This window comes from Paenibacillus hemerocallicola, from assembly GCF_006265175.1.
GTDB lineage: Bacteria > Bacillota > Bacilli > Paenibacillales > NBRC-103111 > Paenibacillus_AB > Paenibacillus_AB hemerocallicola.
On the sequence record NZ_VDCQ01000040.1, the window covers coordinates 1 to 57,671 of the forward strand.

The window sequence follows — 57,671 nt, forward strand, 5'->3', positions numbered from 1 at the left end:
CAAGGCGATAGTCTGATCCTCTCCGAAGCGAGCTACAGCTATAGCCCGTGGAACGAACTGACCCAGGCGACCAGCGGAACGGGCACGACGAGCTTCCAATACAGCCCGGAAACGGAAGGACTGCGGATCAAGAAAACGTCACCGAACGGAACGGTACGGTATACGTACAACGGAAACGGCCAAGTGATCGCGGAATCGGATGCGAACAACAACGTGATCGCCCAGTACGTGTGGGGACCGGATCGTCTGCTGATGAAGAAGGACGTGGCTACGGGCCAGTCGTACTACTACATGCAGAACGGCCATGGCGACGTCGTACAGATGGTGAACACGTCCGGAGCGGTCGTGAACAGCTATCGTTACGACGAGTGGGGGAATATCCTGAGCCAAAGCGAGGGCGTTCCGAACACGTTCAAGTACGCGGGCGAGATGTATGACACGGAGACGGGATTTTACTACTTGCGGGCGCGGTATTATGATCCGAGCGTGGGACGGTTTATTAATAAGGATACGTATGAGGGGGATATTGCGAATCCGTTAAGTCTTAATCTGTATACTTATGTGTATAATAATCCACTGAGGTACACGGACCCGACTGGTCATTGTGTCGGCGATGGCACTGCGTGTGAGTATATCAACGAAATGAAAGATGCAGCAGTTAATATGTTAACGGAAGTTAGTGACAATGCCCTGTCCTACGCGGGACTATATTACGCAGAAGTTGCGGCTCTTGCTCTCCCTGTTGAAGAAGCGGCCATTGGCGCGGTGGCAGCGGCGTCCAAATTCTCTGGTAAACTTGCTAATTTTGCTTCGAAGGCAATGAAACTATTTAAAAAAGCGGATGATGCTGTTGAGGTAACGGGAAATGTTACAAGGCAAACAGTGACGTCAAACAAAGGTACAGTTCTTGATGTTACACCATCGGCGAATCATACAACTACAACATCGATTCCACATCCTGCAAAAGGTGTTCCAAATTCTACAGTAGACATTTTGGATAAAAAAACAGGAGAAATAAAAACAAGGAGATTCTACGGTCCTGATGGAAAAGCAGTAAGGGATGTTGACTACACTAATCATGGTAACGCAAAAGAACATCCTGAATGGCCGCACGAAGACTTCTTTAAGTGGAATGATGATGGTACATTTGATAGATAAAGTAGGGAGTGATATCTATCCAATACGAGGAGTTAAAAGAGAGAGTAACTATGGGAGAAGAATTTCAGTTTTACTACCAAAATGAAAGTTATTGGATTAGCAAAAACCAGAGAGGTTTTTACCTAACAAGAGTAAGTGACAGCTATTCACAATCTTTTCTAACGGCAGATGACCTTTTTAAAAATGCTACTATTGATGGTAAGTCAATTCATAACCTATGGGATGAAATTGATATTTAATTCATAGCCCTATAGAGTATACGGCTGTCGGCGAGATTTACCGCTCCCTTGATTTAATAATACATAGCCAGTTCCCTCGGTCGATGGATGGCTGCCGTGTCGCGATTTAGCTGAGCGAAGCGATGGCGCTGAATGAATACGAATGACTATCCCGGCCCACCCGAGGCGACGAAATGGACGCTAAACGTCCAGAAATCGCCCGAGGTGGGCGCTACTGTTCTGCCGTGACCGCTTGCTTGTTCCGAGGGTAGAATTGGAAAACTACCCGGTTTCTATCGGCTGTAACCACTCGGGGAAACGGATTTTCGACATGCGATATGAATGAGAGCCAGGGATGGATTTTATGGAAAACGTGTCATGTGCTCCTATGTGGGGAATACAGGGGTTTCCCATAGGAGCATGTGCGAATCGTTACTCTGTCGGGTGCTTTACTGTACAAAAGCCCCCAAGAGTCCATTGTATTCTTTATCACGTTAACGCTTTAAATAAAAATGGGTACGATATTCAGAAGTGAATCTGAATTCACACCTGAACATCTGGCCCTCCCTTGAAGACCGAAGGGAAGAAAGGGACGGAGCGAAGCGGAGTCTTCCGAGCGAAGCGAGGAAAGGTCACAAGCAAGGAACGGGAGAAAATGTGAACCTTCACATCTAAATATCCGTGGGCATCCTATGTCGTTTTCTGACTATGGAGATTCAAGGGATGGATGTGCTCTGCTCCTCGCTAACGCTCGGAGGACTTCGCTTCGCTCGTCCGCTGAGTGATACGAAGTATTTATACGAGGGTTCTGGATATTCGAAATACGATGATCTCTTGTTGTTCTCTGGATGGTAATATTTCCACATGCTCCCGCTGGCGACGATATGGACGTAGAACGTCCCGTAGTCGCTGACGGGGGCTTTTCACGTATTCGGGAAGATTTTCTCCCAGCCCCATATGAATAGCGCGTTACGCCTTGGTTAAACGTGCTGTAACCATTTTTCTTCCGAAATACTATGTAAGAAACTGGACGAAGCGAAGCAGGGCGAAGCGGAGTCCCCCAACGTAGCGCGGAAAGAGTTCCCTATCCGATTCCTGCATGTGAATCACACGGAGTACAGATGTCCCCTCCCGGTTTATTTATACGAAACGCCCTGAAGGGCGCTACGAAACTTAGGAGGGCTAGACGATGGGATATGACTGCCAGATGACAACGCTTGGAGATTGCCTGCGCGTGAAGCGGTATGGGCGAGAGATACCTGAAGAAAGTGGTAAATCGAAAAGGGAGCGCTTAGCGGAGATCGAAGCGATTTATGCGAATCGTTCCTTGACGGATGAACAGAAACAGGTCTATTCGGCGATCCTGAAACCGCCGGATCGGGAGGAGAGCGCGATACATCGCCCGGATCGAACGCCGAAGCCGGGGCGACTCTCGTTAAAGGAATGAGAACGATTCTGTCACCTGATGGATCAGAACTTTAGCCTAGGGCATAAGTTCATTACGCTCACCTGCGAGAAACCGGACGTGACGTTAGATGAAGCGGCGAAGGACTACGAGAACTGGGTGAAGCGGATGCGCGAGCGATACGGCGACTTTAAATACCTCGCTGTTCGATCCTTCCAACAGCGCGGCACGCTTCACTTCCACCTGCTGGCCGATCTGCCTGCGATTCCGAGAACGGAGCTGGTTGATGGAACGTTTCGGGATATCTGGGGGCTGGGAAGCGTCGAGTTGAAACGCATCTACAGCCTGCCGATGGAGGAGCGCCGGAATAAGCTAAAGCTCGACCTAATCAAGAATCTGCGGGATTTTAAGACGGATGAGCGTTCGTATGGAAAGCGCTTGTTCCTTCAAAGCAAGAACCTGATCGTACCGGAAACGGTGAAGGGCAACTTTTACGAGCTGATGGAAAAATGGAGGTCGGAAGGCTATGTGCCGAAGTTGATGGATTCCCGCCAGTTTCCTGTGGAGTATTTGCGTTATGTCCAACTCGAAACGTATCACCTGAAAAAATAAAGGTCATCTTTCTTACGTTACCGCGTTAAAGCGGTCGGACCCTTGTCCCTACTGTGGAGCGGCTGGATAAAGGTGCAATCACCTTAAATTTAAATAAAACGAGGCTTGAATTCCCCCGCGTTCGCGGTATATGATTGCCGCTAGAATGTTTTACCAAAAATTAGGAATTTGTGAGCCGAACGTAAGGAACGTGACGATTGGGGGAAGTAGCTGTTGAATGTGGAGGAACTGCGTGACCGATATGAATTGTTGATCGAGCAAGAAGATCGGCTCCTCCGGCAAATCGGGACAGGAGAAATGTATCTGTGTACGTTGCTGGAGACGATGTACCATAAAGACCGTGAGGTGGATCCGGGGGCGGCGAAAGAACTCGCCCAACGGATGTATGCCTATACAGAAGAACGCCGAACGGAACTTTGGCAAGTGCGACTGGAAAAGACGATACTCGCGATGCAGTTGAAACCGGAAAGCCGATAAGGCGACGGGGGGGCGTAAGACTTTGCTGACGTGTCTTTGCGGTTCGTCCTCTCGAACTGAGGATGCAAGCTTACGCTTCTGCCTATCGTCATAACCGCTCTGATGAGGGGTTGCTTATGGGTATCATGGAGAAACGGCTGCAGGACGAGAACGTTGACCGATCCAGAACAACGCGATAGAAGGGGAAGTTGGAATGATGAGACCTGATCGGACGATCTATGTCGGCGTGGACCTGCATAAGCAGCACCATACCGCCGTCATGATCGATTGCTGGAATAAGAAGCTGGGCGAAATCCGGTTCGATAACAAGCCGTCTGCGTTTCCCCTGCTTTTGAAGGAGGTAAAAAAGCATACGAAAAAGGGAATGTCCGTCGTATACGGGTTGGAAGACGTGGGCGGCTTTGGCCGAGCGTTGGCGGTGTACTTGACTGAAAACGGCTGCTCGGTAAAGGAAGTGAACGCGAAGCTGGCGAATAACCGCCGTAAGAGCCAGGTGACGGTACAGAAATCCGATAGCTGGGATGCGGAATGTGTCGCGAAGGTGCTGCGGGATGAACTGCCGAATCTGCCGGACGCGAAGCCAATTGACCTATACTGGGCGATTAGCCAACTCGTCACCCAGCGAAAATGGCAAGCCAAGAGCTTGTCGGGCATGGTGAAGCGGCTGCATCAGCAGGTCAGCTACCACTATCCCAGCTATAAAGCGTTCTTCTCCGAGATCGACGGGAAGACGGCGTTAGCTTTCTGGCATAAGTATCCTTCGCCCGGCCACCTGAACGGTATGACGGTGGATGAACTGGCGAAGTTCCTGCGGAAGCTGAGCAACTACGCGCTATCGACGAAGAAAGCGGAGCAGATGCTGACGCTGATCGCGGAGGATGGCGATACGACGCGGGACTTTCAGGAGAAGCGCGATTTTATCGTGAAAGGGCTGGTACGGAATATTCGCTTCTATGGGCGTGAACTGAACCGTATTGAACGGGAGATCGCAAGCCTGATGAACCAGCTAGGCTTCCAGTTGGAGACGATGACGGGGATTGACTTGGTGACGGCTGCGGAACTGGTGGCGGAGATTGGCGATATCCACCGTTTCGCTACGTCGGATAAGCTGGCGAGATTCGCGGGCGTAGCACCGATAGCCGTGGGGTCTGGGAACAAGTACCGGAATTACAAGAGTAAGCAGGGCAACCGGGAACTGCACGATATGCTGAAAGCTCTCGCTATCCGGCAAATCGCGGTAACGAGAACGAAGAAAGAGCCACGTAATCCGTACTTCCATGCGTATTACGAGCAGAGGATGGCGGAAGGTAAGACGAAGCAGCAAGCGATCGTCTGTATCATGCGGAAACTGGTGAATGTCGTCCACTACCTGATGCGGACGAAGGCGGCGTATGTGATGCCGACGGTGCCGGAGAAGGATGCTGGGTGATATAATGGAAACAAATGCTAGGGGCGGACTACTGCCCCGCTTCCTACGGAAAGTAACGCTTTATTAACTAGGATACGTATGAAGGGGATATTAGTAACCCGCTGAGTCTCAACACGTATACGTATGTGTATAATAATCCGTTGAGGTACACGGACCCGACAGGTCATTGTGTCGGCGATGGCACTGCGTGTGAGTACATCAACGAAATGAAAGATGCAGCAGTTGACATGTTAACGGATGTTAGAGACAATGCCTTAACCTATGCAGGAATATATTACGCAGAGGTTAAGGCTCTTGCTCTCCCTATTGAAGAGGCAGCGATTGGTGCGGTGGCAGCAGCGACCAAATTCTCCGGTAAACTTGCTAATTTTGCTTCGAAGGCAATGAAACTATTTAAAAAAGCGGATGAGGCAGTTGAGGGCATGGGTAATGCTGTCAACTCTACTAGGGTTGGACAGTGGATGTCCAAAGCAGAATATAACGAATTCGTAAAAACGGGCACAATTCCAAGAACTAATGTCTTAACTAAAGGTAAACAGGGTTTTGAAAAACAAGCTAATACAGGTGATTATTATGTTGAATTTGATATTGATTCTTCATTGTTAATGGAGAAAGATGTAGACTTGGGTTGGTCACTAGTGAAGTCAAAAAACCAAACTCAATTAAAGTTAGCAGAAAAGAAGGGTCAAACTCTGCCTGATCCAATTGGTACAAACATCAATCACGTGGATACGAAATAGTAAAGAAAGGTATGATGACAATGCTCGAATCAATAAAGAAAATCATAAATGATTACATCTTGGAACTAGATAAAGGTATTGTAATCGAAAGCGAAGTTATGTACGGAGAAAATAAGCTTGAATATGCCCTATCAACTGATGAATACATGGCATCAGTTTCGATTCTTTCAGATTACACGTACGATTTTTATGCTGTTGAGATTGAAAGTGAAAGAACATTTATGGTTAAAACAAAGCAGTTTGTTAGTTTCGATGAATTAATTACGGAATTAAAGAAGGATATTTCAGGTTTTTCAGACTGATATTGTTTTGTAACCTTGATTGGCTTCGTGCCTTTCAAGGTTTCTTCTTTTGGTGGGGCTACCCAGTGCCGAATGAACCCTTTTTTATATCCAAGATAAAGGTTACCCTTATTCGTTCTCTACCAATTTTTTTTGGAAATGTCGTGTAGTAGAAAACGGTCAATTTATCTTTAGAATTAAAATGTTTGCGAATTCTCGAAAAATGTTGTTTACCTCGCAGTCGTTATTTGATAATATAATCGCAACAATCAAATGCGATGAAGAGAAGAGTAAATAAACGAATTCTTTCACAGAGAGCTCCGTCGGCTGGGAAGGAGTAAAGAGTTCTTTATTGAACAAAGCCTCAGAGCAGCGCATCGGACCCTCATGGAGAGGCGATGGTGTGCCAGGAGCTCCTGTTACAGAGCTAGAGTATAAGCGTTGTGTATGGCAATGCCGTACTCGAAGAGGCGAATATGGCGACATATTGGCGAATCTGGGGTGGTACCGCGAGCGCACAAATCTCGTCCCTAAGACTATAGTCTTGGGGGTGGGATTTTTTTGTTGTTGCAGAGTTGAGCACAGCATGCATACCATATTACACATAATAAAGTATTCGGTACGCGGAATCAGACGGATTGAAGCGGGTTATTTCGAGGAAATGCCTGCATAACTTGGAGAGGATTTGATAACTGATGACTGAGAAGCTAAAAGTCGGTATTGTCGGAGGAACGGGCATGGTTGGCCAGCGGTTTGTCGAGCTGCTGGGTCGGCACCCCTGGTTTCAAGTAACGGCCATTGCAGCGAGTGCCGGATCGGCAGGGAAAACGTATGAAGAATCGGTACAAGGCCGGTGGAAGCTGTCCAGCCCGATTCCCGAAGACGTGAAGCAAATCATCGTTCAGGACGCTTCGAAAGTGGAGGAGGTCGCCTCCCGGGTCGATTTTGTGTTTTGTGCGGTCGATATGAAGAAAAATGAAATTCAAGCGTTGGAAGAAGCATATGCCAAGACGGGCACGCCCGTCATTTCCAATAATTCGGCTCACCGCTGGACGCCGGACGTCCCGATGGTCATTCCCGAGATTAACCCGGGGCATATGGAAGTGATTGCCGCTCAGAGAAAGCGGCTCGGCACCTCGACCGGATTTATTGCCGTCAAGCCCAACTGCTCCATTCAGAGCTATGTGCCGGCCCTGCATGCTTTGTTGGATTTCAAACCGACACAAGTGGTCGCATCGACGTATCAAGCGATTTCCGGAGCCGGTAAAAACTTTGCCGACTGGCCCGATATGATCGACAATGTCATCCCTTATATCGGCGGCGAGGAAGAAAAAAGCGAGCAGGAGCCGCTGCGCATATGGGGCAGCATTGCAAACGGCGAAATTGTAAAAGCGAGCGCGCCTTTAATTACAACGCAGTGTATTCGCGTTCCGGTAACGGACGGACATTTGGCCACGGTATTCGTATCGTTTGAGAACAAACCTTCGAAGGAAGACATTCTCGAGCGCTGGCTGCAATTCAAAGGACGGCCGCAGGAGCTCGGTCTGCCAAGCGCGCCAAAGCAATTCATCACCTATTTTGAAGAAGAAAACAGACCGCAGACGAAGCTGGATCGGGATATTGAACGCGGTATGGGCGTTTCGGCGGGCAGATTGCGCGAGGATTCCTTATACGATTACAAATTTGTAGGACTTTCGCATAATACGTTGCGCGGAGCGGCGGGCGGAGCCGTACTGATCGCCGAATTGCTCAAGGCGGAAGGGTACATTCAGGCAAAGTGAATGGAGAAAAACGCATCGATCAACGCAAGCAAGGCTGCCGGCATGGACCGGCGGCCTCGCATTGTTTATGGGCATGTTACCCGAGCTTGTCGGAAGGCGGGTTAAACTGAAGAACGCCCCATAAATTCCCTTCCGGATCATAAAACTTGAGTACCCAAGCGAATCCGTCGTCCTGATACAGCTGAATGCGGGTATTGATTTTAGTCAAGCTATCATGGAGTTCGTGAATTCGGGTCGTTCGGTATAATAATACCGGGAAGTCCGTCCCGTTCACCGTATAGTGGGCGTGCGTCGAATCGTCATTCGTTTGCCATAACATCAGGAGCGGCCCTTCCGGCAAGGTGAGGAATGCGATGCGGTCGCCGTCGCGGCTGCTCAATTGAAATCCCAACTGCCCGGTGTACCATGAGATGGCCCGGTCCATCTGACGCACCGGAATTTGCACGTGTTCAAGCGATGTAAGCATGATCTACTCTCCTCGCATGGTGGTATAGGATAAGGCTCGGCTTGCCAGTAAGTATATTTTACCAGACGGAGTAAAGTTGATGTCATTTATTAATAACGTGCTCAAACTATATTTACAAATATATATCTTTTGAATATAATCAAATAATTATATAATCATTTACAGATGATCAGAAAGGAAGGCATGGCATGATTTCAATTGAAGAGATGGCCGATGTGCTGAAGCTGCTGGGCGACAAGAACAGGCTTACGATCGTTGCCCTGCTGAACGAGAAGGAGCTGTGCGTATGCGAGATTGTTGACCTGTTGCAAACGAGCCAGCCGAATATTAGCCAGCACATGCGCAAATTAAAGGACGGAGGCCTCGTCAAAGAGACCAAAAGAGGGCAGTGGGTGTACTATTCCTTAAACGTTCAAGACAAGCCCTATATCGCAGAAATTCTGAACCGGATTCCTTCGCAAAAAGAAAAGATCCAATCGACCATCTGCGAAGAGAATGATTGCTGCAACTAATTCGGGAGGGTTTCTATGGTTTGCATGGCTTTCCTTATTTTTTTAATCACCTTAACATTTGTCATTTGGCAGCCAAAAGGATTGAATATCGGCTGGTCGGCTAGTGCCGGGGCTATTCTCGCCCTGATGTTCGGCGTAGTCAGCTTCACGGACGTCGGTACCGTTACCGGTATTGTCTGGAATGCCACCTTGGCATTTGTGGCTATCATCTTAATTTCCCTCGTACTCGATGAAATCGGATTTTTTGAATGGGCGGCGTTGCATATGGCGCGGCTTGCACGCGGTAACGGACTGCTTATGTTCGTCTTGATCGTGCTGCTGGGATCGGCGGTCGCGGCAATGTTTGCAAACGATGGCGCGGCCTTGATCATAACGCCGATCGTGCTTGCCATGGTGCGCGCGCTGAAATTTGAGGAAAAGATGATTCTCCCGTTTATTATGGCAAGTGGTTTCATTGCCGATACGGCTTCTTTGCCGCTTGTCGTAAGCAATTTGGTGAATATCGTATCAGCCGATTATTTCAGCATTGGTTTTGCGGAATATGCGAGCCGCATGATCGTTCCGAATTTCTTCTCGATTTTGGCGAGCCTCCTGGTGCTGTATTTGTATTTTCGTAAAAGCATCGCGAAAAGCTACGATCTCTCCGGGCTAAAAAAGCCGGAAGAAGCGATCAAGGACAAGAGATTGTTTCAACTATCCTGGGTTATTTTAGCGGCTCTCCTCGTTGCCTATTTCGGCAGTGAATTTTTGTCCATTCCCGTGTCCATCGTTGCCGGGATTGCCGCGATTGCATTCCTTTTGGCCGCGAGAAAAAGCCCTGTCATTCAGACATGGAGGCTCGTCAAAGGGGCTCCTTGGGCTGTCGTCATCTTCTCCATCGGTATGTATGTCGTCGTGTATGGACTCCGGAATGCCGGTCTTACCGATGCATTGGGCAGTGTCATTCAAGCGGTCGCGGACAAAGGACTGTTCGCTGCCACGGTCGGAATGGGTTTTATTGCAGCCATCCTATCCTCCATTATGAACAACATGCCGACGGTCATGATCGACGCACTGGCGATACAAGGTACGCAAACCGAAGGAGTCATTCGAGAGGCGCTGATCTATGCGAATGTGATCGGTTCGGATCTGGGACCGAAAATCACCCCGATCGGGTCTCTGGCGACCTTGCTTTGGCTGCATGTGTTGTCGACGAAAAACGTGAAGATCGGTTGGGGAATGTATGTTAAGATCGGAATCCTCCTAACGGTTCCCACGTTATTCATTACTCTTGTCGGGCTTTTTGCGTGGCTGTATTTGCTTCAATTCGCGAACGTCCATGTATGGCTCATCATCGTGGCTATCGTTGCGATTCTCGCGATTATTGCCATGCTCGTCGTGAAGCGGGCATTAGGAAACAAGCATAGAGGAAGTCAAGGAATCTAACCGGAATCGGAAATTTCAAAGGAGACATACACCAATGGAGAAAAAACCTCTCGTTTACTTTTTGTGCACCGGAAATTCTTGCAGAAGCCAAATCGCCGATGGATTTTTACAAGCATTAGGCAGCGACCGATACGAAGTAAAGAGCGCAGGGCTTGAAGCGCATGGATTAAATCCGCGCGCGGTTCGGGTGATGCAGGAAGCCGGCGTGGATATAAGCCAGAATACGTCCGATGTGATCGATCCGGAAGTGTTGAATCGCTCCGATTACGTAATTACGCTGTGCGGCCATGCGGACGAGCATTGTCCGGCGATTTCCAACAAAAACGTCACCAAATGGCATTGGGGCTTTGACGATCCGGCCAAAGCCACCGGAACGGAGGGGGAAATCATGGAGCAATTCCGCACCGTGCGGGATTCGATCAAAACCCGGATTGAACAATTCGTAAGGGAAGGAAAATGAGGCGGATAAGCCTGCGTAGACCACTTGTCCGATCAAGTGGTTTTTCATTTTGTGTTTGATGAAAATAAAGAATTAGACAGGATCGACAAGTGCCTTGGAGTTGCCTTTTGATATGAAACTTGTATGATGCAGAAATTTTATAAATTTAAAGGTTCATCATGAACCAAGCTGCGATTTATTGCTTCCCACAAGTATAGCGATGCAATAGTAGAATAAGGCTTCCAGTGGACATGTTTACGATGTAGTTGAGGCTGGCCGCCGCTTCCTTCAGATGCATAAAGCCATTCTGCAGCACGGTTAAGTCCACTATCCCCAAATGATACAACATCCTGTCGTCCTAGATAGAAAATGAGAAACATCTCTGCAGTCCACCGGCCAATACCCTTTATTGAGGTCAACAAACGAACGATTTCCTCATCATCCATATCGCCAACTTTTCGAAAATCGAGTGCCCCCTCTTTCGCACGCTCGGCAACGTTCCGGATATAGCCCAACTTATTTTTGGACAATCCAACTATACGCAAGTCCTCTTCTGCAGTAGCCAGAATGACATCAGGTGTGATTTTCCCGCATAATTGTTCTAATCGAAGGAATATCGTCTCTGCAGCTTTAGTCGAAAGCTGTTGACCGATTAATGATCTCACCAGGTATTGAAACCCATCCTGCTGAACAGGTATGCGGATGTATCCAATCCGATTTATCAGTTTGTTTAGTAACGAGTCGTTATTGCACAATTCACGCACATAATTATGGTTTGGATGAATATCGAAGAGATACTGCAATCTAAACATCCTTTCTTGTTGCAGCCCATCCGAACAAGTGGGAATCAACGAGCATGTGAGCCGCTTTGGAAAAGTTATCGGGATTAAAATCGGTTTTTTTAATATAAGACATCGTAATGGCGCCACTGCATAACATACGTAATAGCTCTGCCAGCTCGAACGGATGAGCAGCACCGGCTTTTTCTGCCAATAGCGCGATGGCTCCCCAGTTGTCTTCCGTTCCTTTAACCGCATTAATATGATTGTGATGAGAAGCATCCGGAAATTCTACTGCGGTATTTACAAAGGGACATCCTCGATATCCGGGGCTTTTTATTTTCTTTGCAAATTTGTCTATGAGTGCATGCAGCTGCTTAGAGGCTGAATCCGGATGTTGAAGTCTCGCTTCCTCCAAATCTTTTGCATTTAAATCTTGATGATATTCCAAATAAGCGGCAACCAAATCGTCCTTGGATGCAAAATTACGATAAAAACTTGCCTTGGCAATGCCCGCTTCGGCAATAATGCGGTCGATTCCTACCGCTCGGATCCCCTCTCTGTAAAACAAATCCGATGCCACTTGAAGAATTTGATTCCTTGCTGATTTTCTTGGCATTAGTATCACCCATTGCTCCAAAGTAAACATTACCACAATACAATAAAGATACAGAGTTGTTCAATATCATACTATCTCAATTGGGTAAATGTGTCAAATTCCGTTGATAAATAGTGAATGTATGACATCTTGACAAATATTCCCGGTTGATTTAGTATCGTTGAAAAGAGACAGACTTGTACCGTTATCTAGGATCGGGATATAGTCGGTCTACTTCAACATAACAAATTGGAGGTAGTTTGGAATGATGACAACAGAGAGGGATGTCGATGCATGGGATTCCTGCTTTAACAAGGAGAGCGGATGGTACCCATCGCTTGAACGCGGACTACATGGGCTAACGGTTGCACAGGCAAATTGGAGACTAGACGGAAAAGAAATGAATACGATTTATGAATTGGTCAACCACATCCTGTTCTACAAGTCAACATTATTATCCGGACTTACAGGTACTGGAGATGCTCCAACCTCAGATACAAGTTTCAATAACGACCTTGCAGTTAATACCGAGGATGAATGGAAGGAAACTGTTGCAGAATTGAACAATATACATTCTCGCATACGTGAAAAGCTGGCAACGATGAGCGAGCATGAGCTGCAAAACGAATCGGAGGGGGTCCCAATTTCCCAATGGGTATCGGATCTTGTTCGTCATGACATCTACCATACCGGACAAATTATTTTCATCCGTAAACTGCAGGGTTCATGGACAGCCTGACATCGTCACAGTACGGTAGTGGCAGTTTAAGACTTTATTTCCAAGCCCGAAGCTGCCGCTGCCTTTTTATCACGGATCAGTCTAAAACTTTATTTTCTAACACTTTGTTTAACCAAATTTCTTAGATAAATATATACTTGCAATTTGCAAATATTAACGGTATAACTATAGTAGGAGGCGAACGGCCGTGGAAAATACCCGAGAGCTATTCCAAATCATGACTCGACGATTCGGTTTTCTGAATAAAAATTGCTGTTCTGCCGGTGGCCTCGATATTTCCTTGATCCAGAGCCACATTCTTTATGAAATCGATCATCGGCATAAGCCTTCCATGCAGCAGGTAGCAGAAGCGCTAGGCACGGATATTACCACTTTCAGCCGCCAAGTTCAGTCGTTGATCAAAATGAATTTGGTGAAAAAGCTACCGGATCCGTCTGACCGGAGAGTTTATGTTCTTTCGCTGACAGTGGAAGGGAAGTACATTGCGACTACGATTGATCAGCAAATGAATGCTTATCTGAACGAAATTTTTTCGCATATGAACGATTTTGAGAAAGATACCGTCATTCGCTCGATTAAGCTGCTGAATGAGGCGATGGCGAAATCCAGCCAATGCTGTACAACCCCGGTGGGGTAATCTTTTTCGCTAATATTTGCAATTTGCAAATAAATAGATAGCCATAAAATAAGTTGAGGGAGTGCTTACCATGAGTCAAAATACGGACGATCAAATTCGTCAAAATGTTCGGAGTCGTTATAAGGAAATTGCCTTGAAACCGCTGAAAATGGATTCGGGCTGTTGCGAAACGCCGGTCAACTTCGCGGATGTTTCCGCCCGGCTCGGCTACTCGAACGAAGAACTGACCGCCGTTCCGGAGGGGGCGAATCTCGGTCTCGGCTGCGGGAATCCTCAAGCTATTGCGTCGCTGCAACCGGGTGAGGTTGTTTTGGACTTGGGCAGCGGAGGCGGCTTCGATTGCTTCTTGGCAGCACGTCAAGTAGGAGCGGCAGGTCGTGTCATCGGAGTGGATATGACTCCTGAAATGATAAGTCGCGCCAGAAATAACGCAAGCAAAGGCGGCTTTGCCAATGCGGACTTTCGGTTAGGAGAGATTGAACATTTGCCGGTTGCGGACCAAACGGTAGATGTCATCATTTCCAATTGCGTGATCAACCTATCGCCGGCGAAACGGCAGGTGTTTGACGAGGCTTTTCGCGTGTTAAAGTCCGGAGGACGGCTTGCGATCTCGGATGTTGTCACCACGGCCGAGCTTCCGGAAGCGATCAAGAATGACATGGATGCCCTATATTCGGGCTGCATCTCCGGAGCGTCATCCGTTGACGAGGTGAAGGCTATGTTGGCTCAGAGCGGCTTTGCGGATGTGGTCGTAGAGCCGAAGGATGAGTCCAAGACGTTTATTAAAGACTGGGTTCCAGGGGCGAATGTCGAGAATTATATTGTCTCTGCTGTGATTAAAGGAAATAAGCCGTGACCCCGCGAAACGGTATGGATGAAACCGTAAGTCGAGTCATGATTGACAAAGCGTAGTCTACATGGTACCATTCGATCATTAATCAATTCCAAGTATTCATATGGATATTGATATGACAATCGACCGAGCAAACGGAGATGTCTCTTTCTAGAGATGTCTCTTTTTTGTTTAAGGGAGGGACAACAAGATGGACTACGTGTAGTTCTATTTTTTTCATTTTTTATTTGGTCTGAGGTCTGAACCTTAATTCATAAAGATTCGAGTTGACACCCTTCTGGCAGGTGGAGTAAACGATGAAAATAAATCGTTGAAAAGATGTGAACTTACTTTACACAAGTATTGCTAAGTGATGGATGTGGTGGTACTATGATGATATAAGGTTCGAACCATAGACCTTTAAAAATTGAGGTAAAAAAGTGGAGGATCAATGAGATGGCCACACCTTATTTGACCCGTTTCAAACATGTGAATGCCCTGAAAGTAAGCGACTTTATTTTGGAGCAATTGGAAGAAGCCATAATTCTAAAGGAGTTTTTGGCGGATGAGCAGCTGCCGCCGGAACGAGAGCTTGCCACCATGTTTAAGGCGAGCCGTCTCGCGGTACGCGAAGCTATTGCAGAGCTGGAGAAACGAGGACTTATCGAAAGGCGCCTTGGCGCAAAAGGCGGTACTTTTGTTTTGCCGCTTACAGCCAAAACCCATCAGCGTTCGCGGGAAGAGATTAAAAAGAACTGGGACCAAATGAAGGAAATGTTCGAATTTCGTACCGTTATCGAGCCCGAGGCAGCGCGATTGGCGGCCGAGCGTATGAATCGGTTGGAGCTCGAACAGATTAAACATTTTGTCCAACAAAGTATTGAGCCGGATGTCACAAGAGAGATGTTTCGGGCGCTGGACGTTAGATTCCACTTGCGTATTGTAAGCGCATGCAGAAATTCTTTTTTCGAAAATGCCGTTCGACGCGTTCGTACCATTATCAACCCGGCTCTCGATTTGATGCCTTTCAGTCAAAAAGTTCAAATGACGACCTACAATCAACATATGGCACTCCTACAAGCTTTCGAAGCGCGAGACGGAGAGCGGGCAGGCGTTATGATGCGGGAACACATCGATGAAACCTCAAATGCGATTTACGAGAAAGTGTTCGGAAACGGACCCGAGGCCGTTCGTTAAATATAGGCAGGGTTTGGAACATCAAGTACGGGCCGAAAGCCTGCCTTTATGTTTGGACAACATATGAAAAAGGGGAGTACAGAATGAAAAGAAGATGGAGTGTAGGACTGTCACTGATGATGGCCGCGACGATCGGGCTGGCGGGATGCAGTAAGTCAGGTTCTGATGCGACAACAGGGACAGCGGGCGCAGAAAAGATCCTTACCTTTGCGCTCGCGCGGGATATTGCCAGCTTTGACGTTCAAAATTACAATGCAAGCTCCTTGGAAGCTGTCCATGTTAATATGTACAATCATTTATTGAAAAACGACCCGAAGCAAAACAAAATTCCCGATTTGGCAACAGCATGGGAAAAAATAGATGATAAGACGTGGCGATTCAAGCTCAAGCAAGGCGTCAAATTTCATAATGGGGATCCGTTCACGGCGGCGGACGTCAAGTACTCGCTTGAAAAAGTAGCCAAAGACCCGAAAAGTCCGGATAATGCCAACTACAAAATGATCACGGAAGTAAAGATCATCGACGAGCATACTGTCGATATATTAACCGAATACCCGGATCCGCTTATATTGAACCGGTTGGCGCGAGTCGGGTCCTATATCATGCCGTCGAAGTATATTCAGGAAAAGGGCTGGGAGTATTACTTGAATAACCCCGTCGGTACGGGGCCATACAAATTCAGCAGTTGGAAAAAAGACGACCGTGTCGAATTGGTAAAGAATCCGGACTACTTCGGGGAAAAACCGAAATGGGACAAGCTGATCGTACGATCGATCCCGGATGAATCGACTCGGGTCTCCGAGCTGTTAACCAAAGGTGTAGATATAGCAGTCAATGTGCCTACCAGCGATGTGGAACGGATTAACAAGAATAAAGGGACGCAGGTCGTACAGGCGCCAAGTCAGCGAATCATGCAGCTTATCGTGCGGACAACACCGGGCACGGTGACAGCGAATCCGAAGGTGCGCGAGGCCATTGATTATGCAATTGACGATAAGGCTATCGTAGATAATATTCTGGGCGGCGCCGGAACGCCGACAACGGGAGCTGCAGGACCCGGAAATATCGGATTCAACTCGAATTTGCACAACAAAACGAACTTTGATAAAGACCGTGCCAAAAAGCTATTGGCTGAAGCCGGCTACCCGAATGGTTTGGAATTGTCATTGACGGCTACCAATGGCAGCTATATGAAAGATAAAGAAACGGCCGAGATCATTACGGCCATGCTCGGAGAGGTCGGAATCAAGGTGAAGCTGGAAATTTTGGAAAGCAGCCAGTTTAACGCCAAAATTAAAAACAAAAGTATGGGCGAGCTGCACATGATCGGAGTAACGAACTCCATTTTCGATGCTTCCAACTTGATTAAAAGGAAGTTTTCCACGGACGGATCAAAGGGGGAAACCGACTACAGCAATCCGGAATTCGATCAATTGATGAAGGATGCAGAGTTTAATATGGTTGCAGAACTACGGGATAGCCAAATTCAACGCGCACAACAAATATTGGCTGCGGATCGGCCCGTGATTCACATGTTCCAATTGAAAAACAATTATGGCATAACGGATCGGATCGAATTCAATCCCAGAATAGACGAGATGTTTGAGGCTGACGAAATTTTGCCGAAAAACGGGAAGTAACGGTTCCGAAGGGTTCTTAGTAGAGGACCCTTTCCTTTTTGACAAGCGAATGAAACAGGGGTGAGGGCGTGGGCAAACATACGCTGCGGTCGGTCTATCAAGTGATTCCGGTTATTTTTATCATCATCGTGATCGTGTTTATTCTTCTTCGCGTAACGGGGGATCCCGTCTCGCTGATGCTTCCCGAATCAGCGACGGAGGAAGATCGGCGCATTCTTGCTCAAGCACTCGGGCTGGATCAGCCTCTCCACATTCAATTCATGAAGTTTTTGGGTGATGTGGCACACGGGGATTTCGGGAATTCGTTCCGATACGGCCAGCCAGCGATGCCGCTCGTTCTCGAAAGGCTGCCCGCCAGTTTGGAACTCGCGGTTGCATCGATATTCGTCTCTATCATTATTGCAATTCCACTAGGAATCATATCGGCAATTAAACGGGATACGTACCTTGATATGTTCATCTCCGGTCTTTCTGTTCTTGGTAAGTCGATGCCCTCTTTCTGGCTCGGCATGATCTTGATTTTGCTGGTTTCCGTTCAATTCGGTCTCCTTCCCGTTTCGGGACGAGGATCTTGGGAGCATTTGATACTGCCGGCAGTGACGCTCGGTGCATCACTCGCGGCCCAGAAAACGAAGCTTATTCGTTCAAATATGTTGGAAGTGTTGAATCAGGATTATATCCGTACGGCAAGAAGCAAAGGGCTCCGGGAAACGGTCGTTATTTTCAAACACGCATTTCGGAATACCTTAATACCTGTGGTTACGCTTATGGCACTGCAGATTCCGCAATTAATCGGAGGCGCGCTCATCATCGAGACCGTATTTGCGTGGCCCGGGATGGGGCAGTTGACGATAACAGCGATCAATGCGAGAGATATGGCTGTTGTACAAGCTGCCGTCTTTTTCGTTTCCGGACTCATTATTGTAAGTAACTTGCTGACGGACGTTCTATATCGGTACTTAGATCCGCGCATCAAATACAGCTAATCGGAGGTGACACCGTGTCTATGTCCATCGATTCGTCCTCGGGCATTTTGCCTGCGGCCTCCCCTTCACAGCCGACATCGAAGCTTCGACGATGGCTTCGTCTGCTCTTTAAAAGTAAAACCGGTACGGTCGGGGTTTTGCTGGTGGCGATGATTTGCTTGATAGCCGTCTTGGCTCCGTTTCTTGCTCCCCATGATCCCGGGAAAAGCAGTGTTTCGGTACGCCTCCTTCCTCCGATGTGGCTGGATAAAGGGACTTCCTTATATCCCCTCGGTACGGACAATCTGGGGAGAGATGTGTTAAGCCGCATCCTGTACGGTTCTAAGATTTCCTTAATTGTCGGCATTTGCTCGGTAGTCATTTCCGGAACCATCGGCGTCATATTGGGCCTTGTAGCCGGCTACTACGGCAGATGGATCGATAGCATCATTATGCGTATCATCGATGCTTTTCTGGCCATTCCCACGATTCTGCTCCTTTTGCTCGTATTGGCCGTTTTGGGTCCGGGAATGGTTACGCTGATCTTTGTCATTGGATGTACGGGATGGGTTTCCTACGCTCGCGTGGTCCGAAGCGAAGTGTTAAGTGTCAAAGAACGCGACTTCGTAAAAGCGGCAAGGGCTGTAGGCGCCCGAGATTTTCGAATTATTTTTACTCATATTTTACCGAATGTAACCTCTTCGTTTATTGTCATTTCTACGTTAAGCGTAGCCGGTATCATTATTTCGGAAGCCTCGCTCAGTTTCCTCGGCTTGGGGATTCAACCTCCAAATATTTCGTGGGGAGGCATGTTGAGCGACGGGAAGCAATATTTGGCTACAAGCTGGTGGGTAGCCGTATTCCCCGGGGCCGCGATTACGATTACGGTTTTGGCGGTTACGTTCCTGGGTGACTGGCTGCGGGATATTCTGGATCCTCGGATGAAACTGAAAGGTTCGAAATGAGCGGTACGAGTGAAACGGAGGGATCGAAGTGGCGGCACGTCTGCTCGAAGTAAACGAGCTTAGAACACATTTTTACACATCGGAAGGCGTCGTCCCTTCAGTCAATGGTGTAACCTTTCATGTAGCAGAAGGCGAGACGCTTGCCATCGTCGGGGAGTCCGGATGCGGCAAAAGCGTCGCTTCTTTATCGATTATGAGGCTTGTTGCTTCTCCCGGGGAGATAGTCGGAGGAGAAGTGCGATTTGAAGGTCGCGATTTGCTTAAGTTGAGCAAAAGAGAGATGCAGAAGCTCAGAGGGAACGAGCTCTCGATGATCTTTCAGGAGCCGATGACATCGCTGAATCCCGTCTTCACCATCGGAAATCAAATAGGGGAAGTGATAGCCCTTCACCAAGGATTGAGTAAAAAACAAACGAGGGCGAAGAGCATGGAGATGCTGGAACTTGTCGGTATTCCGAATGCCGAACGTGTGTTGGACAACTTCCCGCATCAGCTTTCCGGCGGGATGAGACAGCGGGTTATGATCGCCATTGCGCTTGCATGCAACCCGAAGCTGCTCATCGCCGACGAACCGACTACCGCGCTGGACGTTACCATTCAAGCCCAGATTTTGGATTTGATGCGGAACATATGCAAGGAGCGAAAGACCGGGTTGATTTTAATTACCCATGATCTTGGCGTTGTGGCGGAAATGGCGGATCGCGTTGTAGTGATGTATGCCGGCCAAGTGGTGGAAGAAGCCACCGTGTACGAATTGTTTTCCGATCCGAAACACCCGTATACGATCGGTCTGCTTCGGTCCATCCCCAATTTGCATAATCAAGAAGAAGAGCTCGCCAGTATTCCCGGCTCGGTGCCGAATCCATTGAACATGCCTACCGGATGCGCGTTCCACCCAAGGTGTCCGTTAGCAGATCAAACATGCAAGACGAAGGCGCCACAATTGGAAAAAATAAGCGAGCAGCACAACGTCCGATGTTTCCATGCCGGGAGGGAAGTCGAATGAGTTCATTTCAGGAGAGGGAACGACCACTGCTTCAAGTCAAAGGATTAAAGAAGCATTTTCCTCTGGAGAAATCGGTATTCTCGCGGAAAACAGGTGCGGTTCGTGCTGTCGATGGCATTGATTTTGTTGTCCATAAAGGGGAAACGCTCGGTATTGTCGGAGAATCCGGATGCGGCAAATCAACAGTGGGTCAATTGATCCTTCAACTACTGGAACCGACTGAAGGGGAGGTTTGGTTTGAGGGGAGAAATCTGTCCGAGCTGAACCGCGAGGAAGTACGGAAAGTTCGGCGCGACCTGCAGATCATTTTCCAAGATCCGTATTCATCGCTGAATCCCCGAATGAAAATAGATGATATTATTGCCGAGCCATTAAAGGTTCACGGAATTTCCCGAAAGTCGGAATGGCGAGAAAGGGTCAAGCAACTCCTGAACGTTGTCGGCCTGGGCGAGCATCATTTGGGACGATATCCCCATGAGTTCAGCGGCGGACAGCGACAGCGGATCGGGATTGCCCGAGCATTGGCTTTGCAGCCCAAACTGATTGTGTGCGACGAACCGGTTTCGGCACTGGACGTATCGATACAAGCCCAAATCTTAAATTTGTTGAAGAAACTGCAACGCGAATTCCAACTGACCTATATTTTCATTGCTCACGGTCTGCCTGCCGTGAAGCACATTAGCGATAGAATCGCCGTGATGTATTTGGGTAAAATTGTCGAAATCGCCGATCGTGACGAATTGTTTGCGAACTACAAGCATCCGTATACGGAAGCCTTGTTATCTGCGATTCCGGTTCCGGATCCGACTTTGCGCAAAGAGCGCATTATTCTTCAAGGAGATCTTCCAAGTCCGGCGAATCCCCCAAAAGGCTGTAGTTTTCATACGCGCTGTCCCTATGCGCAAGATCGATGCAGTCAAGAGACGCCTGCCTTGCAGCAGCAAGACGGCAACCATTCGGTGGCTTGCCATTTCCCGTTGCGTGCAAGCTCGTTGTTCAAAGCCGACCCTGTACAAGTACACTGAAACCGGGAGGATACCCCATGCAGCAAAAACGGCCGGTGACGGTGGAGGATTTATATGAATATTGTTGGCTCAGTGATCCTTCCCTGTGTCCCGTAACGGGAACGATTACTTATGTTCAAAAGACGATAGATAAAAAGAAGAATGACTACCACTCTCACATCAGGGTCATAACCCATAATCAACAGGAAAGCAAGCCGCTGACTCAAGGAAAGAAGGATTTTTCGCCTGCATGGTCGCCTGACGGTTCGATGTTGGCTTTTCTACGGATGACCGATCAAGGCAGACAAGTTTGGGTTTTGCCCGCACATGGAGGGGAAGCGACACAGCTAACCTATGCGAAGCGCGGCGTCGGCATGTTTGTATGGTCTCCTGACGGAAGATGCATAGCTTATACAACCCGTACCAGCGTGGATAAAGGAAGGGAAGCCCGATCCGTAGAGGAAGACAAGAAGAGTCAGAATGATAGGGCCCGCATCATCACGCGTACCGCTTTCAAAAGCGAAGGTTCGGGATTATGGGATGGATTGCACTCCCATGTATTCGTGATCGATGTCCAAGGCGGAAATCTTACACAAATTACGGAGGGCGAATTTGACGCCAGCCAGCCGTGTTGGTCCCCTGATGGCGGAAAACTCGCCTTTCTTGCGAAAATGAACCAAGGCGAGAAGCAAGATCCGGATTTGATGACTTACAACGATATATACCTTGCGGGTAGGGAAGGTGGAGAATGGACCAAACTCACGAATTCCACGTTGATGATCCATCAAGTCGTTTTTTCGCCGAATGGCAGGACAATCGCTTTTACAGGGAACAACCGTTTGTACGGAAGTGCCACCCAAAACGAAATATTCACCCTTACCATGGAAGACGGAAAGGTAGATTGCTTGAGCGGTACATGGGATGCCCAATTCGGCAATTTTTCACTTAGCGATATGAAGCCGGCGGTCGTATCGCCGTCTCCCGTTTTTAGTCCCGATGGAGCAGAGCTGTACACTTTAGTTTCGCAGTATGGGAATGTGCATGTATACAAATTTTCAATGGATGGTTCGCGGCAGGCCGTTACTTCGGGAGACAGGGATATCTACCAATTTGTCCTTTCGTCCGATGGACGTTATCTGGTTATGGCATCCACGAATGCCGCAAATCCGGGCGATTTGTATCGTGTGGACTTACGAACCTTGGAAGAAGTTCGTTTGACTCATAGCAATGATGGTTTTATGGAACAAGTGACGATCAGCTCACCGGAACCGTTTTGGTTCGAAGCCGCGGACGGTCGGGAAGTCCAAGGCTGGGTAATAAAACCGACCGGCTCCGTGGAAGGCAAGAAATATCCGGCCATTCTGCATATCCATGGCGGACCTCATGCCATGTATGCGAACGCCTACAGCCACGAGTTTCAAATGCTTGCATCACATGGCTATGCGGTGATCTATACGAACCCGCGCGGAAGCTTTGGATATGGGCAAACGTTTGTGAAAGCGTGTCGAGGCGATTTTGGCGGCGCCGATTACGGGGATTTGATGAGCGCAATCGATTTTGTCATCGATGCGTACGATTTTGTCGATGGATCGCGTTTGGGCGTCACCGGCGGTAGTTACGGCGGATTTATGACCAATTGGATGGTAGGTCATACGAATCGTTTTCAGGCGGCGGTCACGCATCGATCGATATCCAATTGGTTGTCCTTTTACGGCACATGCGATATTGGCATTTCCTACACCGAAGGCGAGATCGAAGGGACTCCCTGGGACGATCCCGATAAGCTGTGGAAACGCTCGCCGCTTGCCTATGTAAAGGAGATTGAAACGCCTTTGCTCATTTTGCATAGCGAGCAGGATCTTCGGTGTCCCATCGAGCAAGCGGAACAATTGTTCGTCGCCCTGAGACGTCTAGGGAAAACGACGAAATTCGTCCGATTCCCGAATTCCAATCATGCGCTGTTGAAGAGCGGCAAGCCGTCGCTTCGCGTCGAGTCGTTGCAGCACTTGGTTAATTGGTTTGACGATCATATCGCTGGAGGGAATGAAAAATGAGTAAGGTCAGATTATCGTCGCCGATTGCACTTATGATCGAGAATTGCAGAGCGGGCGGGGTATCGGATCAGGTTTTGCTCGAATGCTTGAGATCCGAAGACTTCCGGTCTCTTCCGCCTATCGGGGATGGGAAGATGAATTTTGACAAGCTGCTGGAAACGGCAAATGAGATCGGAAACGACTGGGAAAGCGCCATTCTGAACGGGTATGAGTTCAGTTTCATTACGATTACCGGAATTCGGAAATTACTGGCGGCCAAGTACCGGAAGCAGCTTAACCAGGATTACGATCAGGACGATTTGGTCATTAAAGGCTTGATCTTGCAAGTGGACGAGATCGCAAGTCTGAGGGAACTTATATCGAGACAATGGAATGTCATCGAAGAAACGGAGCATGACGAGCAGCTAAAACGTGTCAGGATTGAGCTGAAATATCAAAATTCTTGAACGGGAGCGGAGGGATACGATGAAATCAGACTGGAGTATCGATACGAAACTCATCCATACCGCACATGTCCCGGATGAACGAACGGGTGCTATTTCACAACCAGTCGTGCCAGCCGTGGCATACGCGTTCCCCGATGCGGAAACGGCCGCCGCCGTAGTTTCGGGGTGTAAGCCAGGGGATTATTACGGTCGGTATGGCAATCCAACCACACGGATACTGGAACAAAAGGTAGCCGAGCTGGAGGGGGGAGAAGACAGCATCGGATTAGCTAGCGGGATGGCTGCCATCTCTTCCGCATTGCTTGCGTTTCTGCAGCACGGGGACCACGTGCTTGTAACGAAAGATGTGTACGGCGGAACCTACAGTTTCTTAACTTCTCTTGCGCCACGTTTTGGCATATCGTTTGATTTTGTCGATTGTACGGATTTGACGGTGTTGGCCAAATCGATAAAGGCCGAAACGAAAGCGATCTATATCGAAACGCCGTCGAATCCATGTTTAACCGTGTTGGATATTCAAGCGATCGCCCATATTGCGAAGGCTAATTCGATCCCGTTAATTGTTGACAATACGTTCATGACCCCTTACTTGCAGAAGCCGATTGACTTGGGAGCGGATGTAGTCGTACACAGCGCTACCAAATATTTGAATGGACACGGTGATGTATTGGCTGGGTTTGTGGTCGGCAAAAAAAAGCATATCGAATTCATTCGAAAAAAAATTGCCGGCGACTTGGGACAAAATTTGAATGCTTGGGAATCGTTTCTGATTCTTCGGGGGTTAAAAACATTAGGAGTCAGAGTGCAGAAGCATTGCTCAAGCGCACAACTAATTGCTGCCTTCCTGCAGCAGCATCCGTTCATTGAACACGTCTACTACCCGGGTCTTGAATCCCATCCTCAACATCACCTCGCCAGAACGCAGATGAAGGGGATGGGGGGCATCATCTCGTTTGAAGTTAAAGGCGGACTTCAAGCCGGCGCAGCATTTATTAATCGATTGAAGCTGGCCATGATTTCCTTTAGTCTAGGGGATCCGGAAACATTGGTTCAGCATCCGGCATCTATGACACATTTCTCTATCCCACAAGAAGATCGCTTAAAATACGGAATTACGGACGGACTAATCCGGCTTTCTGTCGGTCTTGAAGATCCGGGTGACATCATCTCGGACTTGAACCAAGCATTGGGGACGACCCGGGATGCGAAATTTCTAAGGCGAATTAAAGCAAAATTATAAGGTATAAGGTTCGAACCATTTATTGTATTGTTATGAGCATGCATCGTCTATAGGAGGTACTATTTTGGAGCTACGGGAACTACTCGGTTTAGCAGAAGCACTTAAGGATCAGGTCGTCGCATGGCGTAGAGATTTCCACCAACATCCCGAGACCGGTTATGAGGAGATCCGTACGTCGAGCATTGTCGCGGAGCATTTGAAGAGCTTAGGATTGGATGTACAGACCGGCATCGGCAAAACGGGCGTTGTTGGAATTCTTAGAGGCGAGGAACCAGGCCCGACCATCGGGCTTCGGGCAGATATGGATGCGCTACCGATCCAAGACCAGAAGGAAGTTGCATATCGCTCTCAACACCCGGGCATAGGACATTTATGCGGGCATGATGCCCATACCGGCATGTTGATGGGAGCAGCTCAACTATTAACGAGTTTGGGGAAGCCAAAGAAGGGGAACATCAAGTTCATCTTTCAGCCAGCCGAAGAGGGCCTTGCCGGAGCTAAAGCGATGATGGTAGATGGCGTTCTGGAAGAGCCGCATGTTGATGCCATGGCCGGTATTCATGTGTTTCCTTCTTTGCCTACGGGAAGGATTACGGTAACGAAAGGGATTTCCTTCGCGGCTGCCGATCGACTCGTGATCAAGATTATTGGAAAAGGTGGACATGCGGCACGTCCGCATGAAACAGTTGACGCAATCGCAATCTCTGCGCAGGTCATTTCCGGATTGCAGCATATTTCAAGCAGATTGGTGGACCCTCTGGAACCAGTAGTCGTCACCATTGGCAAGATCCAAGGCGGATCGATTGGCACGGCGATTGCTTCTGAGGTTGAGCTCATCGGAACGGTTCGAACGCTTTCTCCGTCCCTGCGAGCCAAGATGCCTGAGTTGATTGAGAATATCGTAAGCGGTGTGACTCGATCGTTGGGGGCCGAATATGAATTGGAGTATTCCATGGGTTACCCTGCCGTGCTAAACGACGAAGATATGGTCGATTTTGTCATCCGGACCAGCGAGAAGCTTTTTGGGGAGAAGAGATGGAATTATGCCAAGCCATCTATGGGCGGTGAAGACTTTGCTTTTTATTCCCATTCCGTTCCGAGTGTGTTTTTTCGTTTGGGGGTTAGCAATGGCCAAGAAGAAACGCTATACCCTCTGCACCATTCCATGTTCGATCTGGATGAAGAGGCGCTTTCTTACGGTGTCGCGATGCACGCGGCGATTGCACTGTCTTACTTGGGGAATTCGACCGGAGAAAAGGATAGGTAAGCTGGGAGTGCTGTGTCCGGCAACGATAGACGAATAGGCACGGGCCGTCGAATAATTCGTCGGCCTTTTTTTCATAAGATATTGACATCATGTACCAAAGTAGTATCATGTAAACAATTTAATAACGAGAGGACGAAGGCTATGAGTTATACAAGTCCCAATTGGAATACCTCCATATTAATAACTATAGATACACAAAATGATTTTACTTTGCCGGACGCTCCCGCGGAAATCAAAGGTACGTCGGATGTTCTGCCCGAGATGAGACAGCTGTTGGAAGCCTATCGTGAAAAAGGGTGGCCGATACTTCACGTTGTTCGACTATATAAAGAAGATGGTTCTAACGTCGATATATGTCGTAAAGAGATCATTGAAAAAGGTGCACGAATAGCCGTACCAGAAACAAACGGAGCTGAATTGGTCGAAGAGCTTCGCCCATCCGGTTACAATGCTCTTCAAGCGGAGAAGTTATTGAACGGGGAGTTTCAATCCATTGGAGAGAAAGAATGGGTCATGTATAAGTCGCGTTGGGGTGCTTTCTATAAAACAGATTTAGAGCCATTTCTCCACGAGCAAGGAGTAGATACTCTCGTATTTACGGGATGCAACTTTCCCAATTGCCCCAGAACTTCCATGTATGAAGCAAGTGAAAGGGACTTTCGTGTTGTAATGGTATCGGACTCCATGTCCCAAGTGTATGAGAAGGGTATACAAGAGATGAAAAATATAGGTGTATATGTATGTGAGCTTGATCAGGTTATTGAATCGATATCAGATGACGACGTACAGACAGTGACATAGCGCAAAGCAGTAACTATAATGGTTACAACGATGGTGGTGAATATGAGGCAAATAAGCACGCGCTTTTCTATGGCTGTTCATATCCTGTCCCTGATTGCCGTTAGTTCGAACGAATTGACCGGGGACTTTATTGCGGGTAGCGTAAATACAAATCCTGTGGTAATCTGGTTCAAATCGTTAATGGCGTCGCTCAAACAAAATAATTGAACTCAAATAGAAAACCGACCTCTCGTAATGCGAGGTCGGTTGTTTAGACAGAAGCATACAAGTTCACTGGCTAAGGAGCTTATCGATCGTCTCGTCAGAGAAATATCGTGACGGATGGGCGGTTATGCTGTCATATTCGATCTCCGAAGCATCCTCTGACTGATCGAGCAGCTCACGTACAACATTGTAGTAGGACCTCGCATCGGATTCCCGGTTCATAAGGATTAGCAGCGCGATCATTTTGGCATGAAGCCGTACACTCAATGGGAGCAGTTCCGCCCATTTCCGCATCGGATTCAACGCGATATCGTAGCGCTGCTGACGCACATAGATGTTCACCACTGCTTCCAGCAGCTCCGCGTAGCCCAGTTCCAGCTCGGCCTGCCGCGGCGCCGCCCACACATAGCCGCTTCCCGACAAATAGCCCCCGCCGTATAGCTGCAGCGCTTTTAGCGCATGCGTCAAAGACGATGTACGCTTAAACCGGCGAACCTCTTCCTCATAAGCAACGACATCGTCGAATGAAACAGACCAATGCAGACTGTAACTGCCGCCTGCAAGCTTCGATTGAATGATAGGATCGGACAATCCGCAAGGCTCCAAATCCTTACGCAGCTGATAGATTGTCGTATGCAGATTGACTTGGGTCCGCTGCGTATCGCGACCGTACCAAATATCCTCCATAATCTGCACTTTGTTGACCGGCTTGCCCTGATGATGGTGCAGATACGCCAGAAGCTCCTTCGCTTTCGAATTGCGAAACCGGATCGGATTCCCGCTATGCGCCAGCACCGTGAAAGGGCCGAGGCTGTGAACTGCGATTCCCGTGTCAGGCTGTGGGACCGGTTCGGCATCGCGCCCGCTCCGTTTCAAGAATCGTCCGATCGCGCGGGCCATATCCTCTTTCATAATCGGCTTCAATAAGTAATCAAGCGCCTCTACTTCAAATGCATCCTTGGCGAACTCCTCATAAGCGGTCAGAAACGCTATATGAATCTCCGGCCGACATTCACGAAGCCGTCTCGCCAACTCCAGTCCATGCATCGTAGGCATGTCCATATCGAGCAGAACCAGATCGATCGGCTCCTGCACGGTCAGAACGTACTCCAGGCAAGCCACCGGCTTGTCGAACAAACCGGCTACATGGACTTGCTCGAATTGTTCCAGCACCTTCCCGATTCCACGAAGAGCGGGCAACTCGTCGTCTACCGCGATGATTCGGATCATCCATTCACCTCTATGCTTTCCCTTGAGACTTGAGGGATGCGAAGGGTGACCCTGGTGCCGCCGTCGCTACCCGACTCGATTTCAATTCCCATGCCGTACAGCTTTAACATTCGCTGATGAATGTTGCGCAGTCCCACGCCTGCTTTGCCATCCGCCTCCGTTGATAATATCGTTCGGGCCCATTCCGGCATACCTGGACCATCGTCTTCGACGGATAGCGTCGTAAAGTCGAGATCGGTGCTTACCGTTATCGTCACGGTTCCGCCGTCTTCCTGTCTCGTGATGCCATGCCGAACCGCATTCTCGACGAGCGGCTGCAGCGTCAGCGGCGGCAGCATGCAATCGGCGGCTTCGTCCACCTCGAAGCGGATGCGCAGCCGCTCGCCGAACCGAGCGCGCTCGATCTGGAGGTAAGCCTCGGTAAGTTCCAGCTCCTTACGCAAGGACACTACCTTTTCCTTATTCTTAAAATCGAAGCTGCCGCGCAAATATCGGCTGAGGTTCAGCAGCAGATCATGCGTCGTCTGCGGATCTTCGAGCGAGAAGGTGATGATGGTATTCAGGGCGTTATAAAGAAAGTGAGGCTTGATCTGCGCTTGCAAAAAAGCCAGCTCCGAACGGACCGCATTTTCCGCGGAGCGCCTCATCTCCAACAGGGTACGCGTTCTCGCCCGCAATTCATAGGCTTGGAACGGCTTGGTCAAATAATCATTTGCGCCCGCTTCGAAGCCGACTATCACGTCCGACGGTTCGCTGCGTACGGTCGTCAGCAGAATGGGCAGCTCGCTCAGCGGATAGGTGTGCCGAATCTGCCTGCAAACTTCATAGCCGGACTGTCCGGGCATCATGACATCGAGAATGACCAGACCGATCTTGCCGCCCAACCTGTCCAAGGTCTCGATCGCTTCCTGACCGCTATTCACCGCGACGATCTCGTATGGCTCGTCCGCCAGCACCGCCTGCAGCACCCGCAGGTTGACCGGATCGTCATCGACCGCCAAGATGATGTGCTCCCGCCGCGTTCCGCTATCGAGCCTAACGGAGGCCGCGGTCGCCTTTTCTTGGCGCACTGCCGGTACAGCTGTAGCTGCAAGAGCTTGCTTGCTGGACCGTGGGGAAGCTGCGCCGATCTCGCTGATCGGAAGCGTGACGGTGAAGATGGAGCCTTTTGCTACCTGCGATTTCACCGATATTTGTCCGCCATGCAGTTCCACCAGCCGTTTCGCGATTCCGAGTCCAAGTCCGGCTCCGCCATATTCTCTAGCCACGGAGGTGCCCACTTGCTCGAACGATTGGAAGATCGTCTCCAGCATGTCCTCCTCGATCCCGATCCCCGTATCCGAGACGGCCATGTGCAGCATCCCGCCTTCCGACCATGCCGATACCCTGACTTCGCCTTCCGGTGTAAATTTAATCGCATTTCCGATCAGGTTGTACACAATCTGCAGCAGACGACTCTCGTCGGCATGCACATAAGGCAGCGTATCCGGCCAATCGAAGCGCAGCACGACCGGCTTATCCCCGATATAATGGCGGAACACCTCCCGCTGCGCCGATATGACGGCCCGAATATCGACGGGCCCGAGGTTCAGCTCGATGCCGCTGTTCTTCAGCCGGGACCAATCGAGAATATCGTTAATGAGATTCGACATGCGTCGAGCTACCGCGATGACCGTCTCCAGCTGCTCCCGCTGATGCTCGTTAAGCGGCCCCGACTTTTCCTCGGTCAGTGCCGTGGAGAGATTCATAATCCCATGCAGCGGGGTCTTCAGCTCGTGGGAGGTGTTGGCCAGAAATTCGTCCTTCATCCGATTTGATGCGATCAATTGTTCGGACATTCGGCCGATAATCCGATACGCCTGCGTGAACCGGCGGGCGAGCTCCATCGCTTCGATGAACACCAGCAGGATAAAGCCGTAGGAGACAAGCTGAACATTCGTCCAGATGATATAACCGTTGCTGTATAAAATATCATGGAGCGCTCCGACAGCGAAGACCAGCCATCCGGCCAGCTGAAGCAGCGCCCCTTCCCGGTTTCGCCAGCAAGCCCGTGCAAAAACGATTAAAATATACGCCAGGCTCACCAGCGATACATATTTGTATAAATCCATGAAGCGGGTAAACCATTCCGCAGGAAGCAGAAGGACTGTTCCGACGAAAGCACAACCTAAGCCGACAAGCAGCTTGGTCGCGATCGGATGAAACTCCTTCGGGTACAACTCTTTCACAAACAGTAATGCCGCAGTAACGCCGCCATAGTAAGTCAAATACTCCAAATAAATGAGCAGTCGAATATCGGTATGCGGGAACAACCGAACGATATACATCTCGCCCACCGCCCCGATTCGGACGGCGCCCAACAGACAGCACAGACCGAAGTACAAGGTCGAGCGTTCCGACCGGCGCATTATGAACAGTGCGAGCTGGTACAAGCCCAGCAGAGCGCAGCCCCCGAACACCGCCATCTCCAAATAGCCCGTATGTTCTTTCAGGGCCTGCATCGACGACTCGGTGCCCAGCGTCAGGCTGTACCAGATTCCGCCCTGCGGGTACAGCTGATTGGCTACCTGGATCATAAGGTCGAAGGATTGACCGAGAGGGTCGAACGAGACGGTCTGTGGCCTATAGGCGGCCTCTACCGCTGCCGGTTCCGACGAGACGACGCCGGTCTCTGCGATGACGCGGCCATCGACCAGAAGGCGGTAGGCCGGAGCGATCGCAGGGATATGAAGGGAGAGCGGGCCTGCGTGTCCTTGCGTGAATAGGGTGAGTTTATAGGTGGCATAGCCGCGCCCCGACTGATCGCGACTGTTCCATTCGCCGGGAACCTTTACGGGAACCGGCTGCACCCTCTCCGCCGCAGCGCCTTCGGCGGGGGGGAGCAGCTGGTTCCAGTACAGGAGCCAGTTGCCGTTCAGTCGAACCGGTCCGTCTTCATGCAAGTTCCAATATTGCAGATCCATAACGCCTTCCACGGCCTGAGGGCTTCGCTTGGCAGGTATCGTGCCGACGAGGGACCCGTACAATGCGGCTGCGACGATCACCAAGACTATCGACACGGCCAATCTCTTGCGCCATCTAGGGGACATCGATCATTCCGCACCGCTTTCGAAGAGTGTAAGTACCACTGTCATCTTAGCATACTTCCTGCCGGGTCCGGCCTCAAGAAGTTTTCGATCATGCCGCGAGCGGTCGGAGCAATAGAAGGGGAGACTCAGCGAAATCGAGAGCAGAAGTCTTTATATTCGCGGAAGGGCATCGAGTAGACATTCACCTTTCCATAATTGGAATCATACGAATGCAGCTTATTCGTAAGCTTTCGATAAAGGCGATTCGTATAGTCGTTATCCGCGGATGTAGGAATTCTGACTTCCCTCACCTGGGGATTGGCATCTTCGATTTCTTCGGCCAGCTTCTGCAAGCCGCGAACGAACGTCCTGTTATTCTGATATTCCGCCGTAAAGCAGCTATTGCCCAGTACCGCAATGTCTTTGTCCTTGAACTCATCCTCCTGCAGACCAAGAACGAAGCAACCGATCCCGACGACCAAATCGGATTCATTCAGAATAAGGGCGGCCCGGCCTTGCTGCATGTAGTCCCTAACGTCTTTTACCGTCAGGCTCACCCGGTAGTAGGGAATAATTCGTGTTCGATGCCGGATATAGAATTCCGTAAACCGGCTCCATTGACGGGTAGTCGAGCAAACTTCGAATCGAATCACGGGATACCACCTCAATATTCCTATAATAGAAAATTTTTCATTTAGTTCTTGTTATTTCTAAATTTATCTCTTATATTAAATATTAATTCAATCGAGGAGGTGAGCAGACATGGGACAATCCGGATGCAACATGCCAGATGTACCGGACCTTCTTCCTAGACGCGACGACGGATCATACGATCGGTCGTAAAGCTCGTCGCAGGAAGCGGACGGACGGGAGGCCAGCAGCAATGCTGGTCTTTCTTCGCATGCTGCGAAGGCGCACTCCACTTTGTGTTTTTTTACGTAATGGACGGTTTCGGTTTAGCGACCCGAGCGATATATAGCCGTATTTGCTCGAGGGTGGTGATGTAGGAGTCGAGCAATCCACAGGAATGCATCTTCGTATTGCGGAGGGTGGCGATTTTGCCGAATAGCCTTCTACGGACATCCGTCGGCGTGCAGAAGAACTCCACCTCGCGAATGGGCTGAGTCAATTCGAGCTCTCGTTCAACCAGGGCTTTCATAGCTTCCACGAGCCTTGTTCCCGTGCGGTATTCAGCCTCAAGGTAGAGAAGGATGACTTCAATCCGGGTCTGATCCGCACTCTTGTCTTTCGCGGTCCCGAACGTATACGCCATTATGCCCCTGACCTGTCCTTGCTCATCGAGAGCAATCATGAGGCCGGAGTCATAGAGGGCGGTATACAGCAAATTCATAGTCGTGCTCCACTTGTAGGGGAGGCCCAGGTCTTCTACGTGCCGGCAAATAAACAGGACGCCATCCTCCTTCATTTGCTCCGTGCCGGCGGTCATCCATTGCAGCATCAGTCATCTCTCCTTTGCATTCGCGATCTTAACGTGACTTCGAGCCCTTCCCGGATGGCGGGATAGCGCATCACGAGCGGATGGAAGTGGTCGTAGGACAAAGACAGGAGCCAGCAGGGCGTGGCCGTGACGATGGTGGCCGTCCTCGGAATATGCTGCATGAGCGCAATTTCACCGAAATGATCCCCGTCTTCCAGCGATGCCACTTTGCGGCGTTCGCCCGTTCCCGCAGCGATGACGACTTCGACTTTGCCTCTCGCAATCAAGTAAAATTTATCCCCCTGGTCGCCTTGCTCGACCACGGTCGTACCTGCTTCGAACTTCTCCGTGACAAAAAGACGGGAAATCTCCTCCAGCGCTGCGGTGTCGATGCCGCGGAAGAAGGGCAGCTTGCGGAGGCGATCCGACTGAACTTTGGCGCTGCCGCCACCATGGGCCAGCATGAACCCTTGCTGCTTCTCCCACATTTGACGGTATAGGCCATCCTGCTGCAGCAGCTGCTCATGGGTTCCGGTTTCGGCTACGGTCCCTTGGCGGAGGACGATGATCCGGTCGGACATGGCGGCATTAGCCAGCCGGTGAGTAACCGAGACGATAGACATGCGGCGCCCCAGCGCACGGATCGTCTCGTTCACGGCTCGTTCGGTATCGGGATCGAGGGCTGAAGTGGCTTCGTCCAGAAACAGGATGCGCGGATTACGCAGCAAAGCCCGAGCCAGCGCGATCCGCTGCCGTTGTCCTCCGGATAGACTATCCCCGTAATTGCTGACAAGAGTGTCGTAGCCCTCTCTGAATCCAACGATGGTCTCATGAATGCCGGCCGCTCGCGCCGCTTCCAAGATCTCTGACTGAGTCGCATCGGGGTTGCCGACGCGAATGTTATCCCGGATAGAAGAATGGAACAAGATGGAATCCTGGAAGACGACCCCTACCTGCCTAAGCAGGGAAGCATACTGAGCCTCCTTAATATCATGACCGTCGTACATCACGGCTCCGCTCTGAGGGTCGGAGAACCTCATCAGCAGCTGCAATACCGTGCTTTTGCCGGCCCCGCTGGGGCCGACGATTGAAGTATAGCCGCTAACCGGAATCGTCAGATTCAGGTGCCGCAGCACCGGTTCATCGGGTACATAGGCGAAGTTGACGTCACGAAGCGCAATGTCCGAACGGACGGGAGAGAGCTCCCTGCCGTCCCGCTCGATCACGTCTGGCTTCCAGTCCATCGCTTGCTGCAGGCGTTCCAAACTCGTACGAGCGGATAGAAAAAAGGGCAGAACGGATGTTACGCCGAACATGGACGTGCCGACTGTGAAAAAAATAGAGTTATAGGCGATAAATTCGCCGATGGTGAGACTCCCGTCAAAGGTCAAGTAACCGCCATATGCGAGTATGACCGCCGTCAGAAGCGAGATGGCGAGCATGGGCAGCCGGTTCAGATTCGAGCTGACGAAGTTCCGCTGCACGCCGATCGAGAGCATCGTCCGGAGATTTCCTTCGACTTTGTCCAGCATGCTGCGGCGTAGATCGAACGCACGAATGACGCGGTACGCCTTAATATTCTCATCGATCGAACCATTGAACTGGTCCAGTTGCTTGTAATAAGCCTCTCCCAGTGCCAGTGAACGTGACTTGAGCATGCGAAACGGTACGAATAAGAGAGCGGAGCCGGCTAAGGTTACCAGGGTCAGCTTCCATTCCATCGAGAAGAGGATGGCGAGCCCGACGATGACGCTGGCGATGGAGAGGAACCCTCCGGTCAATATATAGAGCACGGCTGTTTGTATGGAGGGAATGTCGTCGGTATATCGGGCGAGCAGATCGCCTACCCCGAATCGCTCGTAGAAACGCTGTGACTGCAGCTGCATATGCCGGAACAGCCGAATCCGATATTCGAACAGGAAGTTCGAGCCCAATCGGGCTTTGGCGTAGTCGCTGGATATGCCGGCCAGCACGTTAGTCAATCCCAGGACCAGCAAGGCGCTGATAATGACTGCCAGAGCCTTGCCGTCGCGAGGCAGCAGGGCGAGGTCAATCAAGTATTTATAGCTGAGGGAGGAGAGGTAACGGAACAATAGGTCGATAACGGCACCCGACACGATAAGAAAAAGGAATAACGGAGACGACCGCACCATAGTGACTATACTTTTCCACAACATCCTAATCCGTCTCCTTTGCCAGCTTAGCGATGCCTGCTAGAAAGTCTACATGACCGCGAGAACATTGTAGCGCAGTGAACTACTGCAGAAACTGAAAAGAAAGCGCTTCATGTCAGGTTTGAGCGGGTTTTCCCATTAAAACATAACAATTTCACCATTTATTCGCCGACAGCGATGCAACATCCGGGAGAAGGTAAGGGCAAGCTCAAGAGAACGGGAGAATAGTGTGGAATGGACAAAACGGTGGTTATGCCGTCGTAGTTTTTTTTGAAAAAGCTGCCGCTAAGGCTGGGGCAGGCATCGTGGAAAAGAAAAGGCCTCGGTTAGAAGCTCTTCTTATCACGGATGGAGCGTCTTGGCCGAAAACGACATGGATTTGTCTGAAATGCCGATCGTAGGCAAAAATGCGCTTGTGCTACGATGGAGTGGCCCGGGAAGTTTTGGCCATGAGGAGGGAGGGAAACAGGAAGCCGCTTCGCAAAAATGAATGCGTTTTCTAAAAGTTGGGAGGGACAGGGAATGAAGGAGGACATGCGGGTTATGGGAATCTGGAGGGAAAGACCGGTATTCGTATTGTGGTTTGTATGTTTCCTTGCATTATGGATAGCCATACCGGCGCCGGCGGCAGCTGAGGGAGGGGATGACTTGCTCATTAACGGCGATTTTGAGCAGCAGGGAACGATCCCGGCCGGATGGAGCGCGTTCGAGGGCTGGACCAATCCGGAACTGTCGGTTTCCGCAGCCGGAGCATACTCCGGCACGGCCGGGCTTCGGATCTCTACAGCGCTTGCAAACCGCAATCCTTGGGTGAGACAAACCGTCCAGATTGAAGAACAAACGGAGTACAAGCTGGCTGCATGGATAAGAGGCACCGGCGTTCAAGGAAGCGGAGCAGGATTCAAGCTGGAATTTTACAAGGGCACAGCCGCCACATCTGCCAACAATTTGAATTTCGATCAAACCTTTATTACCGCTCCAACCGAGCTGACGGGCGATTGGGAATATCATGAATATGTGTTTGCCGCGCCGGAAGAGGCGACATTGGTGGTCGTGTATGCCCGTTTGTACGGTACGGGGACACTGGATATGGATGAAATCTCGTTCACATTAGAGCGGGAACGTAGTAGAATTGAATTGGATACGGATAGTATTTTTTACTATACCGGGATGACCGTCGGCACGGTGAACGCCGACTTCTACCCGCATCAGGGAGACCCGGCCAGATTTCGGGTAGAAGCGACAATTGCGCCGGAAGCCGGGGGAACGCCTATTGCGGTGTCGGACGCGACCTATACCGATCAACCGCTGACGATGACCTTCAATCCCGATCTTCTCGTCAAGCAACAACCGTATCGCGTTGTCGTTCGGCTGCTGGATGACAGTCAGCAGGAAATAGCGCGGGAGACAGAGCGCATTTTTCGCTTTGACAGACCGTCTATGCTGAAGGAAGACGGTACGCTGCTGGTGGACAACGAGCCGTTTTTTCCCGTAATGGCCTACCATGTCGCGCTGCGAGACTATCCGTATGCAGGTGAGGCGGGAGTCAATGTCGTGCAGGCCAATGGAACCAATAGCAGCGAGCAATTGCAAGCGATGCTGGATGCTGCCCTTCAAAACGGAATCAAACTGGCGGTTCCGCTCTATTACCAGATGAAGGTGCAGGAAAATATGGAGCTGATCGAGACGCTCGTCACGGAGTTCCGGAATCATCCCGCGCTGTTCGCCTGGATGGTGATGGATGAGCCTGCGTTGAACCATAAGACGAAAGAAGAACTGGTGGAAGCCTACCGGCTTGTGCGAACGCTCGACCCGGTTCACCCCGTCTACATGGTTGAAGCGCTCCCCCGTTCGTACGCGTTTACGGAGAAATTGACCGATATATTTGCGACAGACGTGTACCCGATTCCCCGAAACCCGATTTCCATCGTAGGGGAACGCGTAGCGTTGGCCAAACAATTGGCAGGAGAGCACCAACCGGTGATGAACATTATACAGGCGATGTACAATCCGCCGAATTGGCCGGTTTTGACCACGATCGAGCAGGTTCGGAATATGATTTATCAGAGCCTGGCGAGCGGCGCGCAAGGAATGGGGTACTACTCCTTCAACGAAAACGGATTTGTGCTCCGGGATTCGACGTTATGGCCGGGGCTTGTCGGCATACGGCAAGAGATTGAACAGATCGGCGAGATCGTAACGTCCCTGGAAGTCGCAGACTCCGGCCAGGCTGCGGATGTGCAATGGCGTCTCTGGCAAGGCGGCGGGGAATGGTATGCGGCTGTCGTCTACACGGGCAACGGCAGCGGTGAAGTGACGATTCCGCTTGCGGAGAGCGGTTATGAAGCGGTCTTGCTGTATGGGGACATCTACAAGGAAACGGTGAAGACCGGAAATTCCTTAACCGTCACCCTTGAACCGCTGCAGGCGCTGCTTTACCGGCTAACGCCTTTCTCGACTATTGCCGGCCAGGCGCGCAGCGAGCTGGCGAGCCTGTCGTCATGGTCGAATAATTTGGACTGGCAGGATGCAGTTGACAGTCTGGATGAAACGCTTCAAGAACTGCTGGACGAGCTTGCGGCTTCGCCGACAACGTTTGATGCGGTTGTGTCCGCGGCATTGGACGGGCTGGACGGAGTGGACGTGCTGCTCGATTGGCTTGACATACACGCTTCCGGAGCAGCGGAGTCTGTCAAGGAAAGGCTCGAACAATTGCGTCTGGAGCTGGGAACGATTGCCGGTGCTTCTGCTGCATTCAAAATGGAGTTGAACGATGAGCGCATCATCGGCCCGTCAGTGGTGAACGAGGTATATGCGTCCGTTGCCAACACCGGAACGCAAGCGCTTCAGCAAGTGGAGGTGTCTGTTGCGTTCCCGGAATCGTTCGGCTTGATGCCGCTGGAGCAGGCCATGTCTTCTATCGGAGCAAGTCAGGAAGCTTCCGCAGTTTTGCCGTTCACGCTATCTCATACGCCGTTTGCGGCGGACTACCGATTGAACGCCACTGTTTCGTTTGTATACGCCGATCGCCAGGGAACGCGGGTTGTCATGCAGCGAAGCGCTGTTTATCCGTTGGTTGACATTGTGGACGGCCAATTGTCGTTATCCGCTCTGACCATGCAGGCGGGCAAGAGCTATTCGAGTGCCTTGCGCCTGGAGAATCGGGTGGCGGATTCCTTGCCCATCTCCCTGAAGGCTCTGCTTCCGTCCGAATGGACGATTACCTTGCCGCCACAGGTCGAGATTGCCGGACATGAGGTGCTGAATCTCCCCTTTGAAGTGCACGTCCCCTCCGGTGTGACCGACCAGGTATACACGGCGCAAATTCGCTTAAGCAGCGGCGAGACGCTCATTCGGTCGCTGCCGTTGACCCTGGAGGTCAATCACAATTTGCTGCCGAATCCCGGATTCGAGGCGGCGAACTTGCAGGGCAATGGACCGGCGGACTGGACGCTTCGGCAAGGGATATGGTCGGAGGATTCGCGCTCCGGTCAATACGCCGTCGCTCTGCAACCAGATCCGGGAAACAACTGGAATGTGATCACCTCGGCGCTCATTCCGGTCGAAGACGGATTCCGCTATGAATGGAGCGGCTGGGTAAAAAACGAATCCGACCAGGGGGGTGTGGCAGTAGGGATACGTGAAAGCTACGCCAACGGGGCGACATCGATCCGTTATGCGTGGTCGTCTGTACCTTACTCGGAGGATTGGGCATTTTACAGCGGTGTAATGGAACCGAGTCCGACAGCCCGGCATATTCAATTGTATTTGATGAGCGACACGGGTACGAACGGAACGGCTTGGTTTGACGACTGGTATATTCGAGCCATTCCGGCAAACTGATTGCTTGCGGGTTGGAGACAACGGCAGGACGGTACGGCAAGGCGACGGAGAACCTGAACCGGCGGGCCCGGGGCAGGTTCTTCGTACTGCAAACCGGGATTCAAAAGGCGCTCGTCCCGTGGTGATCAGGAGGAAAAGACCGAAACAAGGGAGTGGATCATGCTGCGCAGGAAATCGCTGAAACTTTATGACCACCCGGATGACTTTCCTTTTTGGATCCAGATCAATCGGCACAACACGGCAGATCTTCCGGACCTTCACGTGCACGAGTTTGTCGAAATGGTTTTTGTCGTGGAAGGAAGCGGCGAGCATTTGTTCCAGGACATTCGCTACGGAATCCACGAGGGAGACATTTTTATTATTAATCCTGGCGAGGCGCACGGCTATTCGTTAAAAGCAGACGAGGAGCTTGTCGTCATTAATTGCTTGTTCGAGATGAGCCTGATTCCGATGACGCTGCTGATGGAACTGCGGGCGATGTGGTCGATGGATTTTTATTATGTCCAGCCGTTTCTGGATGAGAAGGCCCGGTTCCATCACAAGCTGAATCTTCGCGGGTCGGACGCCGCCGCCGTGACGGCGGTGCTTAAGGATCTGATGCAGGAATTGCACCAGCAGCGGGAAGGGTATCGCCTCCTGATTCAGATCAAGATGGTTCAATTGTTTGTGCTGCTGTCCCGGTTTTATCAAGAGAGGCACATCTTCGGAGACAACCTGTCAACCGGAGAAGTCTTGGTGCAGCGGGTGTGCGGCTATATTGAGCGCCATGCTAACGTGAAGCTCAGCTTGACGTTTCTGGGCAGCTTGTTTCATATTAGCCAACGCCAGTTGAACCGTTATTTCAACCGTTATGTCGGTTGCAGTCCGATTGAATATATTCATAAAACGCGAATCGAGAAAGCCAAGCGTTTGCTGGCCGATACCGATGTGACCATTGCAGCCATATCGGAAGCGGTCGGCTATGAAGACGCTTCCTTTTTCAGCAAGCTGTTTACGCGGAAAACCGGTTTTTCCCCCGGAAATTACCGAATCAAATTCCGAAATTGACTGAAATGAACAGCGCGATGGCCGTTTCGCCGATGGTGGTCGGGAAGCCGGACGCCTATACTTAGGACATACCCGCAGATCATATTGAAATGTTGAAGGGGGCAGTCCTTATGAGAATCGGCTGGAAAGCGACGGGGATTTTGCTGAGTGTGTCCGTGTTGGCGAGTGCTTGCGGAAAAACCGCAGGGGAGACGGAAAAGACGGTTATGCCGCCGGAGGAACGGAAACCGGCCGTGATCCGCTTGCTCCAGGACGGAGCTACGATGACCGAAGAGGAATTTCAGACCTTGGTGCAGGCTCCGGTCAAAGCCAAGTATCCTCATCTGACAGTGGAGTTGCAGGTCAATACGAAAAGCGACGAAGGCTTGCAGCAGCTGATTGCGGGAGGGGATTTCCCCGAACTGATCCTGACTTCGTTTTCCCGGATCGCCATTCACCGTGAAATGGCCACATCATCCGACTTGACCCCGTTGGTCAAAGAAAACGGCATGGATTTGAATCTGTTTGATTCGGTCCCGCTGGAAACGGTGCGCAAATACAGCAAGCCGGGAGAGCTGTCCGCCATCCCGTTCTCGCTGAATTTCCTGGCTACTTTTTACAACAAGGATCTGTTCGACAATTTTGGCGTGCCCTATCCGCCGGACGGCATGACCTGGGATGCTGCGCTGGAGACAGCCAAGCGGTTTTCTAGAACCACGGGAGGCGTTCAATACCGCGGGGCGATGATGACCGGCTTGTTCGATCTAAACAGCCAGCTCAGCTTGCCCTACTTCTCTCCCGAAACAAAGAAGGTCAGCATCCATACCGACGGATGGAAGCGGATGGTGAACCTGATCGCGCAGTTCCAACTGATCCCCGGCAATCGCGGAACGAATCTGGATCACTTTATGAAGGAGCAGAGCGTCGCCATGATGTTCAGCTATGATGCCAGATTTCATAATCTGGAGGCTGTGTACGGAACGCCGGCTGATTTCAAATGGGATGTGGCGCAATTGCCGTCTTTTCCCGAGCGTCCGAACGTAAGCGCAGGATCGACCGGCCATTATTTGATGGTTTCGTCGCTGGGGGCGAACAAGCAGGACGCATTCCGGGTCATCGAAGTGCTGGTCGGCGCGGAAAACCAAAAGACGATGACCCAGCGGGGACGATTCACATCGTTAAAAGATCCGGCCATCAAAGCGCTGTACGGGCAAAATCTCAAGAGCGCTCAAGGCAAAAATATTCAAGGCATTTTCAAAAGCAGCTTCGCTCCTCCGTTCGCCGGAACGATGCACGATACGAAAGTCAGACCGTATTTGCAAACGGCGCTTAACAAGGTGATCGAGGGACAGGCTGATGTGAACAGTGCGCTGCGCGAAGCCGAGGAAGCCGCAAACCGCGAATTGGTTTTGACCCCTTGATGCGATTCTGGAGCGTTTCATCTCTTCTGCCATTCCGGAGTTTTTCGGAATGGTTTTTCTTTTTTTCTACGACTGAATGGCCAACATACAATGACAAAACTAAGGGGCCGTCCCGATAGCCATAGAAATGGCTAAGTACAGCCCCATTTAGTGCCGCCAATCCTTTAGTTCAAGACAATCCGGTCATCCGACAGCTTGTGCCCGCTGATCTGCTCGAACTCGCCGAGCAACTGCTCCACGGTCAAATCCTGTTTCCGTTCCTCGGGGATATCCAGGATGATCCGCCCCTTGTCCATCATAATCAAACGGTTCCCGAGGCGGATCGCCTGTTCCATGTTGTGGGTCACCATTAACGTCGTTAATCGCTGCTTGCGCACGATTTCCTCGGTCAGCCGCGTAATCAATTCGGCGCGGGACGGGTCAAGCGCGGCGGTATGCTCGTCGAGCAGCAAAATTTCCGGCTGCGTGAAGGTCGCCATCAGTGACAAGCCTCTTCCGTCAACCATAAAATTACACTAAAAAATGGGAATAAATGCCTGCATCAGCTATCAACCGCTTCTTCAACATAGCCCCGAAAAGGCATTAAGGGCTCTGACCCGAAACAAACTGGTGTGAAATGGATACCGATTTCTGAGCTGCATTCCATTCGACTGTACTCTGAAATTGACCAAGAAATAAGATACAGGATGGCATCATTGATGACGAATAGTCATGAATCGCGAGCTTCCGCTCAAGACGGACTGCCGCCGACCGACCGGACAATGGAACATTGCCGGCGCTTCGCTGCACAATTTGAAAAAGGTCACCGTCAACATTCCAACCGGCGTGCTGACGGCGGTTACGATTATTTATTTGATAAGTCCACTATGGAGCAAATAAACAAACGGTTTATGACTCTACCGCGGGGACTGTTATAAGAAACAAAAAAGGTTAGGTATCTAGAAGGTACCCAACCTCTTGGTTGATCGTGTTTCCTATAATAACAGCAATTTATTTTCTTTCCATTACAGCAAAGTAATTTTCTTCATTGTCTGCAAAGTTAAATACTCGGCCGGAAGGAATATTTACAATTTCTCCGACTTTGATATTTTTATTGGATAGATCGCCATGCAATTGATCGAAATTTTCCGAAAAAAACATTAAAGAAGGTGTACCGAGATTTAATCCGGGTGACATTTTAGCAACGAATTCCTTGTTGTGGAGAATGATGCTTGTATCTGCGCCTTTTGTTGGAGCAATTTCAATCCATCTCAATCCTTGAACGTTATTTTCTTCAGAAATTACACTAAATCCTAATTTTTCTGTCCAAAAATTCACTGCCTCATCTTGGTTATTTACATACAACATAATTTGACCGACTTTACTAATCATTTACTTTTCCACTCCCTTATATGTTAAGTAAATACCAAACCCGATGCTCCTAATCCTTTCCATCGCCACCGGACCTTCTGCCTTAAACGTCATTTTGTTCGCCATCCGACATTCCTCCTGAATTTTTGATTGGTGCAGGTGCTTCATTCCCTTGCATTGAATATACTATTATAGGAATATTCCTGTCAAGGAATGTTTTATTTGTCTCCGGGAGAAGGACGGTTGGAATGGATAACGCTACTGCTTGGTAACTGTACGCACCCGGCGCCCTGAAATGGATATGTAAAGAGGAACGGAGAGTGCGGCAGGAATTAGCCCACGGCGTATCGAAAATTTCCATACTAAGAAATCGATCTATAAGGCCGGTGATGAACTGAGCGGAAGGTTTGGAAGGAGACTGGAGAAGCGAAAGCGTTCGCATTTGTTTCCGGATTTTCACCGATTACGGTGTTATTTGATCAAAAAATCTGGAAACAACGGCGATCGGAAGCTCCTTCCAAACCCGCAGCTTAAGTTTTCACCGGACTTCTAAAGGAGAAGACCATGAACATTCCGTCGGGCAGATTCGGTTATGCCAAACCGCATTCCTTAAAAAGAAGCTTGTTCGTCGGTTTGCTCGTGAGCACCATAGTGCCGATCTTGCTTGTAGGAATCTCGTCGTACTACAGTATTTATACGATTCTGGACAGCAAGACGGCCAGCGGAATAAACAGCAGTCTTCAGCAGGTTAGATCGAATATGGAGATGCTGTACCGCAACCTGAATTATGTTTCCCAGCAGATGACGAACCGCGACTTGAATTTGTTGTTCAAGGCCGATACGGCTATCGATAAATACATATTGAGCCAAAACGTGTTCGCCCACTTGAATTTGGTCGCCTACACGAATCCCGATATCGGTTTGTTTTATATTGCCAACCGGGAAACGAAAGATTTCCTATTTCAGAATTATCCGGTGAAGGCGAGCGGGGACGGGGAAGCCATGCCGGTGCTGACCATCGACAAGGGGGTGACGTACCAAGCGCCGCACCGTACACGCAGTGGCGGTCAGGAGCCTGTTTTCTCGATATCGCGGCCGACAGATTTGCTGACTGAATCGAAGTACGATATTTATGTCGAGAGCGATCCGGAGATGTACGACCAGATGCTGAATCATAGTCAATACGGGATGGACGCCATTCAGGTACTGACCGACGAGAAAGGAAGCATCGTATTCAGCCAGGACGAAAGTCTCTTTCCCTTGGGCGCGGTCATGCCGGGCAGCTTGGAAGAACAACGGTACCAGGTCATCGACAACCATTACTATTTCCGTGCCCAGAGCGCGAAGATGGGCTGGTACGTCTATTCGATTATCGATAAGAAGCTGTATCATAACGAGGTAAATCGATGGACCGCCTATTGGCTGTCCATTTCGGCAATCTGTCTGCTGATTAGTGCCGTCATCGGATGGTGGATTTGGCGAATCCTTGTCACGCCCTTTAAGAGGCTGCACGGCGAGATTCATCAAATGAGAGGGGATTTTGACTCTGTTTCCCAAACGTCTCCATTCGCTCAGAAGACGAATGTTGTGGAATTCGACGAAGTGATGGAGCGGTTTCAGGATATGAGAACGCACATTGGCCAATTAATGAAGGAATTAAAGCTGAACGAAGAAGAGAAGCGGTATTTGGAGGTGGAAAAGCTGGTCCATCAAATGAATCCGCATTTTTTGTACAATACGCTCAATACGATTCAGTGGTTGGCCAAAGCCAAAGGGCAAGACGAGATCGTCAGACTGGCTACCGTTTTTATCAGGCTGCTGCGGTATAATCTGGGAAGAGACGGGGATCTCGTCGAGCTGAGGCTCGAAATGAATGCGTTGAACGATTATGTTACGTTGCAGCAAATCCGGTACAACTACGAGTTCACCGTTCAAATCCAAACCCTTTCGACGGTGATGGACGCCAAGGTGCCAAGATTTTTGCTCCAGCCTTTAATCGAAAATGCGTTGTATCACGGATTGGCGGACGTCGGCGGCCTGATTCAATTGTCAGTCTCTCTGGAAAAAGACGGTACCATTCTTGTCATGGTCAAGGATAACGGCAAAGGAATGAGCGAGGAGGAGATACGCAAGCTGCTGCAGCACGATAGTTCTGCGCGGGACAAAGTAGGCATGGGCATCGGTCTTAATTACGTGGATACGATGCTGCGGGTGCATTTCGGCGAGAGCGCGCGTCTGCAAGCCTATAGTTCCTCGAACGAAGGAACAACGATGTATTTTCGCATTCCGTTTCGAACGGGAAAAGGAGAGGCCGTATGATACAGGCGATGATCGTCGAAGACGAATATTTCGTACGCAAAGGACTGATCACTACTTTACCCTGGGAATCGTTTGGAATCCGGATTGCCGCGGAGGCGAGCAATGGCAGGAAAGCGCTTGAGCTGCTTGCCGAAAAGCCCGTGGATCTGATCTTCACCGATTTGATTATGCCGGCGATGAACGGGCTCGAGCTGCTGCGGTGTATTCGCCAGCAGTATCCGGGAATCCATGTGGTCATCCTAACCTGTCATCAGGACTTTCATTATATCCAGGATACGCTCCGGCTGGGCGCGCTCGATTATATCGTCAAAACAGAGCTTGAAACGGGCAATCTGGAAGAGGCGCTTCAGAGAATTACCGATCGGATAAAAGGCTCGGCTACCGGGCGGAGCGAAGGGCCCGGGACCGCGACAGTCTGGCTGGATTCCGATGAGACCTTGCTGCAATCGCACATGGACGAATGGCTGAAGCTGTATTGGGTCATCCGCGACGACGACTTCGAACAGCTGCGCCTGCGCCTGGAGACGATGCAACCGCCGATCCCGAAGCTTCGTAAAGTGATGCATTCCTTAATCGTGGAAGTAAATCGCTTGATCGGGATGGGCGATTTGCACGAGTGGCTTAACCGGTCGGAAAATGTGGACAATTGGGAGGAATGGCGGACCTATATTGCCCGCTTCCGGAGAGCGGTCGGCGAGAAGCTGCGTTCTTCCTCTTATCCGGAATATGTGCTTCTGTCGATATTGGATTCGGTTGAATATATGAAAACCAATGTGGATTCCAAGGTGACGCAAAGCGCCATGGCCGCCAAAGCTCGCATGAGCCGAGGCTATTTCAGCAAATGCTTTCGGGACATCGCAGGGAAGCCTTTTCCCGAATACTTGAAGGAACTGCGTATCGGCCGCGCGAAGCTGCTGCTGATCCAGTCCGGTCGCCACATTGCGGATATCGCCGTCGATTGCGGCTTTCAGGATTATCGGTATTTCAGCAGGCAATTCAAGGAGGAGACCGGGTTTCTTCCGTCGGAATTTCGGATTTCCGCAGGGGAGAGGGGGCGGAATCCATGATAGTCAAGAGAGGGATGCTAGGGCTCGTGTTAGGGACAGCGCTGCTCTCCGCTACGGCTTGCTTGGAAAGCGAAAAGGCCGTCTCTGTCACTTTGCCATCAGTAGAGCTGAATCAGATAGACTCGAATGGCAAGTACAAGGAGCCGGTAACGCTGCGCATAGGCTACTACACGAATCTGGAAAGCAAATGGCCGGAAGGGTCCAACGATTCGTTCTCCAACAACCGCTATACCCAAAGACTTGAAGATATGCTGAATATCAAGTTCGTGCATGCCTTCGAATATCCCCTCTCGGATTACGCCCAGAGGGTGAGCATGTTGATTTCCGGCAAAGATATCCCGGACTTTCTGCTGGTGACGGAAGCCCAGTTCAACATACTCGCGAAGGCCGATATGCTGGAGGACATGACGAGCCTGTACGAGCAGTACGCTTCGCCGCTGCTCAAAGACGTGATTCAAGGCTCCGGTCCCAAGCTGATGAGACGGGTGACGTTTAACGGCAGGATGCTCGGTATTCCGTCTACGCTCCCGGCGCATGATTCGGATGGGGTGGTATGGATTCGTCAAGACTGGCTGAGAAAGGTCGGGATCCAGCTGCCCGAAGCGATTACGATAGACGATGTGGAACGGGTGGCGAGGGCGTTCATCGAGCAAGATCCGGACGGCAATGGGAAGGATGACACGCACGGTATTCAAAGCACATCGTCTTTTTTGACCGGCACGATCGGGCTTAACACGCTGGACCCGTACTTCGGCGCTTTTAAAGCGTTCCCAAAAAGTTGGATAAAGGACGAGGAGGGCCGGATCGCGTACGGCTCCACAACGGCCAATACGAAACAAGCGCTCGGCAAGCTTAGCGAGCTGTACCGGGCCGGACTGATCGATGAGGATTTCGGCTCGGTCAAGCCTGACCAGTACGCCAAGGATATAAGCGCGGGGAAGGCCGGCATCGGAACCGGATACACCTCCGCGCCGATGAAGCTGCTTGCCGATAGCGTGAAAAACAATCCGAAAGCGGAATGGGACGCGCATTATTTGGTCGCGCCGGACGGCAGCTTCTACACCAGACAGCCCGATCCGCTCGGACGCATCATGGTCGTGAAGAAGGGAGCGAAGCACGCGGAAGCGATTATTCTAGCAATCAACGTGATGGCGGATATGGACAATAGTGTGCCCGGGACGGCCCCGGTGTACATGGACAGCCCGGGAACGAACTGGAGCGTCCGGCCGATTCAGGCTACATTCCGAAAGGATAATACGCTTGTGAACCGCTTTCAACGTCTTAAGGATGCGGCTGACGGCAAGCTGCCCCTCGAGCAATTGCCAAAGTCCGACCGCAAAATCGTGGAAGACTACCTGAAAGGCTTCAGCGAGCTGGCGGCGTCCCCGCAGGACTGGGCTTATACGCTGTATCAATATCGCGGCGGCAACGCGGTGCTGAGTCCGCTAAATGTTCCGGTGTACAACGAGTTTTACGGGATGACCGACACCATGGAGGAAAAATGGGGGAATTTGCTCAACCTCGAGAATGAGTCCTTCATGCGCATCATCGTAGGCGATAAGCCGCTCGACTATTTCGAGACGTTCGTATCGGAATGGAGGAAGCAGGGCGGGGATACGATTACGAGAGAAGTGAAGAAGGAAATCGCCAAGCAGAAGTGACTGGCGAGGGTAACCGCAGTCTGACGGAAATAGCCGTCAGGCTTTTTTTGTCGATTCGGAATGCTCTAGCCGCCAAAGAGCTGCAACAGTGGGCGAGTGTGATAATTGCTGTCGGCAATGTAGAAAACGGACTCATAACAATTACGATTTTCAACATTGGCAAGGTCAGCCCTGTCTGACGGTCCGGACGCCGCCGCTTATATAATAAGCATGAAAGGGGATTCAGAAAGGCAAATAAAAAAACCAAGAGGTGGAGAAAGTGCGAATGGTACGAGCAACCGCTTTACTTTCGATCGCAGCGCTGCTGGCAACAGGCTGCAGCCAGGGACAACCGGGAAAATCCGGCGACGCAGCCAATCCGGAAAAGACGCCGGAGCCGGTAACTTTAAAATTGTATGACGTCCAGGTGGTGAGCGACGAAGACCTCGAGATTTTGTACAACGGGCCGCTGAAAAAGAAATATCCGTATATTACCATAGAGAAAATCGACAGGACCAAAATGTCCTTGCAGGACGTAATCGCCACGAAGCAGCAGTTTGACCTGTTCACCATAGGGAACTCCGAAATTGCCAAGTTCGAAGAGCTCGGCTTTTTCGAGGACATGACGCCCCTGCTGGACAAAGGCAAAATGAACTTTGACCGGTTCGATCCGAGAGCGATCGAGGCGACCCGAAGCGTATCCCATGGCGCTTTATACGGAGTTCCGTTCGCTGTGCTGACTGCCGCCATGTTCTACAACAAAGACATATTCGATAAATTCGGCATTGCCTATCCCAAGGACGGCATCACGTGGGATCAGGCGATCGAGCTGGCTAAAGCCCTTACCCGTCAGGAAAACGGGGTGCAATATATGGGGCTGCATCCCGAGGCATTCGTGAGGCTGGCCAAGCCGTTGGCGCTGAACCCGGTCGACCCGACGACCAATAAGGCTAACGTAACCGGCGAGCCTTACAGGAGAGTGCTGGAGCTTGGGAAAATGCTGAACGACGTGTCGGCCAATGCGCAGAAAACAACGTTCTGGAATCCGTTTTTCAAGGACAAAACGCTGGCCATGGTGGCGACTTACAATATTTTGACGTCGCCGCTATTCAAGGAAGCCGATGGAAAGCTGAATTGGGATATGGTGCAATACCCGAGCTTTAGCGAAATGCCCAATAACGTGGGGCCGTATTCGTTCCACCTTTATGGAATCAGCAAGACGAGCAAGCAGAAGGAAGCGGCGGCTAAAGTGATCGAGGTGCTGTCCTCCGACGAGGTGCATAAGACCATGGTCCGTTCGACCGGCCGCGTCAGCGCCTTGAAGGATCCCGGCTTACAGCAAGCTTATGGAGCGGACAACCCGTTATTGAAGGGTAAAAACATTCAAGCGATGTTCAAGAGCACGTACAGCCCGGGGCTGCAATTTTCCAAATATTCCGGGGAAGCGTCTACGATCATGGAAGCGGAATACAAGAACTATTTGAATAACAAATATGACGTCAACACGGCGCTTCGGAATGCGGAAGAGAAAATCAACCAAGCGATTACTCAGGCATCCAATAAATAAGAATGGCCGGAGGGACCTTATGAAATCGTATGAGCAATCGCCCAGAAGCGACAAAATGACCCGGAGAGACGTGCTCGCCACGGCCGGGATAGCGGGCGCCGCATTGGTCGCGGGAGCTTCCGTCTGGAATATGCTTGATGCCGAAACGGCGTCGGCCAGCCCGACAACCACAACCGTGCCTATCTATAACGTAAAGGATTACGGAGCTGTCGGGGACGGAACGACCGACGATACGACGGCTATACAAAACGCTTTAAACGATGCGAAAACGGGAAGCATTTCGCATGTCGTCATACCGAGAGGCACCTACAAGACAACGGCGGCGCTTCGTATATTCGGCAATACCCGACTCACTTTGGAGCAAGGAGCGAAGGTATTGCGCTGCCACGATTCCACCCTGTTGATTAACGGTCTGAATGGCGTTAATTTCTCCGGCTATGACGGGAACGGCAACATCATCATCGAGGGAGGCGTATGGGATTGCAACGTGGTGCAGTTTCCGGATCCCGGCAATTGCTTCGGTCTGGCGCGAGGGCGAAATATCGTGATCCGGGATCTCGAGGTGCGGGACGTTCCGAACTGCCATGCGATCGATATGAACGGCTGCGAAGATATTTTGGTGGACAACTGTCGGTTTTTAGGATATTTGGACCCGCAGACCGACTCAGCGAGCAATTTGCGGGAGGCAATCCAGATCAGCCCGCACCTTCAGGTCGGATTTCCCTACTTCGGCGTGTTCGACGGGACGCCGTGCCGGAATGTCATCGTCAGCAACTGCTATTTCGGAGCCAGCGGAACGACGGGCACGCAAGCCTGGCCGACCGGTGTCGGCAACCATTCCTCCGTTCACAACTTGTACAACTCGGATATCAAGGTATACGGCAATACGTTCGAGGGGATGACTTACGGTGGCGTGCGCAGTTTGAAATTTACCGAGATGAGCGTCATGAACAATCGGTTTATCAACTGCAAAATGGGCGTGATGCTGTCCAATACCCAAGCGAACACCGAAGGCTCCAAGGACGCGAATGGCGTTCAGTCGGGCCTTCCGCAATCCGGTAAAAATTTTATTATCGCAGGCAATACGTTTACGGGTACGGTCACGACGAATATTTATTGCGCAGGCACCGTCAAGGACGTTTCCACGTATGCCAAAGTAGAATCCGTATTGATCGCGGACAACGTATTCGAGCAAGGACCGGCCGCCAACAACTGTATGACGATCAGATGGGCGAACAATGTGACGATCGGCAGCAACATAATACGCAACCAATACCGCGGTGTTCACCTTTCTTACGTAAGCAACTGTACGATTCACGACAACACGTTCATCGATATGACGACGGAAGCCGTCTACACCGAGGAGCCGGATACGGACTATCGATACAACGGTTTAACCGCAAACCTGAACGTACACGACAACCTCATACAGCGCTGCGGCAGAACGGGCATATTTATACAAAGTCTCGACGGCTTCAAAGTGGAAAGCAACGTCATCGAGTCTCCCGCGACCGAGACCGACAATACGCGAAGCGGCATCCTGGCGGCGAATATGGCCAAAAACGGTCGGGTGGCCGGGAATAAAGTGAAGAAGGCCGCTTCCGGCAACCAAAATCAGTACGGCATCAGTGTCACAAACACATGCAGCGATGTGCAGATCATAGACAATAACGTAGAGGGCAAGACCGCGCGGGTCAGTAATCTGAGTACGACGAGCTTCGAGGGCATCTATATCCACAGTCCCGACGGCACGCGGTTCAAGATGACGGTCAGCGATACCGGAGCACCGGTATTTACAGCCGGCTGACATGAAAAATGGGAGCGTTTCCTATAACGAGGGCGAGGGTATATGAGTCTTATCGAACGAACTAATCATGAGACTTTGCGAATCATGACCTCCAATGTGTGGGGCAACTGCGGCGATCAGCCTATCGCCAACAGGGACGACAAGCTGGCCGACGTGTTTCTTCGTTATAGGCCCGATATTCTGGGGCTGCAGGAAGTGTCTGCTAAAGTCCGCCGGGAGCAAGTCAGCATTTTTGATTTGCTGGATTCCCAGTATGCCGAGGTCGCCGTGGATATAGAGCCGCGGAGCAACAATTATACGCCATTATTGTACCTGAAGGAGAAATTTACGGTCCTGCGCTGCGGATTTCATTGCTATAGCGGCTTAAACGATTCCAATTCCAAATCCGTCACATGGGCGGTGTTTGCCTGCAAAAGCTCGGGAAATCGCTTTGCCGTATGCAATACGCATTTTTACTGGAAAGATGACGATGCGGGCAAGGAGGCGAGAATTAGCAATAGCAAGGAGCTGGTTGATGTCGTCGCCGCCATCATGCCAATACGACAAATACCCGTATTGTGTATGGGCGATTTTAACTGCCGGGCGTCGAGCGACCCGATACGCATTTTGCTGGACAATGGCTTCGCCGATGCCCGAAGCGCGGCAACCGTCCGCACATCGGACTCGAATGCCCACCATCCCTATCCCGAATGGGACGAAGCCTTGCAAATTTTTGCAAACGGCCCTGCGCCGACAGGCGAATACGCTCAGGCCATCGACCATATCTTTTACGCGGTCGGCACAGCGAGTATCTTCGTATATGAGACTATTGATTGTCAAGACGCGCTCGATGCGTCCGATCATTGTCCGGTATACGTGGACCTGTCGTTTCGGGAGGTTGCCGCAACATCACCGCCTATCGCCTCTCTTGCACCGGAAGCGTTGCACATCTGCTGGATGACCGATTTGCATTTGGTCGACGCGGTCGCCGGACAACCGCAAGCCGAAGGGGCGATCCGGGGAAATCGGCATTATTACGCAGCCATGCAAAAACTGCGGCAAGCTGTCGATACGATCAACAAGGAACAACCTGACTTTGTCATCTGTACCGGGGATATAACCGATCGTGTTCAACCGCTAGCCTCGTTTCAAGAGGAATGGGAACGCATCGTAGCTCCCAAAGATCTTGTGATCGGCAACCACGATCTCGACAACGGCTACCGCTCTCTCGTCGAGCAACTCGGTTATGCGACACGTCCGGTGGTCGCCGGCAGTGTGTTCAACCGCTCGCTTAGTTTGCGTAAAGGGGCGCTCCGCGTACGACTGCTGCTGCTCGATACCAATATCGGGGAAGATGGCGCGCACCGTGTCGGAACGAGTGAAGGAGCGTTGCAGGAAGAGGCGATCGCATGGCTCGAGCAGGAAATGCGGACTTGCCCGGAGGCTCTGGTGCTCTTGTTTTCCCACCATGGCATGGCGGGTCCGACGAAATACTTCCATCAGCCCGATGTCACGCGTTATTACGCGATGGTGGACCGGGTCGCAGAGGCCAAGCCAGAGCTCCGACTCCTGCACTGCGCCGGTCATCATCACGTACACCCGCTTGCAGAAATCCTAGTCCGCACGCCTTACGATAGCTTTATCAACGGCGTTGCCATGATTAGCGAATCCAGCTCTTTCATGCACGTCTTATCCATTGCCCAAGACGGGACGTGGACGCTCTCCTACCGGGAGCTGCGAACGGAAGGAGACGACGGCTGAAGCCCGATCCGTGTTTCCTCTTACGTGCGATAGGTTGGGTTTGCAAGAAAAGGCCGTCAGGGATTCCCTGACGGTTTTTGCGTTTGGCAGCGCCTCGACTGAGGAGTGTAAGACTTCAGCCGCTAACGCATAAGATACGTGGTAAGATAGAGTAAACGGCTTTGATTAAAGGGAGAGCGGTATGTATGCTTGAGAAAATAAAGAAATGGGCGAAACAGCTTAAAAGAAAAGTATTTGTACTCTACTTTGCCTATAAGGATAAGCATACTCCTTGGTATGCAAAAGTATTTGCCATATGTGTTGTCGCCTATGCTTTTAGCCCAATTGACCTGATTCCGGATTTTATCCCCATATTGGGTTATCTGGATGATGTGATACTAATTCCTCTTGGCGTTGCGCTTGCGTTGAAAATGATGCCTAAATCCGTGATTCAGGCATGTACGGTAAAAGCGGAGGAACGAATGAAGATTGGAAAACCGAAAAACTGGCTTGCAGGAAGTTTAATTATTGCGGTGTGGGTAGCTGTGTTAGTATGGATTTCTTTTGTGTCATATCGTTATTTGTTCAACTAGAAAGACATTCCTTTCCTTGCTCCCATCTACACAAAGGAAATTCTATACAGGCTTCTGCAAGGTCAGCATGGAGTTGGGCTGGCACAAATCGCAATGGAAGGAAGCGGCACCTATGGAATCAGGGACGCTATTGAACACATTAGCAACACTATGATAAGCCTTTGCGCATAGAATGGCTGGCAGAAATAGCCGGTATGAGTATTTCTTCGTTTCACAGACACTTCAAAGAGGTAACTGCGATGAGCCCCATTCAGTTTCAAAAACAGCTGCGATTGCAGGAAGCACGTCGTTTATTATTGACCGAATCAGCAGATGCCGTTGATGTGGCATTTCGAGTAGACTATGAAAGCCCCTCGCAATTCAGCCGCGAATATTCTCGCATGTTTGGCTTTCCACCTAGACAAGATAAAAGCGCTTAAGAGCATAAAAAAAAGTCGTAGATTAAAGATAAATGTCACTGAGTAAGCACATTTATGTTACAGGTCCGTTTCTTGAATCGTCATGAGAGCTTCGAGTCGAAGGTATTCGAGCGCAAGCGTATGGGAATGATGAATTGCATTTTCTGCAAAAGTTGGGTAGAATGATTTGCAAGTCCGATACGCATCCGCTACGGTGTGTTTGCAAACCGGCGGTTTGGCCGTATCCGAGAGACGGCTGCCAAGAACAGCAGCGCATAGGCTGCGGTTCCGGGGCGATTTCGTCTGCACCAGGCTTCAGAGAGACGGTTTGCATATACGCCCTGGGCTGGAACCCGGGTGCCCGATATAGAAGCTCTCGTCTCTAGGCATGGACCCTATGCCGTGGGCGAGAGTTTTTTTGTCCAGCTTAAAGCGAACGAGGAGCAAAATTCGGAGGCGACGATAGAGACATTGTGCCGAGAGAGGAGAGAGGGAACGTTCTATGCCGGAACGGAGAATCGTGCGGGAAAAGAAAATTACGATGAAGGATATTGCCGTTCATCTGAGTATCGACCGGACGACGGTGTCGAAAGCGTTATCCCCCAACCCGGGGCTGTCGCAGGGCATGGTGGAGAAAGTGAAGCAAGCGGCGGCGGAGCTCGGCTACTATAAAGACCCTTTTGCCAGCGGACTGATGACCGGCAAAAACGCGGTGCTCGGCATCGTCATCGCGGATGAGATCAACCGCAATATTTATTCCTCTTTCGTCAGAAGCTTCGAGCAGGTTGCCCAAGACCATCAGCATGCGGTCATCATCTGTCATGTGAAACGGAATAAGGACGATTTGTTGAAGGCGATCCGTTTGCTGAAGCAGCAGCGCGTGTCCGGGGCGACCTTCGTGGCGGGTACGCATGAATCGTTGGACGCTCAATATGTCATCGAGATGACCGAATCCGGCATGGCGATCAACGTGACGGGCTCGCGATTTGCCCACGACAGCGTAGACAGCATCGCATACGACCATAAGCGCGCGGGATACGAGCTGACCCATTATTTGATCGAGCAGGGGCATCGGCATATTATGATGTTTTCTCGTCCGGGAGCGGTGCTGGAGCTTTTGGACGACAGCGAGCAAATATCGCCCAGAAACTCCAACAACTTGCGGACGCAAGGTTATTTGCAAGCGATGCACGAAGCCGGGCTGCGTCCTTCGGTAGTGACGATAGAGTCAACGACAACGCCGCCCAACGCGGTTCAGGACAGCTATCGGGCACTACAGGCGACAGGCGGAGAGTTGGGGCGGACAAGCGCCATCGTCGGGGTCAGCGACGACCATGCTTTGGGGGTGCTGTTCGCTTTAAAGGAGCTCGGGATATCCGTGCCTCAGCAAATTTCGGTAGCCGGCTTCGACGATGCGTATGCTACGCTCGGCGTGCCTCAGTTGACTACGATGCGGATGCCTCTGAGGGAATCAGGCGAAACCGCCGGATTGCTCTTGATCGAGCGGATGAAGACGCTCGGCAAGGAAAAGGCCAAAATCGTGCTGCCTTACGAGATGATCGTTCGGGGGAGTACGGGGGATAACGGAAAACCCATGTAAACAAGCCGGGCAAGGGAAACTATTTTCCTCGCTCGGCTGTTTTTTTGTCGGCGGCAGAGCCGATTATTGTCTTATTGTTATAGAAAGTTTTTCTTCGCTAAAATGCGGAGACGACTTTCTATACCAAGAAAAACTTCCGCTAAATCGCGGGCGTTCATCCTTGAGGTACGTCGATAGACATTTTTCTTATTGACATGTCTTCCCGGAGGGATTTATAATGACATCATCACTCGAGTGATCGTTTTCATGTAATGGTTCAGCATGAGGTTGAAAGTGTGAATTGGAGAGACCGGGAGGGGTTCATTTGCACGGAAAAAAAGTAATGCTGTTCATGTTATCGTCAGTGATTGCCGCGGGATTAGCCGGCTGCGGGGGGAGCGACAGCACCAAGGGCGACGCTCGGTCCGGCGAACCGACCAAGCCCCCGGCGGCCAGCAACGAGCCGGTCGAGCTTACGATCGTCACGACCGCCGGGCACACGCCGGAATCGTTCGACACCCGGTTCGGCAACTCGCTTCGCAAAAAGTTCCCGAACTATACGATCAAATTCATTCCAAATTCCGCCATCAAGTTTGCCGATCTGGTCGCTACGAATACGATGGTCGATATCGTCTACGCCGCCGTCAACGACTTTACGAACGGGCCGTTAAAGAGCGGCATGGTGTACGACATGACCGAACTGATGAAGGTACACGGCGTAGATCCGAACAAAGTCGGCATGAACTGGGTGCAAGGATTGAGCCCGGTATGGGAGGGCAAGCTGTACGGGCTGCCGATCGGCATCGAAACTCTGGCAACTTTTTACAACAAAGATATTTTCGATAAATTCGGCGTCGCTTATCCGAAGGACGGCCTCACGTGGGACGATGTGTTCGACATGAACAACAAGCTGACCCGGGTCGATCAAGGCGTCTCGTATGTCGGTCTGGTCGTTGCGCCGGCGCAGCATTTCTCGCTTAACGCATTGTCGTTGCCCTTCTACGATATGCAGACGGGTAAAATGTCGATCGTCACCGACGAAGCGAAATGGAGGGCAATCTTCGATACGATCGCGATCCGGCCGATGTCGGCGCTTGGCTACAAAGAAAAGACGGCTAGCTTGAAAGCGCTGCCAGGCGAAGCGAACTTCTACAAAACGAGAGATGCCGCAATGGAAGTCGGTCTCGTGCATATCCCGCTTTCGTATACGGAGATGAAGGATATGAACTGGGATGTCACGACGTATCCGAGCTTCAAGGAACTGCCTGGCGGCGGCGCGCAAGCCAATCTGCTGCTGTTCGGTGTAACCAACATGAGCAAAAACAAAGACGCGGCGATGGAAGTCATCAAGTATTTGTACTCTGACGAATACCAGACGATTTCGGCGCGCGACGGCAATTATCCCGCTATCGTCAACGAAGATCGGATCAAGCAGTTTGCGCAAAATACGTACTATAAGGATCGCAACGTGCAATCGGTATTCAAGGCGAAGCTCGCACCCCTGTCCAAGCGGACGATCTATGACCCGGATCTGGCCACCATTTACCGGAAATATATGTCCGAGCTGGCGCTTGGCAATATGGATATGAATACGATGATGCGCAAAGTCGACGAGGAAGCGCAACAGAAGATCGCACAGCTCAAGAGCAGATAAATCAGGAGTCGGAGAGGAACCTATCATGATCAAATTTTACATTTTAACCGATTTGGAAGGCGTGGCGGGCACCGACCGCTTTACGCAAACCCGCACAACCGATGCCGGCCCGGAAGCCAAAGGGCCTTCGATGACGCAGCTTGGCCGCGAGGTGAACGCCTGCGTGGAAGGGATTCGGGCGGTTTACCCGGAGGCGGTCATCGACGTATGGGACGGTCACGGCTCGTGCGGCTTATTCCCGGACGATTTGGTCGGCTGCCGCTACCAAAGAGAGTTTCGGCCTCACCAGGGCCAACTGCACGATTACGCGGCGATGCTGTTCGTCGGGCAGCATGCGATGGCGGGCACGTACAATGCGCCGCTCTGTCATACGTATTCGTCGCGGGAAGTGATGTACTACCGGTTGAACGGCGTCTTTATCGGCGAATTCGGCGCACGTGCGTTTCTGGCCGGAGTACAGT

49 protein-coding genes, 3 pseudogenes and 1 other annotated feature (1 of these 53 running past the window's edge) are annotated in these 57,671 nt (G+C 50.7%); of the genes and pseudogenes, 42 read left to right on the top strand and 10 right to left on the bottom strand.

Annotated elements, in window-relative coordinates:
* From FE784_RS42045 to asd, 9 genes are all read left to right on the top strand, one after another.
* A partial coding sequence (locus FE784_RS42045) for an RHS repeat-associated core domain-containing protein (protein ID WP_246132157.1) occupies window positions 1-1,158 on the top strand: 1,158 nt, incomplete at its 5' end.
* Window positions 1,159-1,208: 50 nt separating this feature from the next.
* On the top strand, window positions 1,209-1,397 hold the full coding sequence (locus tag FE784_RS24350) for a hypothetical protein (RefSeq protein WP_246132158.1): 189 nt from the start codon (window positions 1,209-1,211) through the stop codon (window positions 1,395-1,397).
* Window positions 1,398-2,565: 1,168 nt separating this feature from the next.
* Entirely contained in the window at window positions 2,566-2,823 is a 258-nt protein-coding gene (locus FE784_RS24355; RefSeq protein WP_139604866.1) for a hypothetical protein, read from the top strand.
* A gap of 18 nt (window positions 2,824-2,841) precedes the next feature.
* Window positions 2,842-3,393 carry a rolling circle replication-associated protein gene (locus tag FE784_RS24360; protein WP_425465565.1) on the top strand — a complete coding sequence of 184 codons (552 nt, stop codon included), beginning with the start codon at window positions 2,842-2,844 and terminating at the stop codon, window positions 3,391-3,393.
* A 213-nt stretch (window positions 3,394-3,606) separates the two neighbouring features.
* Window positions 3,607-3,870: a hypothetical protein gene (locus FE784_RS24365; RefSeq protein ID WP_139604868.1), complete on the top strand. Its 264-nt coding sequence runs from the start codon at window positions 3,607-3,609 to the stop codon at window positions 3,868-3,870.
* Between the two features lie 193 nt (window positions 3,871-4,063).
* Complete coding sequence (locus tag FE784_RS24370; protein WP_139604869.1) at window positions 4,064-5,299, top strand: IS110 family RNA-guided transposase; 1,236 nt, start codon at window positions 4,064-4,066, stop codon at window positions 5,297-5,299.
* Window positions 5,300-5,505: 206 nt separating this feature from the next.
* Entirely contained in the window at window positions 5,506-6,039 is a 534-nt protein-coding gene (locus tag FE784_RS24375; RefSeq protein WP_139604870.1) for a TreTu family toxin, read from the top strand.
* Between the two features lie 14 nt (window positions 6,040-6,053).
* On the top strand, window positions 6,054-6,341 hold the full coding sequence (locus FE784_RS24380; RefSeq protein WP_139604871.1) for a hypothetical protein: 288 nt from the start codon (window positions 6,054-6,056) through the stop codon (window positions 6,339-6,341).
* Between the two features lie 248 nt (window positions 6,342-6,589).
* Window positions 6,590-6,855: a binding site (T-box leader), on the top strand.
* A 160-nt stretch (window positions 6,856-7,015) separates the two neighbouring features.
* Complete coding sequence (gene asd, locus FE784_RS24385; RefSeq protein ID WP_139604872.1) at window positions 7,016-8,101, top strand: aspartate-semialdehyde dehydrogenase; 1,086 nt, start codon at window positions 7,016-7,018, stop codon at window positions 8,099-8,101.
* A 76-nt stretch (window positions 8,102-8,177) separates the two neighbouring features.
* Here the strand turns inward: asd and FE784_RS24390 are convergent, their stop codons facing one another.
* The gene (locus FE784_RS24390) at window positions 8,178-8,567 is read right to left on the bottom strand and encodes a VOC family protein (RefSeq protein WP_139604873.1); all 390 of its coding nucleotides are present in this window, start codon (window positions 8,565-8,567) and stop codon (window positions 8,178-8,180) included.
* A 188-nt stretch (window positions 8,568-8,755) separates the two neighbouring features.
* Between FE784_RS24390 and FE784_RS24395 the strand changes: the two genes are divergently transcribed.
* From FE784_RS24395 to arsC, 3 genes are read left to right on the top strand one after another with little or no spacing between them, the layout of a single operon-like run.
* The gene (locus tag FE784_RS24395; protein WP_139604874.1) at window positions 8,756-9,079 is read left to right on the top strand and encodes an ArsR/SmtB family transcription factor; all 324 of its coding nucleotides are present in this window, start codon (window positions 8,756-8,758) and stop codon (window positions 9,077-9,079) included.
* 15 nt (window positions 9,080-9,094) lie between these two features.
* Entirely contained in the window at window positions 9,095-10,504 is a 1,410-nt protein-coding gene (locus tag FE784_RS24400; protein ID WP_139604875.1) for an arsenic transporter, read from the top strand.
* 34 nt (window positions 10,505-10,538) lie between these two features.
* Complete coding sequence (gene arsC / locus FE784_RS24405; protein ID WP_139604876.1) at window positions 10,539-10,964, top strand: arsenate reductase (thioredoxin); 426 nt, start codon at window positions 10,539-10,541, stop codon at window positions 10,962-10,964.
* A gap of 137 nt (window positions 10,965-11,101) precedes the next feature.
* Here arsC and FE784_RS24410 read toward each other — a convergent pair whose 3' ends face one another.
* A complete protein-coding gene (locus FE784_RS24410; RefSeq protein ID WP_176706486.1) occupies window positions 11,102-11,746 on the bottom strand; it encodes a DNA-3-methyladenine glycosylase family protein in 645 nt (214 codons plus the stop codon).
* A 1-nt stretch (window position 11,747) separates the two neighbouring features.
* A complete protein-coding gene (locus FE784_RS24415; protein ID WP_139604878.1) occupies window positions 11,748-12,341 on the bottom strand; it encodes a TetR/AcrR family transcriptional regulator in 594 nt (197 codons plus the stop codon).
* A gap of 244 nt (window positions 12,342-12,585) precedes the next feature.
* On the opposite strand from FE784_RS24415, the gene FE784_RS24420 reads away from it, so the two are divergent.
* The 15 genes and pseudogenes from FE784_RS24420 to FE784_RS42935 all read left to right on the top strand — a co-directional run.
* Window positions 12,586-13,059, top strand: a complete 474-nt coding sequence (locus FE784_RS24420; RefSeq protein WP_139604879.1) for a DinB family protein — start codon at window positions 12,586-12,588, stop codon at window positions 13,057-13,059.
* A gap of 187 nt (window positions 13,060-13,246) precedes the next feature.
* Window positions 13,247-13,696 carry a MarR family winged helix-turn-helix transcriptional regulator gene (locus tag FE784_RS24425; RefSeq protein WP_139604880.1) on the top strand — a complete coding sequence of 150 codons (450 nt, stop codon included), beginning with the start codon at window positions 13,247-13,249 and terminating at the stop codon, window positions 13,694-13,696.
* Between the two features lie 70 nt (window positions 13,697-13,766).
* Window positions 13,767-14,552, top strand: coding sequence for an arsenite methyltransferase (locus tag FE784_RS24430; RefSeq protein WP_139604881.1), 786 nt, complete (start codon window positions 13,767-13,769; stop codon window positions 14,550-14,552).
* 432 nt (window positions 14,553-14,984) lie between these two features.
* Window positions 14,985-15,725: a FadR/GntR family transcriptional regulator gene (locus FE784_RS24435; RefSeq protein ID WP_139604882.1), complete on the top strand. Its 741-nt coding sequence runs from the start codon at window positions 14,985-14,987 to the stop codon at window positions 15,723-15,725.
* 83 nt (window positions 15,726-15,808) lie between these two features.
* Window positions 15,809-17,365: an ABC transporter substrate-binding protein gene (locus tag FE784_RS24440; RefSeq protein WP_139604883.1), complete on the top strand. Its 1,557-nt coding sequence runs from the start codon at window positions 15,809-15,811 to the stop codon at window positions 17,363-17,365.
* A gap of 68 nt (window positions 17,366-17,433) precedes the next feature.
* Window positions 17,434-18,351, top strand: coding sequence for an ABC transporter permease (locus FE784_RS24445; protein WP_176706487.1), 918 nt, complete (start codon window positions 17,434-17,436; stop codon window positions 18,349-18,351).
* A gap of 20 nt (window positions 18,352-18,371) precedes the next feature.
* Complete coding sequence (locus FE784_RS24450; protein WP_139604930.1) at window positions 18,372-19,295, top strand: ABC transporter permease; 924 nt, start codon at window positions 18,372-18,374, stop codon at window positions 19,293-19,295.
* A gap of 28 nt (window positions 19,296-19,323) precedes the next feature.
* On the top strand, window positions 19,324-20,301 hold the full coding sequence (locus FE784_RS24455) for an ABC transporter ATP-binding protein (protein ID WP_139604884.1): 978 nt from the start codon (window positions 19,324-19,326) through the stop codon (window positions 20,299-20,301).
* Window positions 20,298-21,326 carry an ABC transporter ATP-binding protein gene (locus tag FE784_RS24460; RefSeq protein WP_139604885.1) on the top strand — a complete coding sequence of 343 codons (1,029 nt, stop codon included), beginning with the start codon at window positions 20,298-20,300 and terminating at the stop codon, window positions 21,324-21,326. Before FE784_RS24455 ends, FE784_RS24460 begins: the two co-directional genes overlap by 4 nt.
* A gap of 17 nt (window positions 21,327-21,343) precedes the next feature.
* Complete coding sequence (locus FE784_RS24465; protein ID WP_139604886.1) at window positions 21,344-23,359, top strand: S9 family peptidase; 2,016 nt, start codon at window positions 21,344-21,346, stop codon at window positions 23,357-23,359.
* A complete protein-coding gene (locus tag FE784_RS24470; RefSeq protein ID WP_139604887.1) occupies window positions 23,356-23,805 on the top strand; it encodes a hypothetical protein in 450 nt (149 codons plus the stop codon). Before FE784_RS24465 ends, FE784_RS24470 begins: the two co-directional genes overlap by 4 nt.
* Window positions 23,806-23,824: 19 nt before the next feature.
* Entirely contained in the window at window positions 23,825-25,045 is a 1,221-nt protein-coding gene (locus FE784_RS24475; RefSeq protein WP_139604888.1) for a trans-sulfuration enzyme family protein, read from the top strand.
* A gap of 64 nt (window positions 25,046-25,109) precedes the next feature.
* Window positions 25,110-26,312, top strand: a complete 1,203-nt coding sequence (locus FE784_RS24480; protein WP_139604889.1) for a M20 metallopeptidase family protein — start codon at window positions 25,110-25,112, stop codon at window positions 26,310-26,312.
* 141 nt (window positions 26,313-26,453) lie between these two features.
* Window positions 26,454-27,113 carry a cysteine hydrolase family protein gene (locus FE784_RS24485; RefSeq protein WP_139604890.1) on the top strand — a complete coding sequence of 220 codons (660 nt, stop codon included), beginning with the start codon at window positions 26,454-26,456 and terminating at the stop codon, window positions 27,111-27,113.
* A 42-nt stretch (window positions 27,114-27,155) separates the two neighbouring features.
* Window positions 27,156-27,311 (top strand): annotated as a pseudogene (locus FE784_RS42935) (Rrf2 family transcriptional regulator); the annotation flags it as partial.
* Between the two features lie 72 nt (window positions 27,312-27,383).
* Here the strand turns inward: FE784_RS42935 and FE784_RS24495 are convergent.
* The 5 genes from FE784_RS24495 to FE784_RS24515 form a co-directional block, all read right to left on the bottom strand.
* Window positions 27,384-28,547, bottom strand: a complete 1,164-nt coding sequence (locus FE784_RS24495) for a response regulator (RefSeq protein WP_139604891.1) — start codon at window positions 28,545-28,547, stop codon at window positions 27,384-27,386.
* Window positions 28,544-31,606, bottom strand: a complete 3,063-nt coding sequence (locus tag FE784_RS24500) for a hybrid sensor histidine kinase/response regulator (RefSeq protein WP_176706488.1) — start codon at window positions 31,604-31,606, stop codon at window positions 28,544-28,546. Before FE784_RS24500 ends, FE784_RS24495 begins: the two co-directional genes overlap by 4 nt.
* Window positions 31,607-31,761: 155 nt before the next feature.
* Window positions 31,762-32,268, bottom strand: coding sequence for a hypothetical protein (locus tag FE784_RS24505; protein WP_139604893.1), 507 nt, complete (start codon window positions 32,266-32,268; stop codon window positions 31,762-31,764).
* A gap of 281 nt (window positions 32,269-32,549) precedes the next feature.
* Entirely contained in the window at window positions 32,550-33,074 is a 525-nt protein-coding gene (locus FE784_RS24510; protein WP_139604894.1) for a hypothetical protein, read from the bottom strand.
* Complete coding sequence (locus tag FE784_RS24515; protein WP_139604895.1) at window positions 33,074-35,230, bottom strand: ABC transporter transmembrane domain-containing protein; 2,157 nt, start codon at window positions 35,228-35,230, stop codon at window positions 33,074-33,076. The genes FE784_RS24510 and FE784_RS24515 overlap by 1 nt, the downstream gene beginning before the upstream one ends.
* Before the next feature lie 519 nt (window positions 35,231-35,749).
* On the opposite strand from FE784_RS24515, the gene FE784_RS24520 reads away from it, so the two are divergent.
* The 3 genes from FE784_RS24520 to FE784_RS24530 all read left to right on the top strand — a co-directional run bounded on the left by FE784_RS24520 (window position 35,750) and on the right by FE784_RS24530 (window position 41,517).
* Window positions 35,750-39,070 (top strand): carbohydrate binding domain-containing protein, encoded by a 3,321-nt coding sequence (locus FE784_RS24520; protein WP_176706489.1) that lies wholly within the window; start codon window positions 35,750-35,752, stop codon window positions 39,068-39,070.
* Between the two features lie 159 nt (window positions 39,071-39,229).
* A complete protein-coding gene (locus FE784_RS24525; protein ID WP_139604897.1) occupies window positions 39,230-40,117 on the top strand; it encodes a helix-turn-helix domain-containing protein in 888 nt (295 codons plus the stop codon).
* A gap of 110 nt (window positions 40,118-40,227) precedes the next feature.
* Entirely contained in the window at window positions 40,228-41,517 is a 1,290-nt protein-coding gene (locus FE784_RS24530) for an extracellular solute-binding protein (RefSeq protein ID WP_176706490.1), read from the top strand.
* A gap of 164 nt (window positions 41,518-41,681) precedes the next feature.
* Here the strand turns inward: FE784_RS24530 and FE784_RS24535 are convergent.
* Window positions 41,682-41,999, bottom strand: a pseudogene (locus FE784_RS24535) (ATP-binding cassette domain-containing protein); the annotation flags it as partial.
* Between the two features lie 229 nt (window positions 42,000-42,228).
* Here FE784_RS24535 and FE784_RS41100 point away from each other — a divergent pair.
* Complete coding sequence (locus tag FE784_RS41100; RefSeq protein WP_176706491.1) at window positions 42,229-42,396, top strand: hypothetical protein; 168 nt, start codon at window positions 42,229-42,231, stop codon at window positions 42,394-42,396.
* A 111-nt stretch (window positions 42,397-42,507) separates the two neighbouring features.
* Here FE784_RS41100 and FE784_RS24540 read toward each other — a convergent pair whose 3' ends face one another.
* Entirely contained in the window at window positions 42,508-42,888 is a 381-nt protein-coding gene (locus FE784_RS24540) for a VOC family protein (RefSeq protein WP_139604899.1), read from the bottom strand.
* A 543-nt stretch (window positions 42,889-43,431) separates the two neighbouring features.
* On the opposite strand from FE784_RS24540, the gene FE784_RS24545 reads away from it, so the two are divergent.
* From FE784_RS24545 to FE784_RS24595, 11 genes and pseudogenes are all read left to right on the top strand, one after another.
* Window positions 43,432-45,186 (top strand): sensor histidine kinase, encoded by a 1,755-nt coding sequence (locus FE784_RS24545; protein WP_139604900.1) that lies wholly within the window; start codon window positions 43,432-43,434, stop codon window positions 45,184-45,186.
* Window positions 45,183-46,253, top strand: coding sequence for a response regulator transcription factor (locus tag FE784_RS24550; RefSeq protein ID WP_139604901.1), 1,071 nt, complete (start codon window positions 45,183-45,185; stop codon window positions 46,251-46,253). Before FE784_RS24545 ends, FE784_RS24550 begins: the two co-directional genes overlap by 4 nt.
* Window positions 46,250-47,914, top strand: a complete 1,665-nt coding sequence (locus FE784_RS24555) for an extracellular solute-binding protein (protein WP_139604902.1) — start codon at window positions 46,250-46,252, stop codon at window positions 47,912-47,914. Before FE784_RS24550 ends, FE784_RS24555 begins: the two co-directional genes overlap by 4 nt.
* Before the next feature lie 265 nt (window positions 47,915-48,179).
* Entirely contained in the window at window positions 48,180-49,460 is a 1,281-nt protein-coding gene (locus FE784_RS24560; protein ID WP_139604903.1) for an ABC transporter substrate-binding protein, read from the top strand.
* 19 nt (window positions 49,461-49,479) lie between these two features.
* Window positions 49,480-51,267, top strand: a complete 1,788-nt coding sequence (locus tag FE784_RS24565) for a right-handed parallel beta-helix repeat-containing protein (RefSeq protein ID WP_176706492.1) — start codon at window positions 49,480-49,482, stop codon at window positions 51,265-51,267.
* Window positions 51,268-51,309: 42 nt separating this feature from the next.
* Complete coding sequence (locus tag FE784_RS24570) at window positions 51,310-53,007, top strand: endonuclease/exonuclease/phosphatase family protein (protein ID WP_139604905.1); 1,698 nt, start codon at window positions 51,310-51,312, stop codon at window positions 53,005-53,007.
* 185 nt (window positions 53,008-53,192) lie between these two features.
* Window positions 53,193-53,579: a YkvA family protein gene (locus FE784_RS24575; RefSeq protein WP_139604906.1), complete on the top strand. Its 387-nt coding sequence runs from the start codon at window positions 53,193-53,195 to the stop codon at window positions 53,577-53,579.
* Window positions 53,580-53,998, top strand: a pseudogene (locus tag FE784_RS42050) (helix-turn-helix domain-containing protein); the annotation flags it as partial.
* A 481-nt stretch (window positions 53,999-54,479) separates the two neighbouring features.
* Window positions 54,480-55,577, top strand: a complete 1,098-nt coding sequence (locus FE784_RS24585; RefSeq protein ID WP_139604907.1) for a LacI family DNA-binding transcriptional regulator — start codon at window positions 54,480-54,482, stop codon at window positions 55,575-55,577.
* Between the two features lie 304 nt (window positions 55,578-55,881).
* Entirely contained in the window at window positions 55,882-57,210 is a 1,329-nt protein-coding gene (locus tag FE784_RS24590) for an ABC transporter substrate-binding protein (RefSeq protein ID WP_139604908.1), read from the top strand.
* 25 nt (window positions 57,211-57,235) lie between these two features.
* A protein-coding gene (locus FE784_RS24595) for a M55 family metallopeptidase (RefSeq protein ID WP_246132160.1) crosses the window boundary here: on the top strand, window positions 57,236-57,671 show its 5' portion. 347 nt of this gene lie beyond the right edge of the window; only the first 436 of its 783 coding nucleotides appear in the window; the start codon lies at window positions 57,236-57,238; the stop codon falls past the right edge of the window.

Coding starts and splice junctions, on each gene's coding strand:
- FE784_RS24350 (WP_246132158.1), top strand. CDS start 1,209: ATGGGAGAAGAATTTCAGTTTTACTACCAAAATGAAAGTTATTGGATT.
- FE784_RS24355 (WP_139604866.1), top strand. CDS start 2,566: ATGGGATATGACTGCCAGATGACAACGCTTGGAGATTGCCTGCGCGTG.
- FE784_RS24360 (WP_425465565.1), top strand. CDS start 2,842: ATGGATCAGAACTTTAGCCTAGGGCATAAGTTCATTACGCTCACCTGC.
- FE784_RS24370 (WP_139604869.1), top strand. CDS start 4,064: ATGATGAGACCTGATCGGACGATCTATGTCGGCGTGGACCTGCATAAG.
- FE784_RS24375 (WP_139604870.1), top strand. CDS start 5,506: ATGAAAGATGCAGCAGTTGACATGTTAACGGATGTTAGAGACAATGCC.
- FE784_RS24380 (WP_139604871.1), top strand. CDS start 6,054: ATGACAATGCTCGAATCAATAAAGAAAATCATAAATGATTACATCTTG.
- asd (WP_139604872.1), top strand. CDS start 7,016: ATGACTGAGAAGCTAAAAGTCGGTATTGTCGGAGGAACGGGCATGGTT.
- FE784_RS24390 (WP_139604873.1), bottom strand. CDS start 8,567: ATGCTTACATCGCTTGAACACGTGCAAATTCCGGTGCGTCAGATGGAC.
- FE784_RS24395 (WP_139604874.1), top strand. CDS start 8,756: ATGATTTCAATTGAAGAGATGGCCGATGTGCTGAAGCTGCTGGGCGAC.
- FE784_RS24400 (WP_139604875.1), top strand. CDS start 9,095: ATGGTTTGCATGGCTTTCCTTATTTTTTTAATCACCTTAACATTTGTC.
- arsC (WP_139604876.1), top strand. CDS start 10,539: ATGGAGAAAAAACCTCTCGTTTACTTTTTGTGCACCGGAAATTCTTGC.
- FE784_RS24415 (WP_139604878.1), bottom strand. CDS start 12,341: ATGCCAAGAAAATCAGCAAGGAATCAAATTCTTCAAGTGGCATCGGAT.
- FE784_RS24420 (WP_139604879.1), top strand. CDS start 12,586: ATGATGACAACAGAGAGGGATGTCGATGCATGGGATTCCTGCTTTAAC.
- FE784_RS24430 (WP_139604881.1), top strand. CDS start 13,767: ATGAGTCAAAATACGGACGATCAAATTCGTCAAAATGTTCGGAGTCGT.
- FE784_RS24435 (WP_139604882.1), top strand. CDS start 14,985: ATGGCCACACCTTATTTGACCCGTTTCAAACATGTGAATGCCCTGAAA.
- FE784_RS24440 (WP_139604883.1), top strand. CDS start 15,809: ATGAAAAGAAGATGGAGTGTAGGACTGTCACTGATGATGGCCGCGACG.
- FE784_RS24450 (WP_139604930.1), top strand. CDS start 18,372: ATGTCCATCGATTCGTCCTCGGGCATTTTGCCTGCGGCCTCCCCTTCA.
- FE784_RS24460 (WP_139604885.1), top strand. CDS start 20,298: ATGAGTTCATTTCAGGAGAGGGAACGACCACTGCTTCAAGTCAAAGGA.
- FE784_RS24465 (WP_139604886.1), top strand. CDS start 21,344: ATGCAGCAAAAACGGCCGGTGACGGTGGAGGATTTATATGAATATTGT.
- FE784_RS24470 (WP_139604887.1), top strand. CDS start 23,356: ATGAGTAAGGTCAGATTATCGTCGCCGATTGCACTTATGATCGAGAAT.
- FE784_RS24475 (WP_139604888.1), top strand. CDS start 23,825: ATGAAATCAGACTGGAGTATCGATACGAAACTCATCCATACCGCACAT.
- FE784_RS24485 (WP_139604890.1), top strand. CDS start 26,454: ATGAGTTATACAAGTCCCAATTGGAATACCTCCATATTAATAACTATA.
- FE784_RS24495 (WP_139604891.1), bottom strand. CDS start 28,547: ATGATCCGAATCATCGCGGTAGACGACGAGTTGCCCGCTCTTCGTGGA.
- FE784_RS24510 (WP_139604894.1), bottom strand. CDS start 33,074: ATGCTGCAATGGATGACCGCCGGCACGGAGCAAATGAAGGAGGATGGC.
- FE784_RS24515 (WP_139604895.1), bottom strand. CDS start 35,230: ATGTTGTGGAAAAGTATAGTCACTATGGTGCGGTCGTCTCCGTTATTC.
- FE784_RS24520 (WP_176706489.1), top strand. CDS start 35,750: ATGAAGGAGGACATGCGGGTTATGGGAATCTGGAGGGAAAGACCGGTA.
- FE784_RS24525 (WP_139604897.1), top strand. CDS start 39,230: ATGCTGCGCAGGAAATCGCTGAAACTTTATGACCACCCGGATGACTTT.
- FE784_RS24530 (WP_176706490.1), top strand. CDS start 40,228: ATGAGAATCGGCTGGAAAGCGACGGGGATTTTGCTGAGTGTGTCCGTG.
- FE784_RS41100 (WP_176706491.1), top strand. CDS start 42,229: ATGAATCGCGAGCTTCCGCTCAAGACGGACTGCCGCCGACCGACCGGA.
- FE784_RS24540 (WP_139604899.1), bottom strand. CDS start 42,888: ATGATTAGTAAAGTCGGTCAAATTATGTTGTATGTAAATAACCAAGAT.
- FE784_RS24545 (WP_139604900.1), top strand. CDS start 43,432: ATGAACATTCCGTCGGGCAGATTCGGTTATGCCAAACCGCATTCCTTA.
- FE784_RS24550 (WP_139604901.1), top strand. CDS start 45,183: ATGATACAGGCGATGATCGTCGAAGACGAATATTTCGTACGCAAAGGA.
- FE784_RS24555 (WP_139604902.1), top strand. CDS start 46,250: ATGATAGTCAAGAGAGGGATGCTAGGGCTCGTGTTAGGGACAGCGCTG.
- FE784_RS24560 (WP_139604903.1), top strand. CDS start 48,180: ATGGTACGAGCAACCGCTTTACTTTCGATCGCAGCGCTGCTGGCAACA.
- FE784_RS24565 (WP_176706492.1), top strand. CDS start 49,480: ATGAAATCGTATGAGCAATCGCCCAGAAGCGACAAAATGACCCGGAGA.
- FE784_RS24570 (WP_139604905.1), top strand. CDS start 51,310: ATGAGTCTTATCGAACGAACTAATCATGAGACTTTGCGAATCATGACC.
- FE784_RS24575 (WP_139604906.1), top strand. CDS start 53,193: ATGCTTGAGAAAATAAAGAAATGGGCGAAACAGCTTAAAAGAAAAGTA.
- FE784_RS24585 (WP_139604907.1), top strand. CDS start 54,480: ATGCCGGAACGGAGAATCGTGCGGGAAAAGAAAATTACGATGAAGGAT.